Here is a 57,671-nt window from a genome sequence, read left to right on the forward strand (position 1 = left end):
CTGCGTCACGTTTGAAAGATGTCGTTTATTTCAACCCCGCCGACACGGCGTATCCGCTTGGGTTTAACCCCCTTGAAGTAACTGACCCCAACATGAAATCGAACATTAGCTCCGAAGTTATCGGCGTACTAGAACGTATGTTTAGCAATAGCTGGGGGCCACGTCTCGAGTATATTCTGCGGTATACCATCTTGGCCCTCCTTGACCGACCAGAGACAACCATGCTCGATATCACGCGTATGCTGACAGACAAAAAATTCCGCAAAGAAACGCTCTCATACTGCAAAGATACCGTCGTTCTACAATTCTGGAACATAGAATTTAGTAGTTGGACAGAGAAGTTTCAAGCAGAGGCAATCGCTCCGATCCTCAACAAAGTCGGCGCCTTTACGGCTAATCCTATCATCCGTAATATCATCGGTCAGCCCAAATCAACCTTTAACATCCGCCAGATGATGGACGAAGGCAAGATTTTAATTGTCAACTTATCGAAAGGCTTGCTCGGCGAGGACAACTCAAGTGTACTTGGAGCATTCTTGGTGACCAAGATTCAATTGGCGGCCATGAGCCGTAGCGACATCCCAAATATCGAAGACCGCCGTCCATTCTACCTGTATGTTGACGAGTTTCAGAACTTCGCGACCGATTCGTTTGCCACAATTTTGTCCGAAGCCCGCAAATACGGCTTGAATCTAACCGTGGCGAATCAATATATTTCACAGATGAGCGAAACTGTTCGTGATGCCGTTTTTGGCAACGTAGGTACCATGATTAGTTTCCGTGTATCTGCCGACGATGCGCCAATCCTGTCTAAGCAATTCGAGCCACAGTTTGAGGCAAATGACCTCTTGCAGATGCACAATCGAAACTTCGTCATAAACATGGTCATCAGGGGAGAGAAGGCCCCTGCCTTTAGCGCACGTACACTCCAGTTGCCACCAGCACAAACAGACAACTCTGCGGTTATTATCGAACACACACGAGCAAACTATAGCCGTAAACGAGAAGACGTAGAGCAGGCTATCAATAATCTCATACAGCCACCGGAGCATTTGCAACGCAAAGGTCCCGGCAATCCAAAAACACCCGCCCAGGCTAAACAGTGGCCAATTGATGAAGGCGCAAAACCTGTAGCTTCGGCAACAAGGCAGCCCGCAAGTACTGAGCCAAATCGACCAAAATTCATCATAGAGACGCCACAGGGAGAAGCGGCCGTCGCTAACAGAGTCGAAACAACACCAAGGCCAACTCTAGGTCCCAAACCAGTCACTAGGGTAGAGGATGATGATAAATCCAAGGAAGTACCACCAAAATCTGCTGATGAACCAAAAGAAGAGCAACCCGTAAAGAAAAAACGCACCCGTAATCGTCGCAAAAAATCTCAAGCAAAAGAAGCCGACGACAACCAAAAAGACGACGCTAGCAAGAACGCAAAGACCGAGCAAACGTCAGAACCAAAACCTGACACACGCGAACGTGAAAAGAAATCCGATACGCAGCCAGAACGTAAACAAAGCCGAGCCGACGAGCGGCAGCCACGAGTCGCCGCTGCTACTACAAAACCGGAACCGATAAAATCAGAATCAAAGCCATCACCATCGGAAAAGCAAAAAGACGACGGTACTCTGGGACTGCTCAAAATCCGCTAGTCTGATAGCCGTGATACAATAAAACAAACATAAGCAGCTATTTTTCATGGATCAACAATCAATACAATCACTCCTAGGCGGCTCAGAGTCACAAAACCAGCAGCAGCTCGTTAATCAGCTGATAGATAAAGTGCAGCCGCAATTGCAGCTGCTAATCACCATCAGCATCGTACTGTCTATCATAATCGTCGTCTTGATGCTTGTGAATTGGCTTTACAAATGGCGTGTCGAACGAGCTATATTACGCATGGACAAAAATCTGCAAATACTCGTCGACAAGCATGTTGATGTGTCTTCGAACGAAAAGGGTGGCACAAAATTTACACCCGAAAAGCAAACAGAACAAAAATAGAACACTTTCTAGTTGTTCCTGAAGGCCTACCAGATATCATACGCTTGTAGATATAAGCTTTGGGAGCGTAATCTACCCCTGTTCGACCCCTGTAAATATAAAGTTAGGTGAATGGGCAATAATACATATAAATGCGCACAGACAAACGACAAACGAGAACATAAACAAATAAGCAGGGCAGAAAGTAGGGCAAACACAAAAATATACACAGAACGAAATGAAATAAGGCCAAAATACATATGTGCACGTTCACGATCAATACAGTGTCTTAACGTCGCACAATATATCTTTTACGACATAAAGTTTATAAACATAAGATGATTCACTATGCCTTTATATTAACCTCCAATAGGGGGGTCTGCTCGTATAAACACCTAGACGTAACTATACTCGCGTGTTTACATGTGTATGTCGCTCTACGTGTATAACATTAACGGCCTGCCAATGACCTGATCCTGGGAGTTAGTTATCACGGGCGTCATACGTCGCTTTTCACAACACCCTACATAGTGAGACGCATTTGACTTTGCTTAAAATACATTTGACTTTTAGGTTTTTCCACAGTCTTGTAATTATTTCCAGTAGATTTTCGTCTCCTCTTTTTTCGCCTGCCTCCCCTACTTTTCACGCAGTATTTGCTTTTTTGTTAATTTGATATGTTAATATAGTTTTTTTCATATTGCGCATATTTACAAAAATAGAACAAAAATAGAACTTACGAGAGAGAGGTGAAGGGAGTATGTCGCATCAAAACTATCGATAAAACGCCTCGCCTGATACGCGGACATCTATATACTTTGGCGTAATATGATGCTTGTTGAAATAGTGAATGGCATTGAGCATATCCTCTACCTGCTCCCCTACTGGACGGTCTAGTGAGAGTTTAACTGGGTACTTATGCCCTTTCACTACTACTTCGATTTGATGCGTAGTACCCGCTGGGATGATTGCCTCGCTGATAGTAAGGTTAGAGGCGCGCGCCAGAGTTACGGTCCTACCAACGAAGCGCAAGAACTGGCTGCTTGCAATCGTCGCTCCTGCTGCCTGCGGAATACTGCTATTATCTATGATTTTTACAGTGGGATTGTCGAAATAATTAACCTTGAACGACACTCCATCTTGATCAACGTAATACTGCGTCTGTCCTATGAGCCAACCTGCAATTGGCCGTCGGAAGAGTAGATCAAACTGGGTAGTAGCAAACCCTGACGCGCCACCTACCTCAGCATCGGCAACTTCTGGCACGGATTGTGACAAATATTTTGACAATTCATTTATATTGAGTGCAAAACGTAATCTTTCAATCGGATGAATGGCAAAATAATCGTTTATTGCCTTTTTGTAGCGTGACTCATCAATAGATATACTATCCGTGGCGGTAACATTTACACCAGCCGTAAAGTCGTACAGTAACCACGTCAAAAAGCACGACGCAGCGACTACGACGACAAGTGCAGTCATAATCATCCGCCTGTGAGCCGTCAAATGATGAACATGTGCTCTTGGCGAGCGAAGATCGCCGGTCAACTCACCTGCACTTTTAACTTGGAAAGACATACTGCCAACTAGCGTACGGTTGCGCCGAAACATTTTTTGTCCATTGCGTTCAGCCGTATTTTGCTGCTCCAATTGTTCAGCGTTCAGTCGCCGACGCTTCGGAAGTTCATTACTCTTTTTTGCCCACGGAAGTTTCATTGTTTAACGTTTCCGCGCGGCGCTCATTATTATAGTAGCCAGGTCTCGGGCCGCGTCAGGACGAGCCAAGCGGTGTAAATTATGCTCTAATTTTTTACGTAATACGGTGTCACTCAGCACACGGCTGACGGCTGTAACTAACGACGCGTCCCCAGGCTCGTTGAACATATCCTCGTCTAGCAGATAAACTGCTTGCATGTCTACGTATAGCTTGGCGTGCTTTACTTGCCATGTCAGACGTTTACTTGGCACAACAATCGTCGGCCTCGTTAATGCAGCCAGCTCAAGTAGCGCCGTTGCACCTGCTCTCGTCACAACGACGTCCGCAGCACCAAGTAATTCCGGTAGACCGTGTGAAATGAAAGCCTCCAATTTAAACCTTCGGTCATTTTGCGGAGTCAGGCTACGAAGCTCGTCATAATTCGCCGATCCCGCCACAAGCACGACATTAGTCACGGCCAATAATTCGTCAAGGTGAAGCGCTACGGCATCGTTAATTTGCCGCGCCCCTTGTCCGCCACCAATAAACACCGTCAGTGGACGACTTGAATCAAAACCAAGAGATTTTTTTACAGCCTGACGCTTCTTATCAGTGAGAGGCCGATACGCATTATCGATTGGAATGCCGACATACGAGGTCTTTTTAGCAGGATAGTTGTAATGATCTAACGAGACACCCGTGGCAATTCGTTTTGCAAATGGAGCGAGCAATCTATTCGTCAAACCAGGATGCGCGTCGCTGTCATGGATTACTACGGGAATACGCAGTATCCACGCCGCCAGGCCCACGGGTAGGCATACGTATCCACCCTTTAAAAATACGACATTTGGTCGCCATATAAGCAAATTGAGAAAACTTTGACACAGACCGACTGCAACGAGAAACAAATCACGAATGTTAAGAAATACTACCGATGGGACTAATAAGTGTTGTAATTTTGACAAATGTTGATATCGCCTGAACTTCCCTCCCCATACGGTCTGGACACGAATATTTGGATCGTATTCAGCCATTATTTTGCGTGCTTCAGTCACGAAATGACGATCGCACCAAAAACGTACAATCAATTCAGGATGAGTCTGGCGCAGTTCACGCAGGACGGCGACGACCGGCGTGACGTGACCGCCCGACCCCCCGCCGACGCTGAGAATCTTCATAGCCATTCCCCCCTAGTTTACTACCGAATACCGTGTAACGCGACAGTTGAAATGCCAAACCGAGCGCAGCTGCAATAAATACCATGCTAGTACCGCCAAAACTAAGAAGTGGCAGCGTAATACCCGTAAGAGGAATAACCCCTGTCATAGCACCAACATTCAAAATCACGTGCGCTCCCAACCATCCGAAGACGCCCCCTACAACAATTCGCTCACGTACATCCGACAAGTTATCTGCCACTCTTAAAAGTCGCATCAAAAGAGCCGTAAATAGTCCTAATATCGCAACGAGTCCAACAAATCCGAACGTCTCACCCATAATGGCAAAAACCGAGTCATTAATTGCTTCTGGCAAATACCCGGTTGCCTCGACACTATTGCCTATACCCACGCCAAACAGACCGCCCGATCCGATTGCCATTTTTGCATGCGCTATATGATAATCACCGGCACCAACAACCGAACTACTATCACCGTTTAAAAATGTCAAAACACGATCAATTCGATGTGGCGCAATCAAAATAAAGAACACTCCGGCCAACAGCGACACGCCTAAAAGCGAAAGTCCTATCTTATATTTCAGCCCAGAAACGTATAGCATTGCCGCAATCATAATTACGAGGGTAATACCCGTACCCATGTCTTTTTGTATCCCGATTATAAATATTAGAGCAGTTCCAACTAGAACGCCAAGCGGTACAAGTGTTTGCGACCAATCGTTTATAAGCCCCTGCTTTACTCGTACACCTAAAAAACCCGCTAAGTATATCAATATTCCAAACTTTAAGAACTCAGCAGGCTGCAAACTGCCGAGGGGGCCAAGACTAAACCATCGACACGCGCCAAGACTACATTGCGCGATTGCACTAACGTGTAATAAATTTCCAAAGAAAACCAACAATACACACGCCGCAAAACCAGCAACAACAATCTTACCTGAATGCCTTAAAAGTATTTTAAACGGTAATGAAGCAACAACGACAAAGGCTACCGTCGCCAAAAAGAGACTAATTGTCTGCTTTATGAAAAAGTACGTTGAACTGTAATAGTCTGTACCATACGAATTATTTAATACATTAGCCCTCTGCGGACCAATTGCATACATAATAATCAAGCCCAGTAGCATCAAAAGTCCCATATAAAGCGCAATATGACGGTCAGGATTATGCCGACGAACAAACGGAGCATCAGCGACACGCTGTGAAAGTTGCCGTCGTAAACTCACTATATATGCCCTCCCGCAAGTGCTAATAGTACGCCAGCGAACGCGGCAACCGCACCAATAACCCAAAAACGCATCGTCACCTTAGTTTCCGGCCAGCCAATAGCTTCAAGGTGATGATGAATGGGTGCTGAAATAAATACTTTTCTATGAAAAACACGCTTACTAAATATCTGCACTAAACTAGAGCCGGCCTCAAAGACAAATACGATACCTATAACGGGTAGCAAGAACAAGGTATTCGTCATCATAGCCACAACACCGAGTGAAGTACCGAGCGCGAAACTACCGACGTCACCCATGAAAAAACGTGCCGGGTAAATGTTAAACCATAGATACGCCAACAGAGCTCCGAGTACAGTAAAGCAAAAACCAGCTAACAAGAAGTGTCCTTGTAGCGTTGCAATGACACCGAATGCGCCATATGCAATCGTTAGCAACCCGCCGGCCAAACCGTCCAGCCCGTCACTAATATTAACCGCATTGCCCGTAGCGACAACAGCAAAGGCAAAGAGTGGAATCATCCACCAACCCGCAATCCAATTGCCAAGAAACGGTAAATGAATGCTGTCGTATCCAAGCTTGACCGAGAAATACCAGCCTAGTGCTAATCCGAGGACAGTAATCATCGTAAACTTAACACTTGAACGCAACCCAGCAACTCCCCCTCCCCGTCCTTTAATATTAATCACGTCATCAAGTAGACCAACAGCCCCGCCGCCTACAAGCGCCGCAAGCGGTAGCCAAGTCTGCGCACGATCAAAGTTAAATAATACCGTGATCATTGAAACTGCGGCTATAGCTATCACACCCGCCATCGTCGGTATATTACGCTTGAATTTATCTTCATGGAGTTTCGTAAAAACTTTGAGCATCTCGCCCGTTGTGCTGGTTTTACGCTGTTTTTTCCAGAATTTATAACGATACGCCAAATACGTATAGATAGGCGTCAACAGCATCGCCAAAATAAACGTAAGAAAACAAAGAAGAAAGGTCACTGTCAATTCATTAATGGGTTGATACGTCATTCTTTTAGCCTTTCGGTTGGAGCTTTAAATAATCGATTAACCAGTTTGATACGTCGGTAAATATTGGCGCTGCATCGTGCGCGCCCTGAAGGTTTTTACCCTTGCCGGACACCTGCACCATTATGACATACCGCGCTACATTATCTCCGCCAAATCCAATATAAGTACCCACCGTTTGTGTAAATGAATACCGCCCATTCACAAGCGCCTGAGACGTGCCCGTCTTACCACCAATCTGATAACCAGCAGGGTCGACTGCACCGTTGTCGCGCCTATCAACCTCGAGCATTTTTTTCACTTTTCGCGACGTGTCCGGATTGACAACCTGGTGAGATATCTTCGGATTGGCTGCCGTAAGATTGCCGTCATTGTCTACAGTGCCAGCAATGACAGTAGGCTCATAATAAACACCTCCATTAATTATCGAGCTGAACGCTGACGCCATCTGAATCATCGTTATGTCCATCCCCTGCCCAAATACCATGTTTGAATAGCGCACTGCATTTCCTTGTACGCTGTCTGGGGAAATAATAATCCCCGGCGATTCGCCAGTAAGTTCAATACCAGTCAATCGTCCAAATCCAAATCGATTATGAAAATAATCATAAATCGTATCGCGTGCTTTCTTAGTGATATGAGAACCATCACCAAGACGTTCCGCAATAGTCACCATGCCAGTGTTTAACGAATCTGTCAGTGCTGTTTGCATGGTCTGAGTACCAAGGGCTTCCGTAGTGGAGGCGTTCTGAATAGTTGTCCCGTCCACCTGAATAGTGCCTCTGTTATAAAAGGTGGATGACGGAGTAATGATATTTTTATCGAGACCAGCTGAAATTGTCAATGACTTCACTACGGAACCAGCCTCATATGGTGCCGATATGATAGCATTTTGATACACGCTTTCGCTTTTCACCCTACCATAATCAGTGGGGTTATACGTAGGCAAATTCGCCATTGCCATAACCCTGCCAGTCTGCGGATCCATAACGACAGCACTGCCGTTTGTCGCACCCGTGCGCTTCAAGCCAGCAGCCAATGCTTTTTCGGTATACGACTGGATGTTACGATCAAGTGTCAGAGCAATATTTTGACCGTTTTTTGCAGGTATATCGACGTTCTGATTGCCAATCGTAAGCGGTACGCCACTAACGTCAGTAACAGATTTTAATAATCCGTCCTTTCCTGTTAACTGATCATTCAACGCTCCTTCAATACCATACTGTCCATCTCCATTGGCATTCACAAACCCCAATGTTTGTGCCGCTAGACTTCCCTCTGGGTAGACTCTTTGTGACTGCTCCTGAAACCCAATTCCGGTAAAATTCTCTTTTTTTATTGACTCCGCCTGTCGACGTGTCAAAGCAGTTCCAAGTATCTGATACCTAGTGTCTTTCCGACCGAGAAGCGAATCAAGATTTGGCCTAAGGTTGCTTCCCGCCAAACGTCGAATCGTACTAACAACCTTGCCGGGATCCGAAACTTCAGTCGGATCGGCAAACATCGTATATACCGTCTGATTAATGACCAGAGGCACAGGCGAAGATCCATCAAGCCCATAAATAAGTCCACGTTTCGCAGGAATAATTAATGGCTTTATCTGTTCAGCGTCAGATTGCTTGACATAATAATCGTGTTTCATGATTTGCAAATAAAACAAACGACTGACAAATATAAACATTATGCCAAGTAAAAGTACGGCAAGAACTTTTGAACGACTACCTTTATGAAACGCCAACGGCTGCATAAATCAATTATACCTAGCGAGCATAATCCGTAGCCGCTGGAGCAACCATGGCTTTCGCCACTTTAGATTTCTGCACCGACTCCAAAGCTGTCAACCGTGCATTTTCTACCTCTAAATCACTTTTCTTCGTAGAAAGACTTGCAATCTGGTTGTCTATTTTTTGCGCTTCGTAATCATAGCTTGTTGCGCGTGTTGCTTGCGTTAAATATACCAAGCCCAACACGGTAACCATCATAGCGACTAGTATAGTGTGCATCACCGGTCCTAATTTAATGCTTGAGACAAAAGCTACCGTATTTTGATTGCGGTTCCATCCGCCTCCACCGGCGGTCGAAAGTGATGCTCGTCTGCGGCTAGAGTAGAATTGTTGAGTTGTTTGGTATGACATGTGGTGGATTCTCGTATTCTATTTATTTTTGTTTTCGATAGGCTTGCGCTGCAGATTCTCATTAGGATCGGCTGCGCAAGCCGGCGATATGTTTCCATATCGCCTACTTGCTTTCAGGCTATTTGAATCGAACGGCGACTTTTGTGTCGACCGATTCGTTTCTCACCGGTATATGGATTGGCATGTGGTGATGCCTCCTCTTTGTTTTTTTGTTTTATATTTTCACTGCTGCGCGTAGCTTTGCACTACGTGCACGCGGATTGGAAACGTCATACGTTGCTCCGTCGATCGGTTTTTTGGTCAGAATCTTTAATTCTGCCTCAAACCCGCTAGCTACTTGATCGGCAAAGTATCGTTTGACTAGACGATCCTCCAGGCTATGGAAACTGATTACACCTACCCTGCCGTTTTGCGTTAACAGCTTTGGGAGGAGTGGCAATACAGTTTCGACTTGCGTCAATTCCTGGTTGACCGCTATCCGGAGCGCTTGAAAGGTGCGCGTGGCCGGGTGGATTTTACTCCAGCGACCACGATGTTGTCGCTTAATCAGTTCCGCGAGATCTTCTGTCGTGTCCAGCGGTCTGCCCGCAACAATCGCGTTGGCTATTCGCCTAGCGACACCCGGCGATTCCTCGCCGTAGTTGCGGATTATACGCGCCAGTTCATCTGCAGATGCAGTATTTACCAGCTGTTTCGCCGTCATTTCCTGTCGACGATCCATGCGCATGTCCAACGGACCACTGTGTGTAAAAGAAAACCCTCGTTCGCTCTGATCGAGCTGTGGTGACGACACCCCCAAATCGATCAATACTATATCGAACTGCTTTCCCTCTTCAATCAACTGCCTTGTAGCGCTGACAAAATCGGTATGCAGTAGTCGAGCGCCTTTTTTACTGAACCCAGCAAGCTGAGATATTGCAAAATCGTCACGATCGACTAATGTAGCACGTGATTCACAACCGGTAGCCCCTAAAATAGCTTGTGCGTGGCCGCCATACCCGGCCGTCAGGTCGAGATAACTCTCGCCCGGCTTAGGGTCTAGCAGCTCCAGCGTGCTATCCAGAAGTACTGGTATATGCAAATCATAATGTGGTGGATGTGCTTTACTCATTCCCTATACTATACCATTTGATACAATATAGAGTTTCGAGATCACCTAACTGATAACAGCGCTTTTTGTTTTTTGGTGTGTTTGTTTTAGTTATAAGTGTCGATGGCGATGAGGTACAAAGTAGCTCATGTGTGCCATCAGTTGAGAGACTTATGTGTTGTGAGGTGGAGTTTTTTTGGGAGGTGTGTTTTGAGGAATGTGCGTCCGGTCTTTTTTCACTAAATGTGGTTCCGGTAGGTTTCCACGCACTGTTACCAGATAGTTGATCTCGAGAGTTTTAAATTGTCAAAGAACAGGCAAAACCAAACGGCTAGTCTGACGCATCCGGTCGCATCACTCGCCAGTAACTACCAGCACGTACGGCGACCAAGCCCCTATTTATTCCGGCAAAGTCCAGCAAGTGTTGCTCGATGGTGACCCTGCCCTGCTTGAGATCAAGCGAGGCGTTAGTCTTTCCTCGGCGGAACCTGACATTAATGTCAGCTACCCGCTCGTCGAGAATACTGCCGTTCAGCTCCGGCTCTACTTCTTTGTCCCACGTTACTTGTGGATACATATGAAGGTAGTCGCCAAAACCTCTGGTAATCACGACACCCGATGCAAACTCTGCACGCAACTCAACAGGTATCGTCAAACGATGCTTGTCATCGAGCTTCCGTTCAAAATAGTCTACACTTGGCACCTTGGTTCCCTTCGGTGGCGATGATGGGCTTTAATTTTTAATTGTGGTTTTTGTTTTGATTGCCACTGAATTTATCATACTACCCACATTTACCCACTACAACCCCCAATTTTGATTTTTTTGTAAGAATATATCCTTTTATCCACAAAACTGTGGATAACTTGCAAAAACCCGGCATATGTGGGGTACGGCTACTCTGCTAAGCACAATCCCAATTAAGCAAGAAATAAAAAAGGCCTCGAAATAAAGAGGCCGCTATGGCAAAGTTACAAATTACGTAAGCGTATCAATTGCGGCGTACAGGTCCTTACAACGAGTTACGTTATCTGGCACGCTACCTTGTTGAGACGGTAATTCATTTGCCGGATCAAGCACCCAGTAACCGTGCGAAGGCTCGCCTGGAAACTCGCTAAAACTAACAGCCTTGTCGTCAATCATAATGATTCGATCGACAACGCCGCTGCCAAAAGCCTCTGGTAGGTTGAATATGCCGCTTTCATCTTGCCAACTACTGATTAGCCTGCCCTTTTCCTTGTGCACCATAACAATGTGATTCGTCTGTTCAAACCCAGCTGCGGTAATCTTCAAGCCTTGCCACATTGGGTTACCGTACGTCAATATGCCGTACTGCTTGTCATTTGACTCTAGCCACTCGATTAATTCTGCAGCTCCTGGAAGCAGCATATTGAGCGCCTGGCACTCTTGGACAAAAGCCTTTTTAAGACTATTCCATTCGTCGCCCCTATCTAGCTCATACAGATGTTCGCGTACATAACCTGCGGTATCAAAAGAGTCGCCACGTGCCTTCATGTCTTCGTTCGCCTTTTCAATCTGTTCGCGAGGAATATCAAAATAATTATGCGCAATTCCAATAAAGACTTCGAACAACTTATCCGAGTCGACAAGCGTCCGATCGAAATCAACGATGTAAAAGTCGATGCTATTTGTTGCTGACATTGTCATATAGCTCAATTATAGCATTCGCCACAGAGCCAGTATCGTGACGAATGAGCGAACGCGTCACCGGCAAAGAGTCACCTGTTTCACGCTCTGCAATTAGTCCCAAGAATGAACCGCCCACTGCTAAATAATGCTTGCTTGACAGCCTTTCGTGATCTACGTCAACAAGATACGCACCTTCGTCTTTGTAGCGTCGTGCCAGCCGTGCGTCTGGTTGCTGCTGGTTGTACAATACAAAATCAAGAAAATGCCCGCCTGCAAACCGTTCAATTTCATCTGCATGGTCAGCGACTGTAAAGCCTTCTGTCTGACCAGTCTTCGTTACAAGATTTGACACATATATCTTCTTGGCTCGTGATTCACGCAGCGCCTCCCCTATACCGTCGATGACGAGCAGCGGGCCCAGCGAAGTGTACAAATCACCAGGCGCGATGACAATCATATCAGCGTCTTTAATGGCTTTAAGCGCTATAGGATTCGCAGATGCAGACGGAGTGAGTGATAACTTGGCCTTGCGAGGGTCGTGTTTGAAATATTCCGCATCGATAATACGCTCTCCGTGAAGTTCAAAACTCACCTCGGGCCACTCAAGTTTTAGCCGCACATTGTCCAATGTCGCAGGTATTACCATGCCGTTTACTCGCAGAATTTCGGAAGCAGTCTCTACTGCCTCACTGAAATTGCCCGTTACCTTTTCAAGCGCACTTAAAAGAATATTGCCAAATGAATGCCCCTGAAATGTACCTTCTTCAAACCGATAATTAAATAAATCTCGAACTTTTGGTGAATTACTCAGCGCCACAAGACACTGACGAATATCTCCCGGAGGCAATGCGCCTAACTCATCGCGCAATACTCCGGTGCTACCGCCGTCATCGGCCATGTTCACCAGTGCGGCAATCTGATGGGTGTGATTCTTTAAGGCGCTTAGTAATGTAAAACTGCCCGTTCCCCCGCCTATAACGGTAATTTTGCGTTCAGTTGGTGCAAATGGTTCTTTCATGTCGTTAATCTAGTATAACAATGGTCGCACGTAAAAAGCATCTTTTCGCTTTTAGATTGCTATAATAAGCCAGGTTATGATTCCATTTATTCTAAGGCAGGTCTGGCGTTTATTAATTTTCATATTAGGCGCCTGTGTACTATATGAGTTGATCTTGATGTTTTGGCCCGGCACCGGTAGCCGCCTAGCGATATTCGCTGCAATGTTTTTTATATACTGCGTAATGGCCTACGGGGTTATACCTTCACTATTCCGGCTATACCATTTTCTCATTGAGCACGACCACATTCCCCTCTATGCCACGTACGGCGACGGCTGGGCATCAGACCCAGTCAACATCGCCATTGTCACACGCGATCGACGTCACCTGCGACGCGCCATGCAGCAAGCTGGTTGGTACGAAGCCGACCCGCATACACTATGGAACAGCTTACGCGAAGCCTGGTCTATCATTTTTAACCGCCCCTACCCTAATGCACCTGTCAGCACGTTGTACCTTTTCAATCGTCGTCACGATATCGCCTTCGAAATTCCCACGAACGATAAAATGAGCGCCCGTACGCGTCACCACGTCCGTTTTTGGCGACTTGAACCTCCCAGGAAGAATCGTCATGATCGCGGACATTTTGATTACTGGAGTAGCAAGCTACTCCAGTGGCTACATCGTGAACGCGACATCTGGATTGGCGCTTCAACGGAAGATTTCAAGCCACTCGACATCCGCTGGCGCACAGGGAGTCTGACACATGGCGTCCGTCACGAAACGGACAAAGAGCGTGACTTCATCATTCAAACGCTCCGTGATCAAAAATTAGTAAAATCCGTCAGCAAAACGGAGCCTGGTGAACATTTCAAATTTCGTGGCCAATCATTTCGTACGGTATACATGACCGATGGCAGCATCAAAGTCGTCCAGCTTAACTAAACTAAATAGTCACGTCTTCGCCAAAGTGCTTTTGCAGTCGCATCAGTATGCTGTTTTCATGTCGGCCTAGCTTTTTACTCATTTCTTTCAAGGAAACGCCATTCTGAAAATCAAGCTTTAACGTATCATCGTCAGTCTTTTTCCAGGACATATAAGCGTTCGGATGCGTCTCACGCATCTTTGCAATCTTTTCCGCCCAATTACTACTCCCCTTTTTCTTTCTGACTGGTTCTGGCGCTTTTTTTCGTTTTTCTGCTTTTTCAGTAAGATGCGCAAATTTTTTAATATCTGAAACAGCACGTGACACAAGAGTCTCGTTAATATGCTGAGCATCATCGCTGACACGAAGCGCCATACGATTGAGTCCTGCCAAGTACAAATTATCCAAATTCTTAACTCGGCTCAACGCTACGTAACCCATACCTTCAACAAATGCCTTGCTCAAATCAATCCGAGCCGAATCGAGTGTCATGCCCTGTGATTTATGTACCGTAATTGCCCACGCTAATCGCAGCGGAATCTGTGTGATGCCCGCCCGCTTCTTGTCACCATCTCGTTGCTCCCATGTCTCAGGCATCATCGTTATTGTCTTACCGTTCCGAAATTCCACGATCGGATAGTTTGTCAGCGCATCAAAAGCCACAACAACACCCAGGCTGCCGTTTGCATATTTTCGATCAGGCGAGTTTTTTACCGCCATGACCAGCGCACCTTCTTTTAGCTTCAGGTCAATCGGCGCCAGCACGGACCTTTGCAAACTTTCTACGTAATTAGCAGCTCCGGTCGTCGACTGCGTATAGGTATATTCATCGCCCGGTAATGCATCTAGCTTCGCCTGATTGATACGATCTACGTCGACATTAGTCGTGTGCAATTCAGTCAAGTCGCCATCGGGTAATTCTATGTCCGCCCTAGCCAGCAATCGTTCTGCATGATGACGACGCACATCGCCGTCACGCATCGCATCCAAAATCTCAAGTAACTGAGCGTCGTCTTGACGATGCTGCTCCTGCAAATAGCAGATTGTCGGATCCAACTCTCTCCATACGTTACTGTTCACTACAAAACCGCCAGCCCGAGTATCGCCACGATTGATTGGCGGTAGCTGAAAGAAGTCACCCGACATAACGACCTGAATACCACCGAAAGGCTCGTCAGGCCTTTCGCGCACCAATCGGCATGCCATGTCGACCATATCCAAACGGAAATCGTGTAACATACTGATTTCGTCAATTATCAGCACGTCTGTCTTTTCGATGATGTCATGTCGCCCCTTGCTGACATGATCGGCAAAGCCGTGCGGCAGTTCATCTTGCACGCCAATACCCGCCCATGAATGAATAGTTGTTCCGCCTAGATGTGTTGCGGCCAGACCTGTCGTCGCAGTGACTGACACGTGTTTACCATTGGCCTTTGCCAGTCTAATAAACTGATTCAACACATACGTCTTACCCGAACCTGCAGGTCCGGTAAGAAGCACGCTCTCACCTGCTAATAATATCTCCAATGCCAACGCTTGATCCATCAGTCTAGTATACCAATACTAAGCAACTTGCCTAAACACTACTACTTCGAGCGCGTCACTTGATAAACGATCGTACCTCTCGTTGATTGAACTACTGGAAACTGCGCAAGAAAATGATCATTAACTTGATACGCTCGGCGCAACTCATCATCGACTACAATGTATGACACTCGATAGTAAGCCAACAGTTTTTTAGCGTTGTCAGAACCAGAAACAATCTCACCTATGTCTTGTCGTACCTGAGTGTAGTCGATTCCGTAAGACCAGAGCCAACCATCATACGCCATTAACGCCTGCGTATTGCTTAGCATGGTATACGGCTGGTCACTTTTTTGACTATCTATAATAATCGCGCCAGAAGGAGCAATGCTTCGAAAATGAGCTACTGCTTGATAATCGGTTGCTTGCACTAACGTGTACGTGTGGGTATCGAACTGAGACATATGAACAATATCGAGCAGTCCCGAGCCGCCAAGCAGCACGACACATACGACAGTTAACACCTTTTCTTCATATCGACGACGCTGATCCCACCATGCGAGTAACTGCATCACTATAGGTATAAGCAAAAATAGATAACTATAAGTAAATAACTTCGTATTGTCCCATTCCCATACCTGGAAAGACACGAAGTGACACACGGTAAAAATACCCAGTGCACTTATAAACAACGGATGCGATAGCCATTTTTGTCGCCAAGCAGAGTAAACGCCAAGCGGCAGTAAAATGCCAAAATTCAATAACTCAAAACCGAGTAAGTTATGTCCAGCCGACATCCAGCCAAGCTGCCAATGCGGTAAGCTGCCGCTGCCACTATTTAAGAGTAGAAAGTACCAGTACGCCCCGATTCCTATCTCAGCGACAAGTGCATACCATAGAAATAGTCCATATTGCCGACGGTACCGTAGCAAATAAACTGCCGACACTATCACGACTACGATAAGTGAATGCGGATGTATTATGGTTAAAATACCAGCGAGAAGTCCGGCGCATACCGCTTGGTACACCGACGCCTTTTTAGCGACCATTCGCTCCAAAATCAATATGATCGAAAGTGCTATGGGCAAGCCAAACAAAAAATTACGTTGCGGTAGCATTTCTCCTACCACGAAATTGATGAAATAAATTCCATGTTCGGGCATATGCGTATACCATTCATGCGTCACGCCATACTCGCTCAGATAATACAAAAATCCTAAACCACCGCTCAGCAAAAACAAACTCAAGGCAACTACTGCACTTTTTACCCGTCCGGTAAAATGATACGCAAATCGGTAGAGTACATACAGCATTATTATCGTCATAAAAATACTTGGCACAATAAATGACGGCACCACCCCTACCCCTGTTCGCATAAGTAATCCTGAAAGCGCGTCCGGCAAAAACGGATACGTAAACTTGGCACCTGCAAATAATGGATGAGCCAGAAACCAATCATGAGGTGCCCGATAGGCAAAAACTGAGGCGTAGGATAAATGACTCGCCCAATCCGCCCATAGCAAAGAATGCCCGGAAACTATATCTCCCTTGGAATCATTGCGAAATACATTAACCCAAAGCCAAATAAAATAACCACCCCATAGCGCGAATACAGCGAATAAGCCACGTTGGTAGTTATTCAAGCTCCGTAATGCCATGCGGGATTTTTTTAGAACAGCTTTTTTAGACCACTTCATATTCTTAGAAAATTCTAACGCTTACGATGCTACTGAACAAGTCAAGACGGACGATCAAACAACCTTCTGTGGAGCCTTCAGGTGCATCTCGCGTGCTTTATTTGCCCATTCGTCGGCCATTTCATTACCTTCATCGCCTTCGTGTCCACGTACCCAGTTGAGCGTTGCATTCGAATGAATGTACAGCGGATAAACAGCCTGCACGATATCAAGATTTTTAATATCACCGCCCTTTTTGCGCCAGCCCTTCGCTTCCCAGCCGGCAGCCCATTTGGTTATGACATTTATCCAAAATTCACTGTCTGTATAGATCTCACAAGTCTCGCCACCCGCATCTTCAAGTGCCGCTTTAATTGCTAGGCCCTCCATGCGAATGTTAGTCGTCTCATGTAGGTCCTCGCCGCCTACAATATATGGTTTATTGTCGCGGATTACCGCAAACCCACCCGGACCCGGATTCGGACTAGCGCTACCATCTGTGTAATACACAATCATTCATTCCAGTATACCACTACTTATCGCCTTGCCAGTACAGCATAAAAGATTATAATACCCCTTATGCATAGCGTTACTGAGACAAAAATCACGCCAGACATGTTTTTCAATGAAGAGCCACCAGAGCGAATCATCGGAGTCGAAGATGAGTACGATATTCAGATAGCAGCACAACCGAGTGGTTCATCCGCTCAAGCGGGTGATTATATATCTCAACAGGCAATCAAAAATGCCGGACTTCGAGTTCTTGGTAACTACACGGAAAACGGCGCTAAACTTTACCAGGATATGGGTCATGCCGAATATTGTACGCCAGAATGCCTAGGCCCCTATCAAGCCGCCGCAGCAGACATAGCGGGGATGCATGTTATTGCGTCAGTCGTCGAAGCGTCGGGGCTAAAACACAACGGATTGTACCGAATTAGTGGTACATGGGACAATGCAGAGTATGGAACAACTAATGGTGTCCATGAAAACTTTATGGCTCCGGCGTCTATTTCTCATAACAGCCTTCTTGTTAATCTTCTCCCCACCTATTACGCTACTAGACTAGGTACTATGGCGGGCACTATTTCTCGTAACAAATATATTTTTTCTCAAAAAGAACATGGTATCGGCGACGCCCCAATCGAAAGGCATCTTATCCGACGTGTCTCGCACGGCAGCAAGCCAATGGCGCTAATATTAAAGGAAGAATCAGAAACCGTCGGCAACGGCTGGCTACGACTTGAAACCAGATACGCTGACGCACCGATATCACTGGCAGCTCGTCGCCATGCTCTCGCCACGACATCTCTTATGCTACGCCTGGTCGAGCATGAAAATCTGTTCAATGAAAGTGAGTTCGACGACATCATTCTTAAGGATCCCGTTTCCGCTACACACGTATTCATGAGAGACATGTCACTTCGAAAAAAAGCCGAGGTACGTTCCGGTAAGCGCCTCAATATGCTCGATATCGAAGAAAAACTCGCGGAAAAAGTACTATTCCTGTGCGAGCGTATAAAACTGCCTGAAGACGAAATCGATGCCGCAAATATCTGGCCAATTATCAATGCCGCATTCCGCCGTAGTAACCCAGCGAAAGCTGATTATGACCCCTACTTACTGCGTGAATACGGAGTTGCCACGAAACATTATTGGCTCAAGCGTATCGGTGCGTTCGACAAAGGCGACGCTGAATCAAAAACACGCTCTTTGCAATGGGACAGAGTGCTTCCTACGGGTAACGGTATCGCAATGATGAAAAATTCCAAAACCGTAGACCCAGAAGTAGAGACACTACAAACAACCGCCCCGCTTACACGTGCGGCCATACGCCAACAATTCATACAGGAATTCGAAAACAATCCAAAAGCAAGAGTTACTGACTGGAACGGTGGCATTTTGCCACCCAGAAGTATACCTATAGACTTTTCAGACCCGTACGGTTATCGCGACTAGCTACTGGCCGCCCTTTTGCTTGTAAGCATTGACGAACTCTTCGGCGTTCTCTTCTAGTACGTCATCCATCTCATCAAGCATACTATCAATATCATCGACAGTTTCCGAAGACCATTCTGCTTGATTATCTGCGGTAGCAGCCCTGCCTAAATCTCTAGTTGTTGACTCGTCGTCGTCACTACGATTTTCACGACCCGATACTTGTCCACCTTTTTCACCTGCCATAGAGCCCCCTTTTGTTATAAGGCTATTTTACTCCTTAGTCAGGTTATTGCAATACAGCCACAAGCGTCATTAAAGTAACTTTTTAATACCGCCCAGAACCAAGCCCTCTATACCGCCAACCATTTCGATAGTATTGATCCAAAATTCTTTTTTTGTATACTCCAGTAATACCAGCCGCCCCAATTCGCACAACGTTACAACACGCACGTCATCGCGCCTTGTATCCGCCTCCAATGCGCCCTCGGGGTACACATTTTGGTCTTCGTATTCATGATTTTTTGCCACACTATCCCCCTTATTGAAAGTTCTCTATTTTCGACAAAACTTCAAGATTTTACTCATATGCCGTCATTATACCAAATCTACATCAGTTATTTCCGTTGCCCCGCGGTATACATAACGCTGGCGCATATATGGCAACACGTCGAATCGCAACACGCCAGAAAGCACCGACAGAAACGTCACCAAGTCACCCACCATACCCATATACGACCCAGACAAAAAGTTATACGGAAACCAAAATGCCGTCGGCATAAAAGATACAAAACGAATATGTTTCGGGTTCTTTTGCCACATCGCAGTCGATGCCAACATCATAGCAATAAATGGCAAAAGGCTCGTCCAGTCTCTCCAGGTAACTAATGTCATCATCGCATACACAAATATCGACAATTCAAATATCCATTCATAACCCCTGTACTTATCAAACACGTAACTCCGAACCGCACCCAAAAGCACCATACCAGCACCTGTATACGCTCCGATAAAGAAGTAATAGAGTGACCATGCCAAGCACGAAGCAACTTGAGTCTTTAAAATAAGACTTCTCTTGTTGAGCTGAAACGATGCAATTAACAGACCGATACCGATCAATCCGATAAGTTGCACAAATAACATGCTCTGTACCCCTGTAAATTTCAGTGTTTTATATGCACACAATCATCATAGCACCACATATGGCAAAATGGATATGGTTTTTATATTTATTACATATCTAAAACCAAGGGCGTCGTTTAGCTACTAAGCCAGTGAGTCAATTGTCACACGCTTTTGCTCAGTCGTATCGCGATCACGGATAGTCACCGTATTATCCTCGAGCGTGTCAAAGTCAATCACCACGCAGTAAGGCGTGCCTATTTCGTCTTGACGGCGATAACGCTTACCGATGTTTCCGTTATCGTCCCACATCACGTTACCATGCTTCTTTTTCAAGATGTTATACACTCCCCTCGCCTTCTCTACCAGCTCAGGTTTGTTTTTGAGCAGCGGCGATACGCAATATTTTACAGGGGCCAAATGCTCAGGGAATTTCATGACAATGCGCTTTTCACCGTTCACTTCGTCTTCTGTATAAGCAGCACTTAGCACGGCCATAACTGACCGTTCTACGCCGAACGACGGTTCAATCACATGTGGAATAAATTTTGTGTTCGTTCCTTTGATGGTATATTCCATACTCTTGCCGGCATTATTTTGGATGTTCATCAAGTCAAAGTCAGTGCGGTACGCCAGGCCTAACAATTCTTCTTTGCCAATCGGAAAGTCATACTCTATATCGATAGTACGCTTGCTATAATGCGCACGATCTTCCGCAGGAACTTCCAGTTCGTGAACCTTGTCTTGCGGCAAACCAAGTGCATCTAGGAATGCGTGCACGTCCTTGAGCAGCGCATCAAACGATTCTTGCCATTTGTCCGGTTCTACAAAGTATTCGATTTCCATCTGTTCAAACTCACGACTGCGGAATATGAAATCACGAGGACTAATTTCGTTGCGAAACGCCTTGCCCTGTTGCGCCAAACCAAACGGCAAATCTGGGTAAAAACTGTCTACAACATTTTTATAGTTCGTAAAGATTCCTTGCGCAGTTTCGGGTCGAAGATAGCTAATTGATGTATCATCCTCGACAGCACCGACATGGGTTTTAAACATCATATTAAATTGACGCGGTTCACCAAACGTGTCCTCTTTGCCACAAGTTGGGCACTTGCTAATATCGATTTTATCCGCTCGGAAGCGTCCGTGACAATTACTGCATTCAACCAGCGGGTCTGTAAAAGTTGCGGTATGGCCGCTCGCTTCCCATACTTTTTTATTCATCAATATAGCCGCGTCTACCCCGTACATATCTTCACGGTCGTCGACGAACATCTTCCACCATAGCTGCATAATATTGCGCTTCAAGGCAACGCCGAGTGGCCCGTAGTCCCACGTACCGCTTAAGCCGCCGTACACGTCGGAGCCAGGATATATAAACCCGCGGCGCTTCGCCAAGCTCACGATGTTTTCCATGGCTACGTTCTTCTCTGTTGTATCACTCATAATTCTCAGTCAATTATAACACATTGCAATTTTTCATGTTTATGGTATTATAGAAAATAACAGTCGACCCTACGTTAGGAGTTCAAATGAAGACTGTCGCATATTTTACCAAGCGACAACTTAGGTATATGTCTCGCCTACCAGGCAGAGCGTTCACTGCACTAATTGCGGTCGGCGAAAACGCCATATCCATGGCACCAAATCGTATCGCCCGTGTTAACACTAGCCTGAAAGGCGTGCAAAATGCCTTCGACGAAATCATCGAGGGAGTGTGCGAAAACGTCAGCCACCTTGCGTGGCTCGTGGATGCAAACTTTAGTGACAGGTATGTCACCGATTCAACACCCCATCCACTTCTCGTTTCAAAATGATTCGCCGTTACACAACCCCTAAGAGAGGGGCGCCAGTGAAAAAAATATCACTACGAAAGTACGCCCGGCTACAACAAGTAATGCGATTCAGTCATATGCCTGAACGGCACATGACTATACGGCATGAACTGGCCGTAGTGATTCTCGAAAAGGCAAAAGGCGTAGGCCGATTCTTGATTGCCCCGCTACGTGCCATGAGTCGTCGCTAACACATCGCCCCGCTCTCGTCGACAACAGTCACGGGCGCGGGGCGCTTTAATTTATGAAGATTAAAAAACTTTAAACAAAATGAAGAGCTGCAAGACTGCAGCTATAACAACGATAATCACGCTTACAACCTGTTGCCAGCGTGGCTCAGGTATATGCGTCTGAAAATCATCCTTTTGTGGCCTTTTCATGTTATATTTTTTTAATTTTTACGGCCGTACCATAAGCTGCCACTTCGTTCATACTACCACCTATTTCACCGGTATCGAACCGCATGGCAATCACTGCATTAGCCCCCTTTTCGAACGCCGCCTTTTTCATACGCTCTGTCGCTTCAATCCTACTATCTGCCAAAAGCTTCGTATAGCCACGGATTTCACCACCGATAATCGACTTTAAACCGGCGCCAATATTACTGACTACATTTCTACTTCGCGCTAACACACCAAAGACTTCTCCATAAACTTCCACAACTTCATATCCCGCTACGTCATTTGTCGTTACGACCAAAATATCATTGTTCATGGTGCTCCTTTTCGTGTTATGCTTTTCAGAATTTAGCATAACATATCTAGTAAAAGTGTTGTGAATCTGTGTAATTGTTATATACTATCCATTGGCACATCCAACTGATGAAAGGGATGGATATGTCTGCACAAAGTAAAAGCAAGGACTTCACGCAACGTATCCGTAAGTTAGCTGAACTACTGGAAGATATCGGCAAGGTTGTTTCCTCAGCCATATCGACAGAAGCTCAGCGCTATAGCCAAGAGGACACGCGTCAGCGATTCCGCCAGGCAAAAATGAAATTACGAGACGCTAGCGACAACGCAGAGTGGATTGCAAGAAACGAGCTTCGGCTCGTGGCATGGCGTGCGCAATCAGTCGGCAAAGACATTTCAGCCCTGATTGCCGACTTTTCCGCTACTTCTCGCTCCTAAGCCACACGAGGGATCGCGCTCCCTCATGCACCCCCGCCCCCCGGTTGACGAATGTCCCGGGGGTGCGGGGACCCATCTCATTTTTGATCTTATTTCAACACTTGCTGCAACGCCGCATGTTGACGAGCAACATACACGCAATCTACCAAGTACTCATTCATACCGCCAACTTGTAAAATAATACTGAGCGGCTTTGCTGCCGCTAGTCGCAATACCTTAATATGGCCAGCGCCTATACTCCCTTTTTCATCTATTATGAAACCATTCTCCTGACTATCGTAGCGATACGTTTTGTCGCTTTCCAATTTGCTACCCTGACAATCCCGCAGCGTATTTAGTTCATCACCCAACAACGCCGCCACCCTTATATAAAACCATGTTTGTGTCAGAGCGATAGGCACCGTCAGCACATCAAGAGCCGCCAAAACTTCTGCTACGATGTCATACCATTCAGACTCGTCCAAACTCGCGCTTGCCCGGGCAACCTGCGCCAAAACTTCATACGCAAATTGCATACGATCATAATCTTCCAATATATGACGATAGAACTGTACCAAACGAGCAGACGTCAACAAACTCAAGTTCCCCTTGCCTTCGCCCACAACAACGTCGCACACAGCAAACAACTCTATACCGCCCGCTAATTTCGATTTTTCTTTACGCACGCCGCGTGCCATCACGCTCAATCGTCCATCCGGAGTCAGTAAATCAAGCACGCGATCAGCTTCGCCATAATTCGTTCGGCGCAACACTATAGCGCGCGTCCGAGACGTTTTCATGCCATGCCTATGGTGACACTTCGCACCGCAGCTACTACGTCATCAGGCCGCATAGAAGCACTGTCGAGCAATCTTTTTACTCCATATGGTTCAAGGTCTTCAAGCTTTAAATCAAGTTGTCCGCCACATACAATAACTGGTATTTTAGCCGTATCGACATATGTCTGTAGTTCATGTAAAAGACCTAGTCCACTCGTACCACTTAGTAGCAGGCTCATCACGATTGCCTCGGGTAACTTTTCGTCTATCATGTCTATGGCGGCGTAGCCATTCGATGCTCTAGATACCGTAAAACCGTTCTTTGTTAGTACGCGCTCATAATGATCGCCAAGCCATGGCTCACTTTCTACAATAAGTACCGTTTTATTTGCAGTGTCGTCGCTCATAATAAACTTGTCTGTCCGGAAACATGTAAATCCACGTAAAACGTCGCACCGTCTCGATGACGAATATGCCCAACCACGCTGTCCATCATTTCCGCCAGACGTCGAGCGGCAATCAGCCCCATGGCACTTGTTGTCGGTCGAGTTGAAATTGGAGCTGCCGCACGTCGTGCCACGCGACCTTCGATACGCTGCCACATGTCAATCGGTACTGCAGGACCATAATCTCGTACTCCAATTCGCACGTAGCTACCGTGACCACTGATTGTCATGCGAATTGGGTGATTCTCAGAACCATAGTGAAGTGCATTGTCACCAAAACTCATCAATATCTGCTGTAGTACTCGTCTATTGCCGACCAATAGCGGCACCCTAGAACGTGAACGAAGTGTAATTTTCTGACCATGCGCCGTAAACAACGGCGACAATTCGTGTATAACTTCCTGACACACGCTTACAGGGTTAATTGGTTCAAGTAAAAATGATTGTTTATCGTTCGTCGCCATACTGAGGCTTGACGCCAAACGCAATGCCCGCTCGCTCGTCAATGTCAACTGCTTACTAAGCAACTCCCTCTCTCGTTCCGACAACGAGTCTGCCGAAATTGCTAATCCCAACTGACGCAAAAGTATAAGTGGCGATATTAACTCGCCAGCCGCGGCCATAGTCAGTGTAGAGTCATCCAACAAACTCTCCGTAATCCCTAATCGACCCATCGACTCACTACTCATCACTGAATTTAGTGTAGCACGCAATTACCACATAAAATGCTGTATTAAAATCGTCATATGCAGAGCCCCCACAACAACACACCCTGCAGACTGAAAGTAGTCCTTTTTCGAGATATAGCTAAGAGTTAAATGTGACCGTACGGATAAGTGCGCTGAAGTCGTCCTTGAAGGTGTCTTTCGCATCGGTACGTAGTGTAATCGTCTTGTCGCGGCAGCGATAGATCACCGCGTCACCACGTATATCACTGCTGAAATCGCCAGACAATCGCGTATACGGCTGTCCATTAGACGAGCCCGTAGAAGACAGCAGCTTACCTGTCTGTATAAGGTTTTGATACTGGGCAAGTACGTTGTCATAATCTCGCTGTTCAATCAATACGCGAAGTGCAAACTGTTGTGAATCAGTTACATTCGGTACAATACCCGGGTTTAAGTAAGCCTTATAATTACCCCCGTTAACAAGTTTCTCAGATTCGTATGCGCTCCACGTCCTTGGGTACTGGAATCTAAGACCGCAATAATCATCAGGGGCTTTAAATGTCTGATTCGGTTGTTTTGCCTCCTCGAGATACTTCGCCTCGTCTCGAGTCGACTGATCTTCCTTAGCCTGCGCAACTTTAATCGCAATTTTTTGATCAAGATTACTCTGTGCATCTTGGTATGCCACAAATGCCCAGATACCGAAAGAACCGAGACCAAGCACTAATACACTAAGACCGATGACGGCCACCATTAATCCTGAAACGACGCCTGATTCATTTTTATGCAAACTCATGAGTGTCATTATACTTACGCTTCTTACGTCTGTAAAGAGAGTTTACGGTTCAAAAAGATAAAGATCATGTGCATGAAGTTTTTTTACTGGCTTAACTCCGCGCAAACCAGCCCCGTATGTAATACACAAGAGTGGTTGGCCATGCTTTTTCACATGATTCCTTAATTTGTTTGCCAGCTTTTCAGAATCGCGCGAAACCGAAAACACATAAACCACTGTTGTATCCGCTGGAAAATCGATCAACCACATATCAGCAAGTTTTGTTGTTTGACGCTTGTCGCCCACCGCCAATATACGGCTAACGAACACAAGAACCGGATTCAATTCGTAGCCTATAGCACGCGCACCGTAGCTTGTTGCTAAGCGCAAAATAACACCGTCCCCCGAACCCAAATCAACCAATATGTCGCTCGATTTCAATTTATATAATTTTGTCAGGGCCAACTTAACGTAGCGACGATGACTCGGCAGGTAGGGAGCGCCTCGAAAGACGACAAATCCAAACGTGAAGACAACAGCAAAAAGTACCCAAAACCATGCCATCATACGTCGGCGTCAGTATCCGTCTTAAATGATTTCTTAACTAGTTGTATATCGTTAGCTACGACCTCTAAGTCGCGCTCGATCTCCGTCGCTAATTTAGCCGCTTCCTTCAATTTAGTACTCGCCTGCTCCAGCTCAAAATCTTCTCCCTCAAACCACGCGACGAGTTTATCTAGTTCTTCAATCTTTTCTTGTATGGTTTTGTCACTTTTGCTCATAATGTTCAATCCTTGCCTTTATTATAGCTCTACTCAGTTCGATGTCGATCAGACCTCCTTCGTTTAGCTGCCCACGGACAATCGCATAACCGCGCTCCAACACGCGCTGAGGATCCAATTCAACGAGTAGCCTTCGCGTTTGCATTATTTGCTGGCGACGCCAATCGAGCTTCTCTTCAACTTTCTCAGTTGCAGTTTCAATACTTCCCTCAAGCTGTCTACGTAAACCATCAAGCAGATTAAGCACTTTCGGCACAAGAGACTGCGCCTTGAATCGTGAAGTACGAATAACGTCTTGCCGGTCGGGCACGATAATCTGCGCAGCATTACTCGGCGTAGCCGCTCGAACATCCGCCGCTAGATCACAAAGTGTCATATCCACCTCGTGACCTATGCCAGTTACAACAGGCACGCGACTCGCTGCAATCGCCCTCACCAGGTGCTCGTCATTAAATGCCGCCAAGTCATCCGCACTACCGCCACCACGAATCATAACGATTATCTCTGGCAGTTCCTCCTGAGTATTAAAATAGTTCAGCGCTCTGATAATCTGATCCGGCGCATCATTTCCCTGCACCGTTACTGCCGCCACGTCTACACGCAGCCCACCCCAACGATCATTAAGTATCTTTATAAAATCTGCGTATCCTGCCGCCTGCGGACTACTAACAACAGCGATATGCCGAGGTATGCCAGGTAACTGTCGCTTGCGTTCAAGTGCAAAGAGACCCTCTTTGTCTAGTTTTGCTTTTAGTAATTCAAAACTTTTCTTTATACTTCCTTCACCGCTTAGACGAACTGCCTTAACGGTGAGACTAAACTTTCCCCATTGGGTTAGTTTTGGCGTTGCCGTTACCACTACCTTCATACCGTCCTCAATCGGCACGCGCAACTGAAACAGCATCATGAAACAGCCGACACTACCACCTTCATCTTTGAGATCAAAAAAGACAAACTTACCTTGATTAACCTTAAAACTAGCGATCTCACCCTCAACCTCAATCAACGGGTACGCATAATCCAGCGTCTGATTGACTACTGCTATAAAGTCACTGACTGTCAATTTTGGGGCCACGACCATTGTCTCCGTACTTCGTCAAAGCGTATTGATAGAACACGTAGCCAAGTGCAATCGTACCCATCAATATAACGACGCGAGCCAGCAAGATACCAGCAATAGCAACGTCTCCAGCTATACCCGCGAACGCCAAAAACGTCACCATGATAGCCTCGTACACTCCCGCGCCACCAGGTGTCAGCACTATAAATCCAGCTACGCTTGCCACACCGTAAGCAATTAAAATCGGTGCCGGGTTAAACACTTCACCAAGCGACCAAAATGCAATCATAAATAATCCAGCATCACCAAGTGTATAAATGAGTCCCCATATAAACGGTACTACCAGTAATTTTTTGTCATGTTTAAGTTCCAAAAAATCAGAATGCATATCATCCAAAAAGTCCTTAATCACATCATGCCCTAATAATTTCCGACGTTTACCAAGCGTCACGCGTCTGGTCAGCATGTTGATCGTGTCAAATAGCCAAACAGCAAATTTATCAATCCTACGCCTACTACTCAATACGTAAATCAACGCCAAAATTACCAGGAATATACCACCAAAAAGCCCAGCGCTTGCCAATATAATCCACCTGTTAATAGTACCGTCAACGGTTACGGCGAATAGTGCCACAAGTAACAAAACCAGAAATGCAATAAATGTCATAACATGACGCACCACTTGCGCCATCGTTGCACGACCCGCCCCTATGCCAAGGTGATTCAATCGCCACGTCAAATAAGACACTCCACTCACGCCGCCACTTGGCAACACATGGTTAACGAAATTTCCTTCGAGTGCAATTCTTGCTAACTCCCAATTACTGGTTTTTTTCATCTGCCCCTTACCGCGCAAATATGAAAAGATCATCTCGCCGCCTGCATAATAAACCAATATCTGAAGAGGTATCATAAGCGCTAAAATCCATAAATTAACCTGCCCAAGGAGATCCCACGCTTTAATAAGTTCCTGCCTGGAAAGGAACAGGACAATCGCAAGTAGTACCACTGTTACCAGGCTCAACCATGCACGAAAAGACATGATTTTAGTATATACTAACGCTATGTATATTGCGATGCTAGGTCGCCAGCCCGCTATCAGTATGGCCGAACTTGAACGTACGTTTGATGACGTACGTTGGTTTTCTCATGACATGGCACTTGTTAATACGGACGAACTCGACATCGAACAGCTTGGCGGAACCGTCAAAGCAGGGCGCGTTATTCTAGAGCTAAGCGGAGCCGATTGGCGCAAGACCAGCGTGGAACTTGTCCGTACTTATTTTGAAAAATGGTCGTCCGCTACTGGTAAAATAACGCTCGGTGTCAGTGTGTACGGATTTAAGGTATCGCCTCGTGACGTACAACGAACTGGTCTCATCTTAAAATCACAGCTCAAATCAAAAGGAGTTAGCTTACGACTCGTCCCTAACGAGCAGCCCATTCTTAGCACAGCCACCAGTCACCACAACAAACTAGGTCTTTCGCCTAACAAGATTGAGCTACTTGTTGTCCGCGGCCACGGCGGCAAAGTAGTCATAGCTGAAAGTACAGGTTCGCAAAATATTACAGCTCTCGCCCGTCGTGACCAAGCCCGTCCAGCCCGTGACGCGTTCGTCGGTATGTTGCCCCCGAAATTAGCACAAATAATGATCAACCTCGCCAAGCCCAGTGGCCGTCCGCCCGTTATTCTTGATCCATTCTGCGGCACTGGAGTCATCTTACAAGAAGCCGCACTCATGGGCTACGATGCCAATGGCACCGACTTATCCGAAAAGATGGTTAGCTATAGTCAGCGGAATCTTGAATGGCTTAAAGAAAAATACAATACTCGATCACGACTAACAGTAAGTGCCGGCGACGCCATGACGACCATCTGGGACCAGCCTATCGATGCCGTCGTTTGCGAATCCTATCTTGGGCAACCGTTCAGCGCGCCACCATCCCCCAAGAAATTAGAGGAAGTCGTTGGTAACTGCGATCACATCATCTCTGGCTTCTTGGCAAACATTTCAAACCAAATCGAACCAGGCACACCACTTTGCGTTGCCGTTCCCTCATGGCGCGGAGCAAATGACTGGTTTACTCACCTACCCCTGATTAAAAAACTTGATCAGCTCGGCTATAAACAAATTGAATTTAAAAATGTAAATGCAAAAGACCTACTTTATTACCGTCCAGATCAAGTCGTAGCCCGCGAGCTGCTAGTACTTGAAAAAAAATAATAGGCCTCTATTGGCCTAATAAAAAAAATAGCAGGTAAACCAGCTGGGGTATATCGCCCCAATCAGTCTACCTGCTTATGCTCCTAGAAACGATAGCTAGCGTTAGATTAACTAATCACCCAAGCTATCAGCCAGACACATCCCACGGCTAATACAACAGTTGCAACTACCATCACGGTAACAACAAGCAGATTAACCAGATTGGAAACACCCGGAATCCTGTCTATGCGCAACATTGGCGCTCCCTCCACTCCTAGCTCCAATATACTCATACCATACAAATTTTTAACCATTTCGTCAACTTATTGTTTCAGAATATTCATACCTAACAGGGGTTGACGTGAAGGTAATTATCCTATACAATAGTCTAGAATTTTGATACTAACTAAGGAGTTTACTCGTGTCACATGTCAAAGCTGGCGGTTCCAGCAAAAATATCCATGATAGTCCCGGTCAACGTCTAGGCGTTAAGCGTTTTGGTGGCCAAAAAGTCAATGCCGGCGAGGTACTCGTCCGACAGACAGGTTCCACTAAAGTCGCTGGTCCTGGTACTTACATAAGCCGCAACTTCACTATTCATGCCGCAGTTAGTGGCACAGTTGAATTTGCAAAGGTTAAAAAGACCAAGTTTACCGGCAAGTCCGTTCCTCGAACGCAAGTCATGGTTAAATAATACCGCTTATAAACAAAATGGCCCCAACGGGGCCATTTTTTTATGAAGTCATACCCAGGTGATGCTTGACTCGTTCAACCACATCACCAATGACAACTTGCGACTTAACTAAATAATCATCAACGCCGAGAGTTTCGGCTTTTTCCTTATCTTTCGGCTGGCTAAGCGCCGTTAGCATGATGACGCGTATATTGGCCGTTTCGGGAGTGTGACGAAGTATATCTAGTACGTCAAACCCGCTTATCTTCGGCATCATCGCATCTAAAAGGAGTAAATCTGGTTGGATTTCCTTTGCAGCCTGAAGCGCCTCTTCGCCGTTATGAACCTCATGGATCTCAAAGCCTTCCAGTTCCAGTCGAGAGCGATACACTGCCGCCAAAGCTTCATCATCCTCAACAAGCAAAATCTTCTTACCAGACGTGTCGCCAACAGGCTGTTCGTCTTCTTGGTGGTACTGGCCATCTACCGTCGAACTATTATCGCCGTCCGGGACATCCGAGTGCTCTTCGGTACTATCTTGTGCCGTGTCGCCAGAATTATCTCCTGACTCATTGCTTTCGCCCTGATCGTTCTCTTCGTGTCGATCATACATGTCATGCAAATCATTTGAATCAGAACTACTCTGCGACTGGTCATCACGGCGCTCTTCTTCGAAGCCGCCCGAGCCCTCTTGAACCTCAGAAGACTCGTCTACGACTTCATTATTTCCTTGATCTTGAGAACCGAATCGATCGAATTGATCCTGCTCATTTTCTTGTTTTTGTTTATCTTCTTGATCTTGCATATGCTTTTATACTACTACACCGCTTGCCAAACGTCTACTGGCCCAAATACTTGATGGCAGCATCGAGCTGCGGGTCGCGACCAGCAACCACGTCAGACGCTGTCAGCGATACCGTTTTATCTGGTGTAATACCTTGTTTATTAATATTTTTACCATTCGGCGTATACCATTTCGCAACTGTAACTTTCAAGACTGCGCCATTTGGAAGATCGAGAAGTTTTTGCACGCTTCCTTTGCCAAACGTCTTTTCTCCAATCAGTGTCGCCGCATGATGGTCCTGTAATGCACCAGCAACGATTTCACTGGCACTAGCGCTTGAACCATTCACTAACACGACCGTCGGTATACCATCGAGCACAGGGTCGTTACTAGATCGCAATTCGTCAGTAGTCACGCCGTTCGTTCGTTCACTAACAACAAGCTGATCGCGTAACCATATACCAGCTACATTTTGAGCTGCAGTCAACAGTCCACCACCATTACCGCGAAGATCAAGTACAACCGCCTTTACATTGTTCTTCTTAAAGTTCTCCGCAGCCTTACGCGCACTATAACTTGTAGTTTCATCAAATCGCGTGAGCGTCAGTATACCTACTCCATTTTGAATCTTACTCTCAACGCTTGGTGCAGTAATTTTTGCTCTCGTAATCGTAAAGTCCTTTATATCGATTCCTCGCTGTATGGTCAGCTTAACGGGCTTTCCTATGTTGCCACGGATCTTATTGACCGTATCATTGACAGACCAACCAGAGGTTGATTTTCCATCAACTGCAACGACAGTATCACCAGGCAATAGCCCTGCCTTCATAGCCGGCGAATCAGGTAGCGCCCTGATAATCGTCACCTTGTCATTGCGATTACCAATCTCAGCACCAATACCACCGCCAATATCGCCATTTAAGTCTTTGTTGAAGTCATTAGCTTCTTTTTTATTCATATAGATAGTGTAATTGTCACCTGCCGCCGCTACTAATCCACGGCTAGCGCCCTCAATCAATGACTGATTACTCAGCGTGCCATCAAAGTTTGCTTTGAGCTCACGAAATGTCGTCTGTACGCTTGAAAGATCCAGCGTATCTGATGTCACCTTAACGCCAAACGTCGGAGCTATCAGATTAACAATCTGATCATTGCGCGTACCGGCACTATAACCAAGTAGAAAAACCAGTGCCAGCGAAAGCACAAATGCGCCAGGAGTAAAACTCCACTTTTGTTCAGTTTTTTTCGTATTCACTTGCATCTATTATAGCGCAAAAAGCTTAAGAATAACTCAAGAGCCTAATTTTACTACAATAAAAACTCTTCGCTCGGATTTTTTAGAAATAGATGTATGTATCGTATGTCGCAGCCGACACGCGCATCTTACTGTAATTGCCCCAGCCTGGGCCACCTGCATTGTAATAATTGTACTGGCTTACGTCGACGGTACCATCACCATTAACCGCCTCTACCCAAACGGCGTGGCCATACTCACCCGCCGAAATGATGCCAATTGAGTTAACACGTGGCGTGTTGCCAGTCTCGTAACCAGCCGCCACAGCGCTGGAAGGCCACTGATTTGCATTCCCCCAATACATCGGGAAATTGCCACTGTAATGCCCTGCACGCCACGCTGCATAACTAACACATTGTCGGCAACCGTAGCCTAAGGCATCCGTACCATCACCGTACGTACCACCATGTGAATATACATTCGAATCAACCCAACAACCAGCTTCCCACGGGTAACCGCCCTTGTTCGGATCGCCTGGCAAGATATTCGCAGGGATACCACCGCTAGCAGCACGGATAGCAGCTTCAATCGCTTCCTGCTGCTTTTGCTGGACCTCTAGCTTCTGACTTTCACGCTGAGACACTAGGCTAGCATACGCAGCCTCCTGACCTTTCGTTTGAGCGATTAGTTGCGCTAACTGATTTTGTTTTGCCACAAGAGCATCCTTAGCCTGCTTTTGTTCGGCAATCACTCGGTCCACATCCTTTTTCTGTTGCTCTAGAAGCACCTTGGTACTTTTAATAGTCGTGATTGCAGTCACTAAATTATCACGAATGGTATTGCGGTAAGCCTGCTTGTCTACAAAGTCGGCAATACTTTTACTACTAGCGAGCATTTCAAGTGGTGATACGTCACTATCCACATACAAATTGGCAATCGTGTCACCAAGTGCATTTTGATTATCAATAATCTTCTGTTGATTGTCCGCGATCTGTTTGCTAAGTTTATCGTGCTCGGCCTGCTTTAAATTAATTTGCTTCTGAATGACGTTTGCTTGCGCCTGAAGTGCACTCTTCTCTTTTTTCAAGGAGTCAGTTTGACCGCTTAACTTCTTTGCTTGCGCTTGATAGCTATCGATTTCAGACTGAATTCGAGAAATCTGGTCATCGAAACTATCAGCCTTTACCACCTTGATAATCTGAAACGGTGTTGTCGCGACAAACAAAAGAGTTACCGTGAGTATTGCTAGTTGTTTCGCGGTAATTTTTATTTTCACGACCGGCATGGTGGACCATCGTTTCATTCTGGGGTGATTATAGCATAAGCACTATGATTTGTCCAGATACGGACTAGGCGTTCGGGAAGCGAAGAAAGATAACGCCAGAATTTTTGATCCACATAGTACTGTATTCACCGGTTCCATAGAAGTTATATTGGCTCACAAACACGTTGTCACCGCTCACCGATTCTACAATCATTGCATGTCCTATAGGCGAAAAGGGATACGTTGCCGGTAGAATTACTGCATCGCCGGGCTGAGGAGAGCCAACCTGGAACGCACCGCTGTATGCAGGCGCGCTGTAAGTCCACTGGCCTGCATTACCTTGTCCGTTGAAATTACCGACATATTTATGGAACCGCGCCGAAAGAGCCCAGGCTACGTAACTAACACATTCTCTGTTGTATAAACCCCATGGATCAGCATATGTATCTTGACCGCCACAGTATGGATATCCGCCGCCGCCACCGCACCCTTGGTTACCGCTCCAACCCCAGTACTGGAAATTACCGACGACTCCGCTATTACCGCTACCCGCAGCAATGAGCGACGCGTAATAGGCTCGTTGAGCCGCAGCGGCCGAAGCAATCTGGTCCTTAGCGCTACTCACAAGACTTTGATATGCAGCTTCTTGACCTCGAGTCTCATTTACAAGCTGCTGCTGCGTTGCCTCTTGTGCTGCTAGCTGATTATTTTGAGCCTTAAGCTGGCTCAATACCTTTTCAACTGCCTGTTTGTCACTATCAAGACGTGCTTTTAATTGCTTAATCTGGGCAATTGCACTATTCAATTGATCCCGAACAGACGACCTATACTCCTGTTTGTCTACAAAATCACCAATATTCTGGCTACTCGCTAATAATTCAACCGTCGAGATATTGTCATCGACGTATAGGTTCGCAAGTACGTCACCGAGTACATTTTGGGTTTTGGACAATTTTACTTGGTTTGCGGCAATATCAGCCTGTAACTTCTCGTGCTTTTTCTGATTAATTTCAATTTTAGTCTGCAACGCATTAATCTGCGCACCTATTTCGTAGAGCTTGTTTTGCAACGTATCTGCTTTGGCTCGTAACTGATTTGCTTGTGCTTGGTACTCATTTGCTTTGGACTGTAGTGATGCAATCTGATCATCCCACTCGTCGGCAAGTGCGTGTTGTACATACGCAAGTGGCACGCTCACTGCAATCAACAGTGCCATACTAGCCAGTAAGAACCGTCTAGGCAAGAATCTTCGGCGGAAAGTGGTGGACGCCTTTTTCATATGTACTTCTATGGTAATACTACCCTGTTTCTGCGTCAATACGCTTAAGCTTATACTTATCAAAGTTTGAGGTACTTACGAGTCGCCAGTAATGACGAAACTACACCTATTGCCGCACCAACAAATATCATGGCTAGCAGCAAGAACGGCATATATTGTGTCACAATATGAATCGTATTCGAAATCGCAATCTGATAACTATCAAGCGAATCCTTTACAGCATACAATATCGCCACGCCGAGTCCAGTCGCAATGACGGCCGCAATAAAGCCGTACACGACTGCCTCTACCACAAACGGCCCGCGTATAAAGCTACGATCCGCACCAATGAGCTTCATCATCTGAATCTCTTCTCTGCGGTTAAATATAGCCATACGAATGGTATTAAAGATGATTAGCGACGAGATAATGATAAAGATAGCACTAGCAAGTAGCCCTGCGTTCTGAGCAAATTGAATAGCTATACCGATATTCTGAATGGCACTGCGTCGCTCACCACTAAACGACGGTTGACGATTTGGGTCTGCATATTGTTTATATAGATCATCATTTTTGACGAAGCGATCCAGCTGCGAGGGGTCATTAATGTCAACGATATTCACCCGGAACGTCCCCGGAAACTTGTTCGTAGCTTCGTTAAGCGCTTCAAGTGTCTGTGCATCGCCCTTGTTTTGATCGGCGAAGTCAGACCGCGCCTGGTCGGGACTAACGTAACGCACGCGTTTTACGCCGGGAAGTTTTGCTATTTTGTCCTGAATCTGGCTGGCGGCATCGCTAGGCGTGGTCGTCTGAACATAAATCGACATATCAGTCTTCGCCTTAATGGCATCGACCGTATCCACCAGCACCTGCCGTGCGACAAGTGTCATAAAGATAATCAGCAGTGTAATTGTCATAACTGCCGTCGCAGCGACTGTTAGCCAAGCATTACGACTAAAGTTATTTACACCATAGCGACACATACGCACGAACGTCAGCCACTTGCGGCGCGTTTGCTTACTCTGTGTTAATGCTCGAGGTGCGTTATTTTTTCCCATACTACTGCCTATAACTTCCCTGCGCCTGATCACTGACTACCTTGCCATGATCCAACGTAATGACTCGACGCTTGAGTTTGTTCACGATTTCAACATTATGCGTTGTAAGCAACACTGTCGTTCCGTATTTATTGATCTTCTCGAGTAACCGTACAATATCCCAGCTGTGTTTTGGGTCCAGGTTGCCAGTAGGTTCGTCCGCTATCAATATTTTTGGCTGACGTACAACCGCACGCGCAATTGCTACGCGCTGACGCTCACCGCCAGAAAGCTGATGCGGAAACTGACTTTCTTTACCAGTTAATCCTACGAGTTCAATGACTTTTGGCACAGTATTTTTAATCTCATGACCAGTCATGCCGGCAATTTCTAAAGCAAACGCAATATTTTCATAGACAGTACGTTGTGGTAGTAATTTAAAATCTTGAAAAACAACGCCAATCTTGCGACGCAGTAAAGGTATGTGCTTGTCTTTAAGCGTGTCATAGTCAATACCTCCAACGACAATCTTGCCGCTAGTCGGCTTCTCTTCTCTGGTCAACAATTTAAGCAAAGTCGATTTGCCTGCACCACTAGTACCAACGATGATAACGAACTCTTTAGGTTCGACATGTAAACTGATGCGGTTTAATGCCGACTTATTGCTGTTTTTTCCGTACGTTTTCGTAACCCTATCAAGAAGTATCATTGCTTTTCATATTATAGCATAAGTATTGTTTAATAAGAACAAGTGAAATCAGTATTTCACATCTATTTTCTGCACTTTATGGCGGACTTATACACAAACAATAAGTAGATTAAAACAGCGGCTTTGAGAATGCCGTTTCAACGTTATCTATAAGCCTACGAAGAAGCTATTCGCCTAATTGTGATTCCAGATAGGCTTCTATAAAGCCATCAATCTTGCCGTCGAGCACCGCCTGCGGATCTTTCTCTTCATATTTAGTACGAGTGTCCTTCACTAACGTATACGGATGTAGTACATAGTTACGGATCTGTGAGCCCCAGTTTGCCGATTCTCCAGCGCGTAAATCAGCAATCGATTCAGCATGTTGTTCCATCTGTAATTGGGCAAGCTTAGAACGCAAGATCTTCATAGCCGTTTCCTTATTTTGCAACTGGCTGCGTTCGTTCTGAATCGCCACAACCAAGCCAGTCGGCACATGAGTCACTCTCACGGCGCTATCAGTCGTATTGACTGACTGACCGCCATGGCCACCCGCGCGATAAACATCAACTTTCAAATCTTTGTCATCCAACTGCACTTCATCCGGCGTATCAATTTGCGGCAAAACCTCCACCAGCGCAAAGCTCGTCTGGCGTAAATTATCGCTATTAAATGGACTTAGCCGTACCAGCCTGTGAACACCATTTTCAGACCGCAATTTACCGTAAACATAGGGGCCGGTTATTTCGATGACACTTGACTTGATCCCAGCTTCCTCGCCAGCTGAGCGTTCAACGGTCGATGCATTCATACTAGACTTTTCCGCCCAACGTAAATACATTCGCTCTAACATCTCGGCAAAATCCTGCGCATCAGTACCGCCCACTCCGGCGCTTATGCGAATAATTGCATTATGATCATCATATCTTCCGCTATACAGCAATTCCTTTTTGCGATCAGCAAATTCATTTTCTAAAGCCTCTATCTGGCCTTCAAATTCACTTCGTAAACTGTCGTCACCCAACGCCATCAGCTCGGCCATATCATTCACCTGGGCTTGTAATGTCTGCCACGGCTGCACCATTGCGCCTAACGCCGCCTGTTGTTTACTCATAGCCTGCGCATTAGCAGGATTATTCCACACCTCGGGCACGGCAAGTTCGTCATCAAGCGACTGCAATTGCTTGGCTTTTACGTCAATAGCAAGCTGTTCGTACGCGACAGCTATATCATCCTTCAAAACCTGTATTCGTTTCTCAAGTGGTTGCATAGATTAAATTATACAGTACTACCTCGTGTTACACTGGTGACATGATAAAAATTGGTGTATTTGATTCAGGCGTCGGCGGTGAGGCTGTCGCAGAAAGATTACGTCAATTGTTTCCTGAAGCCAAAATCATATCGGTAAACGACAGCGCCAACGTACCTTATGGCACCAAAGCGGCGCACGAGATTACTCGTCTAACAGATTCCGCTATACAGCCACTACTCAAGGCAAAATGCGACGCAATTGTTATCGCTTGTAATACCGCAACGACAAATGCCATCAATCATCTTCGCGCCACCTACCCTAAAGTCCATTTCGTTGGCATTGAACCTATGGTTAAACCAGCAGCCAAACTGACCAAAACAAGTGTCATTGCCGTCCTCGCTACGCCCAGCACTTTAAAAAGCCACCGCTACGCAGAGTTGAAGCGTCAATGGGCGCCAAAACTTACTGTTATTGAGCCTGACTGTGCCAACTGGGCCTCGTTCATCGAACGAGGAGAACTACAACGGGTCGACGTACACGTAGCTGTTCACGAAGCACTAAGATGGCACTCAGACGTAATCGTACTTGGTTGTACCCATTACCATTGGCTGAAAGACCGCATACAGGCCATCGCAGGCCCGAGTGTACGCGTACTTGAGCCATCCGATGCAATCGGTGCCCGCATAGAATCACTTCTTTCTACAGACTCTCTACTGCCTGTATAAACTGATTACCGCGATCAGCGTAATCCTTGAACATATCAAAACTCGCACAAGCCGGGCTAAGTATGACTACGTCACCAGGCTCAGCAGTTGCGGCGGCTGTTTTTACAATTTCATCCATTTTTAATGTCGTATCGTACCTGTTATACCGAGCAAAGCCAACCTCTTTGAGAGCCGCCTCTATCTTTGGAGCTTCTGTTCCTATTAGTAAAACCCTGCGCATTGAATCAACGTTATCCATGACAGCTTGAGCCAGTTCACCATACGAAGCACCTTTGTCAGACCCGCCCAATATCAGAATTTTCGGCGCCTCAAACGACTTTATAGCTGCTATCGCACTACCCGGTGTTGTCGCTATACTATCATCGTAATATTCAACTTCATTAACATCCTTAACTAATTTAAGTCTGTGAGGTAGCCCCTGAAATGCCAGCAGCCCTCGCTCAATTTCATTACCGTCTCTTACCCATGGCCACACAGCACTGATTGCAGCGCACGCATTTTCACGATTATGTACCCCAGGTAATTTCAACGAGGCTACTGAACACAATTCTTGTTCACCATAATAAAACTTACCTTCTCGTACATGTCCTGCATCATCACTCGGATACGCCATAGTCTTACCTGGCGACTGTTTTGCAATTAGTTCGGAGTATTGATTACCCTGTAAATAAATAGTTAAGTCTTCTGGCTTCTGATGCTTAGCGATGTTTGCCTTTGCCCCAACATAGTCATCGAGATCTTTATGTACATCCAAGTGCTCCGGTTCAACACCCAACACGACTGCTACATGCGGACTAACATCGATATCCCATAGTTGAAAGCTACTTAACTCATACACCACGATATCGCTCGGTTTGATCTGATGCAGGACGTCGAATGCTCCTATACCGATGTTGCCGACTAGCCAAGCTCGCTTTCCGGCAGTATCAAGGATAGATTTGATGAGGCTACAAGTCGTACCCTTACCTTTCGTACCAGTAACCCCAATCGTCTGAGCTGGACAAACTTTAAGGAATTCACGTGCCATTGTCGTTACTTCACCAGTCACCTGTACCTGATCTGGCGATATAGCAGGTGTTTTGACAGCCAAGTCGGCCACGATGCCCTTAAAATCCTTAACCCCGCCAACAAATTTCACATCCGACGGCAACGGGTTCTTTGGTTGCGAATTGTTGTCATAGACAGTTATGACAGCATCTGGGTACTTTGTACGGTAATATTTATAGACACTCTCGCCTTCGACGCCATAACCTAAAATAGCTATATTCATAGCCCAAGTATACCCCGACTATACAGTCTCAAACAACGTTGCCAGCTTTTCGTTCAGTCGCACAAGCTCTTTTCGCTCGCCGCTACTTACGCCAGCCAATACGTTGATGTTGTAGCTTATGAATTCTCGAGCTGTCTCAATCATACATTCACGAGACGTGTTTTTAATAGAATCAGGTACCTTTTCATAATCCTTAACAACATCATCTGAAAAATAGCGGTTTGTATAGAAATTGCTTATCTGTGATACAGTCTGAGCACCCATCTGATGCCGACCAAGGGCGTACGATTTAGCGGCATCAATTTCGGCCTCTGTAATTTTGCCATCAAGAACCGCGCGAAGTTCCCGTACAATAATGTCGAACAGGCCATCAGATGTATCCAGATTTACCTGACCACCAAAATCCCAACTACTATCATGAAAACCGACCGATGTATCGCTAAACATACCGTATGCCAAGCCTTTTTTGCGAGCTGCTCCATAAATACGCGACGTCATCGTTCCTGTTAATATATGGTCCAAGCAATCCATGGCGTCTGATTCTTCTTCGCTCAATTCCCTTGGTACAATCATCGACCAAGCAAACGTTAGGTTGGACGCCTCCTTCCGACGAATCAAGGTCGGCTTACCTCCATGGAATTCATCGTGTGGCGCTTCAAAACGTTCTCCGCGCGGTAAATCCCAATCCTCTAGTTGTCGTTTAATTTCGCTTTTTCGTCCCTGCATCTTTCCGGCAATCACGAATCGCATATTCGCTGCTGTGTGCGTTCGCGCATGATGCTCTTTTATGTGGTGCAGCTTCACACGCGGTATCGTCCGCAGTCTCTGATTAAACGTCAATACATCTTCGCCCAGTAACTGCTGCACCTTTGGCCACAGCACACGGTTATGATTATTCAAAAACCCAGTCAGCTCGCTTCGAACGTTGCCCTTTTCAGCCTCTAGCTCCGATGAATTGAATCGAGGCTGACAAATTGACAAGCGCTGTAATTCCAATATGCGCTCCCATTCAAAATCAGCGCAATCGGCCAAATACACCATACTAAGATCGCTTGTATAGGCGTTGTGGTATGCGCCATTTTTTGTAAATTCCGCTTCAAATTCGTGTTCACTTTTGAACTTTGCATTCGCGCCAAAAGCCATATGCTCCATTACGTGTGCAGTTTCGTAAATATTCTTCTTTGCTACATATCTGTTGCCAGCACGAAACTGAAACTGAAAACTCATAACCGAGGCGCCAGGAACGTCTATAAGAAGTCCACGTGCTCCGTTTTTTAACCGGACTTCTTCGACGGTATGTTTCATATTTTTATCCCTACTCTACTTTATTTGCGATTTTTCTTGCGATTCTGTCTCTGCGCCTTTTTCTTTTTTCGAGCCTGATTGCGAACTTTTGATTCGCCAGACTTATTTTTAGCTACAGAAAAGTCGGCGTCGCGGTTCAGTTCACCATTCGTTATTTCATTAACGCCACGCTCAACCGAACTTTCAGCTAAACGGGTCAGTTCAGTTTCATGACTTTCCTCAGCAATCGCTAGGAAGTCGCTTGGGTGTACATGCATTATCGCACCAAGCACCTCATCTCGTAGCGTCAGCTGTAAGCTATCAAATAGTTTCGCGCTTTCAGATCGATATTCAACCAGCGGATCGCGTTGACCAACCGAACGCCAATGGATACCATCGCGCAGATGCTGCATATTCTCTAAGTGCTGCATCCAAAGCGTATCTAGTACTTGCAAGTAGACGTCGCGCTCAATCTTACGCAATGTCTCAGCTGTCATTTCTTTTTCTTTGGTAGCGTATTGGGCCATAACGGCATCTTTTGCGTTTTTCAAGCGTACTTTATCGCGCTTTTCAGCGCCAATATTCAATACATCAGCCTTATTAATTGCAAATAGTCCACTGAATTCCTCAGTAAATTTCGGATTATTTTTAATTGGCAAACTTGCTAAATCGGTAACTTTTTCGCTAATGAGACGTTCAATTTCCGGCTTAATATTATCGCCTTCAAGAATCTTACGTCGCATCGTATACACCACGCGGCGATGACGGTTAATTACATTGTCGTACTGCACAACATTTTTACGAATGTCGTAGTTGTAACCCTCGACTCGTTTCTGTGCAGCTTCAAGCGTCCTAGTGACAGCCTTGTTCTGAATAGGCATATCCTCATCAACTCCCAGACGATCCATCAAACTAGCAATGCGTTCACCCTGGAAAATACGCATAAGATCGTCCTGGGTTGAAACATAAAACTGTGAGTCGCCCGGATCACCCTGACGACCACCGCGTCCGCGAAGCTGGTTATCGATACGGCGCGATTCGTGTCGCTCACTACCGATAACGACGAGTCCACCGAGATCCTTCACGCCTTCACCGAGTTTAATATCGGTACCACGACCAGCGATATTTGTTGCCAGAGTAATGGCGCCTTTTTCACCCGCCTTCTCTACGATTGCCGCCTCGCGCTCATTGTTTTTCGCGTTCAAAATCTCATACTTTATGCCTTCTTTTTTCAAATAAGCAGCGATTAGCTCATTCTTAGAGATAGACGCGCTACCAACCAATACTGGTCGACCAGCCTCGTGATATTCCTTGATCGCCTTCGCAACAGCCTTCAACTTACCGGTCTCGGTTCGGAAAATGAGATCATCATGATCCACGCGAGCAATGGGCCTGTTCGACGGCACTTGAACGACATCCAAGCTATAAATCTGCTGAAACTCTTCCGCCTCGGTGAATGCAGTACCAGTCATACCTGACAATTTGTCATATAGACGGAAATAATTCTGGAACGATATGGTCGCAAGCGTCATACTCTCCTGAAGCACCGGCACACCCTCTTTAGCCTCAATCGCTTGGTGAAGACCTTCGTTATATCGTCGACCCTGCATCAAACGGCCCGTGTGCTCGTCAACAATGACAACTTCGCCATCGTTAGTTACCACATAGTCTTTGTCGCGGTGGAACAATGTCTGGGCCCGAAGAGCTTGATCTACATGATAAACCGAACGAATATAGTCAGGGCTGTAAAGATTCTTAACACCAAGCATTTTTTGAACTTTTTCGACACCCTCATCGCTTAGCGACACGGTACGGCGCTTTTCATCCAGTACGTAATCGTCCGGCACTAGCTTGGCAGCAATCTTAGAAAATTGAATATAGCTATCGGGATTCTCGGCAGCTGGCGCACTAATAATTAGCGGCGTCCTCGCCTCATCGATGAGAATTGAGTCAACCTCGTCAACTATGGCAAAGTGCAATTCACGTTGGCGCACTTCTTCCAATTCGTTAACCATGTTATCGCGCAAATAATCAAAACCGAACTCATTGTTCGTACCATAAGTAACGTCCGCAGCGTATGCTTCTTTTCGCGTACATGGTCGTAATTTGCGCATACGTGGATCGTCATGCTTTTCATTATCAAATTCCGGGTCGTATATAAACGATGCGTCGTTGATAATAATACCCGTAGATAAACCTAAGAAATGATAAATTTCACCCATCCAGCCAGCATCACGCTGAGCTAGGTAATCATTGACGGTCACCACATGAACACCCTTGCCAGTTAATGCATTCAAATACACCGGTAGCGTCGCAACTAGCGTTTTACCCTCACCCGTCTTCATCTCAGCAACATTTCCATCATGTAATACCATGCCGCCGATAAGCTGCACGTCAAAATGACGCTGGCCTAATACACGATCGCTAGCTTCACGCACCAACGCAAACGCATCCGGAAGGATGTCATCAATCGTCGTGCCCTTTTTTTCTAAGCGCTTCTTTAATACGTCCGTTTGTTTTTTGAGCTCCGGCTTGCTCATTGCGCTATATTTTTCGGCAAGTGCGTTAATAGCACCAACCCTTTTTTCCAAACCCTTTAAAACCCGCTTTTGCGGATCACCGAATATTTTTGTCAGTACGCCTTGTCTGGTTACCATAAGAAGCCCTACTCCTGCCGTATCTACAGTCCCTGCATCACAAATACCCTTTTCGGCCCACCCTCATAGGTTAAAGCAATTTCTGATGGCCTAGTATAACTATGGCTATACCTTGGTTGCCAGAATGATTTTACCTCGCCGATTATCAACCCGGAAAGTCGGGTATTTTTGTTGCGGTGACTGACTATTACTGAAAATTACTGTTTATTATTATAGCCTATTTAAAGGCCAATTAACACCTATCTAGAAGCAAAAATTTATTATTTGTTCCTCGAAGTCTGTTTTTAGATTAGCGACAGACATTTCGAATCTATATTGTCCAACAAAAACAGTAAACTAAGAAGCTTCGACAGCCTCAATAGCTTCTGGCCCTTGATCGCGCCTAAATCGAGCCAAAACCCCATGTCGCCCCCTATGACTCACAGCCTCTGACTTGTATTTATGTAATTGCGCAGCTAATTTCGCCTCAACGATATCCAAAGCTGCCAGCATATTAACCGTAGAATCCTTTGCTGCCATCAGTTTTCCAGGCACATTAATGATAACTTCAGCCTCATATTTATTACCGTGAGCCTTATTAACTTCTTTTAAAATCACGTCGGCACTCGCCGTCTTACGCGCATGTCGCGGCAAATATCTATCTAGTCTGGAAATTTTTTTGATTACGTATTTTTTTGTTGCCTCATCAACGTCAAATTTGATGCCCGTGATAGAAATTCTGTCAATCATGTACGCTCCTCTTTGTCTATTTATTATTATAGAGGATTTGCAGATGGAATAAAAATTGGTCGGGGTGATCCGATTTGAACGGACGGCCTCACCGTCCCGAACGGTGCGCGCTACCGAACTGCGCCACACCCCGACGTAAATGAAATTATAGCACCGCTCGACCACCAATATATGGTCGAAGAACTTCCGGAACTAGCAGAGTCCCATCTGATTGCTGATAGTGCTCAATAATTGCCACAAGTGAACGCGCCAAGCTAACTGCCGTTCCATTTAATGTATGTAGAACTTCTACGTTACCGTCCTGGCGACGTACACGGATATTCATATTTCGTGCCTGAAAATCAGTACAATTACTACAACTAGTTAATTCGCGATAACTTCCATCAACTGGAGACCAGTATTCAATGTCGTATTTTTTGGCCGCAGGCGCGCCTAGGTCGCCACTAGCAATATTAATGACGTGATACGGTATACCGATTGCTTGCCAAATCTCCTCCTCGATACCAAGAAGCTTTTCGTGCACTTCTTTACTCTGACCAGGTAGCGTAAACGCATACATTTCCAGTTTATTAAACTGGTGAACACGAAACAGTCCACGGGTATGCTTGCCGTACGTCCCAGCTTCCTTACGGTAGCTCGGGCTATAACCGGCGTAAAGCAACGGTAAATTGACTTCATCTATTATTTCATCGGCATGGTAGCCGGTTAACGGCATCTCAGCAGTCGCGATTAACGACAAGTCCTCACCCTCGATAAAGTATTCGTCCGACTGGTCGCTACTTCGTGGCGCAAAGCCCGTACCGGTTGCCGTTCGACCGTTGACCATATGAGGTACGGTCATATAAGTAAACCCCTTGCCAACAAGAACCGACAATGCATACTGCGTAATTGCGTTCTCAAGCAACGCCAGGTCGCCCTTTAGATAGTAGAATTTTGCGCCAGCCACTTTTGCGCCACGCTCAAAATCAACCCAATCCCGTTTAGCTGCAAAGTCTAAGTGGTCAACCGCACCAGTCTTCTGGTCACCCCACTTTTTAATTTCAACACTGTCTTCTTCTCCACCAACAGGCACATCATCAAAAACTAAATTCGGAAGCTGCTCAAACAACTCGCTAAAGCTTTTGTCTGCTTGGCTCAAATATCCTTCTCGTTCTGCTAGCTCAACTTTAATCTGCTTGCCTTCATCTATTAGAACCTGTTCGGGCTTACCGCCCTTCATCTTGGCAGCATTTTGATTTCGCCGTTCTCGCAATTCATCTACTTGCTGTTGAAGCAATCGTCGTTCATCGTCAAGAGCAACTATTTTGTTCACATCAATGTCATAGCCTTTATTCTTGGCATTCTGCGCTACAAGTTCAGGCTGCTCACGCAACAAACGGATATCAATCATAAATTTATTGTATCAGATTATTCGGTGCGCAGTGCTTCAATCGGATCAAGCTTAGCGGCCTTTCGTGCAGGCAGATAACCAGCACACACGGCAATAATCATCAGTCCGATAATCAGACCAACAATCGGCAACGGCTGAAAGACTAATAAATAATTGCCGTCACCAAGAGTAAGCTGCTCAGTAATCCATGGGTTCAGCGCCGTACCGGCACCCCAAGCTACAGCCGCCCCGATAGCCCCACCAAGAAAACCAATCCACGCCGCCTCATATCGGAATAATTTTGCCACGTCCTTACTTCTCATACCTAACGCTTTCATCAGGCCAATCTGACTCGTACGCTCTAGTACACTGATGTACTGCGTGTTGATAATGCCAAACACACTAGTCAGCAATGCCAGCACACCAAAGCCTGAAACAATCCCCTGCAAGATAGTAACGACTGTAAAAAGTAAATTCTGTAAATCCTTAGCTGTTTGTACCGTGTAATCCTGCTTCTTGAGCTTCTGCTTCACGACTTCCGGGTCAATACCCTTCTTCACTTTTGCCGTCACGATGACATACTTCTGATAATTTGGCGTTCCTTTCGTAGTATAGTCAGTCAGTTCTTGAGCTTTCGCGTCAGAAATCTGCATAGCCTGATTCGAAGTCAACGTCGCAGATGACTGCTGGCTAACAGCACGAATCGTCAGTACAACGTCTTTCGATTCAGATTGAGACAATTGTCTTAAACCACTCAAACCTTTCGTTGCGATTATTTGATTTATTTCAGCTTCGGTAGGCGTTGTCGCTGGCTTAGAAACGGTAACCGTAATTTTCTTTCCCACCAAATCCGATAAATGTTTCACACCAAGCTTTTTCGCATACGACTCAGGTATGATGACATCATCGGCCCCAATGTCGGTGCCAAGCACAGGAATATTGCCAGCCGCAGCATCACTCCGAACTCCCGGATCATATTGTGTGATGTCTGCTATATACTTTTTTGGAAGCCCCTCAAATGTTATATACTTTGCCGATACGTTATACCTAGGTCGGACAGATTCAAGATCTTTTTCTTTACGTAGTTTTTCTAAATCCGAAGCCGTCAGTTGTTTAAAAGTGATGGTACGCCCAGCGCCAGCACTACTACTCAATGCATTCGGATCATATTCCTTCAACCCGGACTGAACTGCACCACCACCGCCAAACAGTGTCTTGTCCTTGGCAATAATCAACGTCTGCGGATCAATATTACTCCTGATGAGGTTATCGGCATATTGTCGCGAACCTTCACCGGCTGCAATCGACACCGTCAACGTAAACGCACCCACTGCAATGGCCAGGCTCGTCAAAAGCGTCCTCGTTTTTGCCTGGCGTAAACTACGCCCGGCTCGGCGTATTATGTCCCGCCTCTTAATCATTTCTTGACCTTCTTTCCACCGCTAACAGATATCTTCTTACTTTCAGTACGCTTCGCATGACCACCGTTTATATTCGTAATCTCGCCGTCTTTTATATATATCTGCATATCGCATTTACTCGCCAGATCGTGATCATGGGTCACGATTATCAATGTCGCTCCCTGTTTTTTAGTGTAGTCGAATAGCAATTTCTCAATCACATCACCAGTCGTACTATCTAAATTGCCTGTAGGCTCGTCAGCAAAAAGCACTTGCGGAGCATTAACGATTGCGCGAGCAATCGCCAGTCGCTGCTTTTGGCCCCCAGAAAGATCTCTAGCACGAGATTTTAATTTTTCACCCAATTCAACAGCTTCAAGCGCTTTAAGCACCTTCTGTTTACGCGTCCTTTTCGGCACACCAGCAATTTCTAGCGGTAAACTAACGTTGTCGTAACACGTTTCATTCCCCTGCACGAAAAAAGACTGAAAAATAAAACTCATCTTGGTTGCCCGAAACTTATCTACAGCCTTACTCTTTAACTTCAAAATATCTTCTTCGTCAATGATTACTTCACCATTTTCCGGCCTATCTAGACCGCTCATCACATGCATCAACGTTGATTTACCGCTACCAGACTTTCCAATAATCGCCACACTAGCACCGCTCGGTACCTTAAAACTGATATCGTTAAGTGCTACAAATGCGTTTTGTTTCTTGCCATACTTTTTAGTTACATGACGGACTTCAATCATTAGGAGACCTTAATTGTGTTTTTTGATTTCTTTTGTGCTTTTCGAGTAATCTTTTTCGCAACCTTGCGACGCTTCTTATCATCCGCAGCAGTATCGTGTTCCTCTAGCGCAGCTATGACCTCATGATCTAGCTCGATATCTTCATGCACTTCACGAACCAAACGATGATCACTACTCACTAGATCTTTCAATTGTTCGCTAATTTCACGTACTTCACGTACTGCCCTCTGCGTTAATTGCATCTGTCTAGAAATTGTTATACTCTGCAATATCGTTACCAAAAGTGCCGCCACACTTATGCCGAATGCAATGAGACTAAACGTCAGATGAGACGGATCTTCACCCAAATTTGCAAACACTAAAACACCGAGACCGATCAAGGATATGAGAATAATAATCCTTGCCAGCAAAAAATAACGCACCTGCATATCCCTGTATCCCATAACTGTCTTTATAGTACAGCATCATAAGTATTTTGCCTACATACACATCAACCATGATTAACAAAAAAGTCAATATTTGTTAGTAGAATATTGACTTTTTATCAAACTTATGCTAATCTACTAACAGATAGAAATTAACCTAACGAAGTTCTTAACACCACTATGACAAACAGCGAATCAAATCCAGAGCACAAGACGCACTCAAAGCGTAGTTCTTATAACGACATAAGTTCGCAAGGACTGATTAACCACCTCAAAGATCATCAAAAACAACTTGAGGATCAGCTAGAAGAAGTTCAGAATCGTCCAGGTGGCTTCAAACTTGACGCCGTAGGCATATTGAAAAAACATCGCGAAGAACTACGCGCCAAAGACCAGTTGGCGGAATTTAACGAAGACTGGAATAAGAACGGGGGTGATGCCATCGACAAAGCTCAAGAAGCTGTCGATAGCCTCAATTTCCGCTCCAACGCCACCGACCATGTTTACGCAAAAGCAGCCCTGCGCGACGCTAAAGACGCCTTCTATAAAAACGTTGTCGATGTTGAGGATGAAGCTGAAACCACCGATGTTGAAGTTGAGACAGACACGAAAGAAGAATTAGATACAACCCATTCAGACTCGGAAACACAGCACGAAGAAGACATTCCCGAAAAGACAAAAACAGCTACCGCCTCCTCAGACCATAGGTCATACGGCGAACGATTCGTAGAGGGTAAAGACCCTGAAACTTATGTATCTCCTGAAATGGTCAAGGAAGCACTTAAAAAGTATCACGCAGAACGTAAACTTCAACGTGCTGAAATTGAAGCTAGCCTAGATGATCTAGAGAAAGCTGTTAGCGAAACCCCTGAACATGATGATATCGAAAGTGAAATCGATGAACTTGAAGTTGCAGTTAACGATACCGAGGAGACAGATACATCCCCAATCCCCTCACCGGAAACTCAAAGGGGATGGTTTAAGCGTAATAAAGAGCATGTTCGCAAACTAGCCGTTCAATCACGAGAGCGTACAACTCAACGAATGTCATTCAAAAAATCACTTCGTAACGTTAAAGAAAAAATGGTTAATGTCAGGTTAAAATCGATTAACCGTTTCGGCAATATCATCAGCAAATTTAACCGGAATCGTCAAAAAGAAACGTTCATGCATCAACAAATTGAACAATATAGTGACGGACAAATGAACCTCGTTTTTAGCGATAAAGGAGATCGAGTACCGATTGGACCAAGTAGCGCGCAAAAATACGGTCGCTATTTCGATCTAGACGACATGGCCATCATTACAACCGAATCAGGTAAGCAATACGGATTAGTTAAGGGGTACCTCATAGACAAGCTGTCAGGTGAAGCGCACGCACTACCCCCACAGTCCATCGATCTAACGATTGGCAAAAAAGCCAAACTACCAATTATTGGAAAGATCGGTGCCATTACATCATTACAATTACGCTATAAGGTTGATCAACCCGGTAGCAGCTTGGCAAATATACACAGCACCGACCCTAACCCCTTCACTAAATTTGAAGATATCGCAAATCAACAAGAAGCCGCTAACGTCTAAAGTAAACCGGAGACACAAATATGCAAAATCACATCACTACAGACGACATTCGCAACCTTGGAGTAACGCTTAACGACGAAGAGCTGGAAAAATTGGTCGCAGAACTGAACGACAAGGTAGATGGCATGATTGGCAACGAAATCATTACTTCCCTCACCCCTGAAGATGTCGATACGTTAGCTGAAATGCAAGAGAAAGCAACCGACGAAGAAATCGGTGAATGGATTAGTGAACACATACCTGACTACGAAGAAATCATAGAAGATAATCGCAATATTGTCTTAGGTGATTTTGTAGATACAAGTGATCTCATAGATAAAGACGAGTAATTTTACAAAACATCGCCACTACGCAACGCTTCGGCATGCAAAATAGCGATTTTTTGTGTGATTGAATTTTCACCGTCTAACTTTCGTCCATCAATCTCAGCAACACTAGCCACGAATGCTGATGTACCACAAACGAATACTTCATCTGCGATATAAAGCTCCGTTAAGTCGACGGTGCGTTCCTGAACTGATATACCTGCCGCTTCCGCCATTTCAATAATTGCTCGACGATTAATCCCCTCCAGCAAATCACTGCTTGTATCAGGAGTGATCAGTCTTCCATCGCGCACCATAAATATATTGGCCGCAGCGAGCTCGCAAACATGCCCGGATTGATCTAGGAATATACAATCGTCGTAACCAGCATCAAGCGCGTCCTGATGAGCTAATACCGAATTCACATAAGCGCCATTCACCTTGGCTCGTGAAGGTATACTATTGTCCGGTATGCGACGCCATTGGCTAGTCTTAAGCCGAACGCCACTCGATTTCATAATTGGCGTAGCCGTATAAATAAACATGCTCAACTGCGTAGAAACCCCTCGGGAACGAGTGCCAGGCAACAGACCATCTGCATGGACCGTAGCCCGCACAAACACTGGTTCGTCAGGACTATTAGCATCAAGCAACCCCTTCACCAACTCTTGAAATTTATCAAAAGACAAATTCTTCGGCCAATCCAAACCAATGATTTTTGCTGAAGACCGTAACCGATCATAATGCTGTTGCAAACGAAATGCACGAAACCTACCTTTTTCAGGCAAAACATAAAATACCGTGTATATGCTAAGGCCGTAAAGTACCGCCGCGCTAGCAACAGACAAGTGCGCCTGAGCAATCGGTACTATTTTTTGATTGAAGTACGCTTTGTCGTGAATCGTTGCCATGGTATTACTCCAGGGTTACATCCGAATAAACGGATTTCGTTGTTTCATCAATCTCGTGACGCAGCTGCGGGAATGGAACTCCTTCACGCGCACTAACGCCTTCAAATATCCAAAATACGCGCTCACTAAAGCCCCAGCCACACGCCGGTGGCATGCCATACTCAAGCATTTCGATGTAATCGATATCAAGCATCATCGCTTCCTCGTCACCAGCATCACGCATTTTTTGCTGCTCAACAAACCGATTAAGTTGATCTAAAGGATCATTCAGTTCAGAGAAACCGTTTCCAAGTTCCGATCCAGCAATAACCGGCTGGAAACGTTGTGTTGTTTCTGGCCTGTCATGATTAGTCTTCGATAGTGGACTCACAAACGTCGGTGTATTAATAAGCCATACAGGACCTGCAACATCTTTACGGATGTTTTTCCAAAGCTTATCTATACCACGCGCCTTATTTTCCGTTTTCTCTACCTCAAGTTTATGCTCCGAGAGTGCCTGCTTTACTTCATCTAAAGTACAGTTAAAAATGTCTATGCCGTAATGTTTTTTAATAACTTCAGCGTAATCCCACTCTTCCCACTCTTTGCCAAGATCGACATCGAATGAACCAAGCTTGAATTGCAAAGTTCCAAACGTCTCCTTCAGTACGTGGCGATACATATCTGTCATAAATTTCATGCCGTCACGCCAATCAGCATATGCCCAATACCATTCCATGGCCACGTGTTCTGGTAGGTGTTCGTCGCTGTAGTTTTCATTTCTAAATCGTGGACCGATGTCATATACTTTTTCAAAACCAGCACCGAGTAACCGCTTGAGCGGTAGTTCATGACTAATGCGCAAATAAAAATCTTGGTCAAGCGCATCCATATGCGTCACAAACGGATTAGCATCTGCGCCACCGGTCGTGTGTTCAAGAACTGGCACATTGACTTCAACGAAACCATTTCGATTGAGATAATCGCGCGTTGCCTGCCAAAAACGGCTACGCCTCACGAATCGTTCACGCACATCAAGATTAACATTCATGTCGACGTAACGACGACGCAAGCGTTGCTCCTTGTCGGTCAACTCCGTAGGCATAGGCCGCAGGCTTTTGGTAAGTAGTCGCAGAGTTTTAACGCCTACCGAAATTTCTCCGGTTTTTGTTTTTATCACCTCACCTGTCGCCTCAACGAAATCACCACTATCAAGTAGCGGCAACTGTTCCATGCCGATAACACTCTGGTCAGCATTAAGCGGTGCGACATCTGGCGCGTGCAAAAATAACTGTACTTGCCCTGTTTGATCACGAATAACGATAAAAGCTAACTTGCCAAATTTGCGAAGTCCCATGATTCGTCCCGCTACAGTCACTGTCTGGCCCTGTAATTGTTCAAATTCATTAACAATATCAGTAGTATTGTGTGTTCGATGCGAATCGGCCGGATATGCATCAACGCCCAGCTCTCTAAGCTGGGTCAATTTTCGAAGACGTTCATCTCTGTAATCTTGGAGCGTTGCCATATGTAAGCATTATACACTACAATCTGTGGTAACAGAGGTAAAAATAGATATGGTAACGAATTTTACAACTTCTTAAATCATATTTGGTATAAAAGTATTGACTCAAAACGCTTAGCGTGCTATAATTGCGCCGTAACATATAGCACATATAGCACAAATGATATCGGAAACTTCCCAGAATCTATCAAATTATCAAGCCGCTTATCAAACAACGACATCTATTGCTAACCTGTTCGGCCAGACAAATGTAACTGGCCTTTTTAAATACAAACTAATATTGCATAGGCAGGGAAAATAACGTGTCGAATTCTACACACGAGCTATTCGGTAAAGCATACAGATCATTAAACCCTCGAGCGAATCGAGTTGAAAAAATGAGTTCAAAGATAAGAACTACAGCCGAACATGTTCGCGCGCACCCAGAAAAATTGAATGATAAGGTCGTGAAATCGCTTACGAAATCCGTGAAGAATCTACTTAAAACAAATGGCGGAAACCTCGAAAAACTCTACCCCACCATCGAAGCTGCCATGGCAAGTCGAGATCAAAAACTAGGTATGATTGCAATGGAGCTAATTGATGAGACTTTCCCTGTTAACGAAGAGATCCCCGCAATGACAAGGGTTGCCAACAGGCAAAGCCGCCAAGATTTTCGCACTGCCATGGAACGAACCAATAACGACACTACTTTCAGTGAAGCCTTAGTTACTGCGGAACTTTCATCAGAAACGTTGCATAGTTCGGAGTCTAGAAGCGACCTACACGACATCTATGTAGCTAACCACGATGCACACATCAAGGAGGCTGCAAAAAATGGGGACACCGACGGTGAAGGCACTGTACGAGTTGATCCAAACGAATTATTTGACGACGAAGACGAAGAAGATTATGTAAACAAAAATGACTTGCAACACGTTGCTTAAAAAGCATACGCCAATCAAAAAGCGCCTTCAGTAAGGCGCTTTTTGATTACATTGAAACTAGCCGACTTTTACAACTTCATATTGGATACTACCCTTTGGAGTAGTAATCGTAGCGATATCACCAATTTTTTTACCCATTAGAGCTAGACCTATTGGAGATTCATTGCTAATCCTGCCCTCAAGCGGATCCGCCTCTACTGGCCCTACGACATGATACGTCACAATCTTTTGACCAAACTTTAGCTCAACTTTACTTCCTAACTTAACACTGCTGCTTCGAGACGATTTTATAATTTCAGCATTTAGAAGTACGTCTTCAATCTCAGCAATACGACTCTCCACTAGTCCTTGCTCTTCGCGAGCAGAATCATACTCGGCATTTTCACTAAGATCACCATAATCGCGTGCTTCGGCAATCTTTTCAGCAATGGCACCACGACGGCTCTTAAGCTCAAGAAGCTCTTTTTCAAGCTCATTTTTGCCAACTTCAGTAATTTGGAACAATTTTTTCATCGATTATCCTTTAAGGTTTTTAACTACAAAAAATGCTAAATACAGCACACCCTCACTCGCTAGTTACCCCAGTTTAGCAAGTAGCTCAGCGTGTGTCAATTCAATACTTACACCTGTTGATCGAGGGGTAAATTCATATTTTCCTGATTGGATTAAACGGTCACTAACAGTTATGCGATATGGTATACCCATCAGCTCGCTATCTGCAAACTTCGCACCCGGCCGTTCATCTCGATCATCATAAAGAACTTCAACGCCTTTTGCGATCAACTCGCCATACAGTCCATCTGCGTAAGTAACAGCTTCCTCGCCTCCAATACGTACAAGATACACTTTCGCAGGCGCGATTTCTTCAGGCCACACCAAACCTTTGTCATCACAAAAATGCTCAGCGATAACTCCCATCAATCTACTGACACCGATGCCGTAGCAGCCCATAATCATTTGCCGTTTTTCACCGTGTTCGTCGACATAGTACACACCCAATGCATCCGTATACTTTGTCTCTAGATGGAACGTATTACCCACCTCGACGCCTCGCTTTTCAACCAAATCGTCTCTATTTAATTCAAGCTTAGCCAAATTCTCTTCGGTCATAATCTCTTCGTTAATCGCGATTTTCTTTGCTTCATTTACAAAAATCTTATCTTCACCTACCTCGCTCAGGGTTTGAAATTCGTCGCTAAAACGAGATGTAAAAATGCCACCATCCGCATACGTGCGGTAGGTAACGTCGCCAAGTCCCAGCCTCTCGTAGACTTTATGGTAGGCACTAACCGCTCGCTCATACAGCTCTTCATGTTCTTGTTGATTTCTGGCAAAGCTATACATGTCTTTCATGACAAATTCCCTGCCACGAAGCAGGCCACTTTTTGCACGCAGTTCATTACGAAACTTGTTGCCTATTTGGTATACGAAAAAAGGAAGATCCTTGTAAGAACTAACGTAATTTCCGACAGCATCTACAATCGGCTCCTCATGAGTAAGCCCAACGCCCAGCTCAGTACCGTTTGCAAGTTTTGTTTTAAACCAGTTGTCGACCTTTTTATCGTCCCAACGGTCGGTTTTTTCCCAAATGTCACGTGGTTGCAGCGTCGTCATAAGCACTTCTTGGCCACCTATGGCATTCATTTCCTCGCGAACAACTCGCTTGACGTTCTCGAGTACTTTAAATCCAAGGGGCAGATATGCATACACGCCAGCCATCTCCTTGTGTATAAATCCAGCCTGAATCAAAAGTTGGGCGTTTTTCGCCACTTCATCACCTGGAACGGTCTTACTAGTTCTTGTAAATAACTGACTAATTCTCATAGATGTATGTTTCCTAATTTATCCCCCGACGAACGGGCTGACGAACAATATATAGTACGCAATGCCATTTTTTATCATATGAACAAGCACGCCTGCCCATATACTCCCAGTCAGACTGCGCAAACCACAAAGAAAGAGGCTTAAGACAAAGACGTCGACACCAACATTCCACTGAAAGTGTGCGATGCCAAACAACAAACTTGTGGCAAGCGCTGCAATGACAGCAGGCACGTACCCCTTTAGTTTACCATAGAGATAGCCTCGAAATAATGTCTCTTCAGCCAAAGGCGCTAACACGACCAACGTCGCGAAAGCGAGTATGTTATCAGTTGACGTGCCAAACGCATGAAATCCAACATCTTGCACCTGATTAGTCGGGAAGTTCGGGATAAGTGCCGTTACGAAAGCTAACACCATTGACACAACAATGGTGTACGCTAAAAACACCACCGGCGCCAGACCAATATCTGTCCATGTGATTAATCGATTTAAGCCGAGCACTCTTAGATCAATGGATGATTTGCGACCCATTACATATGGCGCAAGGATGACGATTGCTATGGTTAGCGCATAAATCGCTGTTGCGATAGCCGTTTGGATAATTGCAGGTCGAAGAAAACTACTTGCGGGCATATTCAGCCACTTCAATATCTCAAGCAATGCAATGACGATAAAATTACTTGCGACAAAAGCACCAGAGACCCAAGCTGGCAACAGCAGCAACATCCTCCAATTGTATTGGTGCTCTTCACCGTGTCGATGCGTTCGCCCCACTAGCTTATGGAGGAGATGCTTATTTGATGATTTTTCCGACATCTGCCACCGTCACAAGCACTACTAGTACCATTAAAGTTGCAAATCCGATTGTCTGAATTCTCTCTTCTCGTTCTTTTGTTAGAGGTTTACGAAGTACACGAAACGCAGTCATCGTAAACCACCTACCGCCATCAAGTGCGGGAATTGGTAGTACATTCATAACAGCAAGAGCGATAGATATAACAGCTATTAACATAATCAACTGCGTTAACCCGGCCTGTTGAGCCGCAGGAAAGATGACGCCTAAGATCCCAATAGGTCCGGCAACACTATCTCCCGCAGCCGCCACTTCTTCACTACCTATCTTTTTTGCATGATCGTTACCGGTCAACTGTAATACGATGCCATTTGCGAGACCGCCAACTAACTGACCAAGACCCTTTAAGGTTTCCCAGGTAAGCTGACCTGTCGTAGCGACGCCAACAATAGGGGCTGACCAAGTGGATTGTGTTTCAGTCGGCTGAACAATGCTGGCACCAAATACAACACCGCTCCCCTTTCGCAAATGAACTTGAGTAATTTTTTCGGATCCGCCACGGTTATATATCACTTCAACTGTCTGACCAGCATACTGATGCGTCATGTCTATAAAATTCTGTGTAGTTTTAACTTCTTGTCCGGCAAAACGTACAATCTTATCGCGCTGCTTCAGGCCCGCCTTTGCTGCAGGATAATTTGATTTAGTAGAGCTCAACTGCACTAACTGCGGGACGACTTTCGTATCTCCGGGCATCGTAAACTGATTGTTTACGACCTGCGGCAAGCCCGTAAATGCAAGTATCGTCAGTAGTACCGCTGCGGTTACCCAATTAATAAACACGCCGGCAAGTAATATTTTTGTTTTTACCCAAAAACTAGCGGCACCATAATCACCTTTTTTGTCTGCGGAATCATATTCTCCCTGTAGTTTCACAAATCCACCGAGAGGAAGCCAGTTGAGACTGAATTCAACCTTATTTTTGAGCTTTTTACTCCATGCTTTTGGTGGAAATCCTATACCGAATTCTTCGACCACAACACCATTCCTACGTGCTGCAATCGCATGACCAAGCTCGTGAACAACTACGAGAAAAGTCAGCGCAATAAGTCCCACGATAATTCCAAAAATCAACTCCATAATCACTATACTTTCAGAATATCCTGCTCTTTTGTTTTGAATGCCGCTTCAATCTTTGCCTGATA

General features: G+C 45.5%; 62 protein-coding genes and 1 tRNA gene (2 of these 63 only partly in view). 13 read left to right on the forward strand and 50 right to left on the reverse strand.

Going from position 1 to position 57,671, the window contains the following annotated elements; translation table 11 throughout:
• Positions 1 to 1,649 carry the 3' portion of a type IV secretion system DNA-binding domain-containing protein gene (locus tag H6797_04525; protein USN96311.1) on the forward strand. 1,402 nt of this gene lie to the left of the window's left edge, so 1,649 of the gene's 3,051 nt are visible here — the last part of the coding sequence; its start codon lies off the left edge, out of view; the stop codon is at positions 1,647 to 1,649.
• 46 nt (positions 1,650 to 1,695) lie between these two features.
• Positions 1,696 to 2,001 carry a hypothetical protein gene (locus tag H6797_04530; protein ID USN96312.1) on the forward strand — a complete coding sequence of 102 codons (306 nt, stop codon included), beginning with the start codon at positions 1,696 to 1,698 and terminating at the stop codon, positions 1,999 to 2,001.
• Between the two features lie 753 nt (positions 2,002 to 2,754).
• Here H6797_04530 and H6797_04535 read toward each other — a convergent pair.
• The 10 genes from H6797_04535 to H6797_04580 form a co-directional block, all read right to left on the reverse strand.
• Entirely contained in the window at positions 2,755 to 3,696 is a 942-nt protein-coding gene (locus tag H6797_04535; GenBank protein USN96313.1) for a hypothetical protein, read from the reverse strand.
• 3 nt (positions 3,697 to 3,699) lie between these two features.
• The gene (locus tag H6797_04540; protein ID USN96314.1) at positions 3,700 to 4,854 is read right to left on the reverse strand and encodes a glycosyltransferase; all 1,155 of its coding nucleotides are present in this window, start codon (positions 4,852 to 4,854) and stop codon (positions 3,700 to 3,702) included.
• Positions 4,787 to 6,079, reverse strand: a complete 1,293-nt coding sequence (locus H6797_04545; GenBank protein ID USN96315.1) for an FtsW/RodA/SpoVE family cell cycle protein — start codon at positions 6,077 to 6,079, stop codon at positions 4,787 to 4,789. The genes H6797_04540 and H6797_04545 overlap by 68 nt, the downstream gene beginning before the upstream one ends.
• Complete coding sequence (mraY, locus tag H6797_04550; GenBank protein ID USN96316.1) at positions 6,079 to 7,104, reverse strand: phospho-N-acetylmuramoyl-pentapeptide-transferase; 1,026 nt, start codon at positions 7,102 to 7,104, stop codon at positions 6,079 to 6,081. Before mraY ends, H6797_04545 begins: the two co-directional genes overlap by 1 nt.
• 4 nt (positions 7,105 to 7,108) lie before the next feature.
• Entirely contained in the window at positions 7,109 to 8,848 is a 1,740-nt protein-coding gene (locus H6797_04555) for a penicillin-binding protein 2 (protein USN96317.1), read from the reverse strand.
• Between the two features lie 13 nt (positions 8,849 to 8,861).
• Positions 8,862 to 9,236, reverse strand: a complete 375-nt coding sequence (locus H6797_04560; protein ID USN96318.1) for a hypothetical protein — start codon at positions 9,234 to 9,236, stop codon at positions 8,862 to 8,864.
• A 214-nt stretch (positions 9,237 to 9,450) separates the two neighbouring features.
• Complete coding sequence (rsmH, locus tag H6797_04565; GenBank protein USN96319.1) at positions 9,451 to 10,347, reverse strand: 16S rRNA (cytosine(1402)-N(4))-methyltransferase RsmH; 897 nt, start codon at positions 10,345 to 10,347, stop codon at positions 9,451 to 9,453.
• Between the two features lie 310 nt (positions 10,348 to 10,657).
• Positions 10,658 to 11,029 carry a hypothetical protein gene (locus H6797_04570; GenBank protein ID USN96320.1) on the reverse strand — a complete coding sequence of 124 codons (372 nt, stop codon included), beginning with the start codon at positions 11,027 to 11,029 and terminating at the stop codon, positions 10,658 to 10,660.
• A 273-nt stretch (positions 11,030 to 11,302) separates the two neighbouring features.
• The gene (locus H6797_04575; GenBank protein USN96321.1) at positions 11,303 to 11,992 is read right to left on the reverse strand and encodes an HAD hydrolase-like protein; all 690 of its coding nucleotides are present in this window, start codon (positions 11,990 to 11,992) and stop codon (positions 11,303 to 11,305) included.
• On the reverse strand, positions 11,970 to 12,992 hold the full coding sequence (locus tag H6797_04580; GenBank protein ID USN96322.1) for a YvcK family protein: 1,023 nt from the start codon (positions 12,990 to 12,992) through the stop codon (positions 11,970 to 11,972). Before H6797_04580 ends, H6797_04575 begins: the two co-directional genes overlap by 23 nt.
• Before the next feature lie 76 nt (positions 12,993 to 13,068).
• On the opposite strand from H6797_04580, the gene H6797_04585 reads away from it, so the two are divergent.
• Positions 13,069 to 13,917 (forward strand): LssY C-terminal domain-containing protein, encoded by an 849-nt coding sequence (locus H6797_04585; GenBank protein USN96323.1) that lies wholly within the window; start codon positions 13,069 to 13,071, stop codon positions 13,915 to 13,917.
• A gap of 1 nt (position 13,918) precedes the next feature.
• Here H6797_04585 and H6797_04590 read toward each other — a convergent pair whose 3' ends face one another.
• The 3 genes from H6797_04590 to H6797_04600 are packed head-to-tail and all read right to left on the reverse strand — an operon-like array spanning position 13,919 to position 17,613.
• Positions 13,919 to 15,442, reverse strand: a complete 1,524-nt coding sequence (locus H6797_04590) for an AAA family ATPase (protein ID USN96324.1) — start codon at positions 15,440 to 15,442, stop codon at positions 13,919 to 13,921.
• Between the two features lie 41 nt (positions 15,443 to 15,483).
• Positions 15,484 to 17,118, reverse strand: a complete 1,635-nt coding sequence (locus H6797_04595; GenBank protein ID USN96325.1) for a hypothetical protein — start codon at positions 17,116 to 17,118, stop codon at positions 15,484 to 15,486.
• 54 nt (positions 17,119 to 17,172) lie between these two features.
• Positions 17,173 to 17,613, reverse strand: coding sequence for a ribonuclease HI (locus H6797_04600; GenBank protein ID USN96326.1), 441 nt, complete (start codon positions 17,611 to 17,613; stop codon positions 17,173 to 17,175).
• A 63-nt stretch (positions 17,614 to 17,676) separates the two neighbouring features.
• Between H6797_04600 and H6797_04605 the strand changes: the two genes are divergently transcribed.
• Entirely contained in the window at positions 17,677 to 19,056 is a 1,380-nt protein-coding gene (locus tag H6797_04605) for a proteasome accessory factor PafA2 family protein (GenBank protein ID USN96327.1), read from the forward strand.
• Here H6797_04605 and H6797_04610 read toward each other — a convergent pair whose 3' ends face one another.
• The 4 genes from H6797_04610 to H6797_04625 all read right to left on the reverse strand — a co-directional run bounded on the left by H6797_04610 (position 19,057) and on the right by H6797_04625 (position 21,603).
• Positions 19,057 to 19,281, reverse strand: a complete 225-nt coding sequence (locus H6797_04610) for a ubiquitin-like protein Pup (protein USN96328.1) — start codon at positions 19,279 to 19,281, stop codon at positions 19,057 to 19,059.
• 69 nt (positions 19,282 to 19,350) lie between these two features.
• The gene (locus H6797_04615) at positions 19,351 to 19,566 is read right to left on the reverse strand and encodes a hypothetical protein (GenBank protein ID USN96329.1); all 216 of its coding nucleotides are present in this window, start codon (positions 19,564 to 19,566) and stop codon (positions 19,351 to 19,353) included.
• 66 nt (positions 19,567 to 19,632) lie between these two features.
• A complete protein-coding gene (locus H6797_04620) occupies positions 19,633 to 20,178 on the reverse strand; it encodes a YgjV family protein (GenBank protein USN96330.1) in 546 nt (181 codons plus the stop codon).
• Between the two features lie 123 nt (positions 20,179 to 20,301).
• Positions 20,302 to 21,603 (reverse strand): glycine--tRNA ligase, encoded by a 1,302-nt coding sequence (locus H6797_04625; protein USN96331.1) that lies wholly within the window; start codon positions 21,601 to 21,603, stop codon positions 20,302 to 20,304.
• An 86-nt stretch (positions 21,604 to 21,689) separates the two neighbouring features.
• On the opposite strand from H6797_04625, the gene H6797_04630 reads away from it, so the two are divergent.
• Both H6797_04630 and H6797_04635 read left to right on the forward strand, forming a co-directional pair.
• Positions 21,690 to 21,974, forward strand: a complete 285-nt coding sequence (locus H6797_04630; protein ID USN96332.1) for a hypothetical protein — start codon at positions 21,690 to 21,692, stop codon at positions 21,972 to 21,974.
• Positions 21,975 to 22,009: 35 nt separating this feature from the next.
• The gene (locus tag H6797_04635; protein ID USN96333.1) at positions 22,010 to 22,183 is read left to right on the forward strand and encodes a hypothetical protein; all 174 of its coding nucleotides are present in this window, start codon (positions 22,010 to 22,012) and stop codon (positions 22,181 to 22,183) included.
• 190 nt (positions 22,184 to 22,373) lie between these two features.
• On the opposite strand, the gene H6797_04640 is transcribed toward H6797_04635, so the two are convergent.
• Complete coding sequence (locus H6797_04640; GenBank protein ID USN96334.1) at positions 22,374 to 22,706, reverse strand: YbjQ family protein; 333 nt, start codon at positions 22,704 to 22,706, stop codon at positions 22,374 to 22,376.
• A gap of 122 nt (positions 22,707 to 22,828) precedes the next feature.
• Between H6797_04640 and H6797_04645 the strand changes: the two genes are divergently transcribed.
• Positions 22,829 to 23,122 (forward strand): hypothetical protein, encoded by a 294-nt coding sequence (locus H6797_04645; GenBank protein ID USN96335.1) that lies wholly within the window; start codon positions 22,829 to 22,831, stop codon positions 23,120 to 23,122.
• 89 nt (positions 23,123 to 23,211) lie between these two features.
• Here the strand turns inward: H6797_04645 and recO are convergent, their stop codons facing one another.
• From recO to H6797_04685, 8 genes are all read right to left on the reverse strand, one after another.
• Positions 23,212 to 23,901 carry a DNA repair protein RecO gene (gene recO, locus H6797_04650; GenBank protein USN96336.1) on the reverse strand — a complete coding sequence of 230 codons (690 nt, stop codon included), beginning with the start codon at positions 23,899 to 23,901 and terminating at the stop codon, positions 23,212 to 23,214.
• Positions 23,898 to 24,287, reverse strand: coding sequence for a response regulator (locus H6797_04655; GenBank protein ID USN96337.1), 390 nt, complete (start codon positions 24,285 to 24,287; stop codon positions 23,898 to 23,900). The genes recO and H6797_04655 overlap by 4 nt, the downstream gene beginning before the upstream one ends.
• On the reverse strand, positions 24,284 to 25,018 hold the full coding sequence (locus H6797_04660) for a hypothetical protein (protein USN96338.1): 735 nt from the start codon (positions 25,016 to 25,018) through the stop codon (positions 24,284 to 24,286). Before H6797_04660 ends, H6797_04655 begins: the two co-directional genes overlap by 4 nt.
• A 115-nt stretch (positions 25,019 to 25,133) precedes the next feature.
• Positions 25,134 to 25,790 (reverse strand): hypothetical protein, encoded by a 657-nt coding sequence (locus H6797_04665; protein USN96339.1) that lies wholly within the window; start codon positions 25,788 to 25,790, stop codon positions 25,134 to 25,136.
• Between the two features lie 42 nt (positions 25,791 to 25,832).
• Entirely contained in the window at positions 25,833 to 26,336 is a 504-nt protein-coding gene (locus H6797_04670) for a hypothetical protein (protein ID USN96340.1), read from the reverse strand.
• Positions 26,333 to 26,551 carry an exodeoxyribonuclease VII small subunit gene (locus tag H6797_04675; GenBank protein USN96341.1) on the reverse strand — a complete coding sequence of 73 codons (219 nt, stop codon included), beginning with the start codon at positions 26,549 to 26,551 and terminating at the stop codon, positions 26,333 to 26,335. The genes H6797_04670 and H6797_04675 overlap by 4 nt, the downstream gene beginning before the upstream one ends.
• Positions 26,538 to 27,626: an exodeoxyribonuclease VII large subunit gene (gene xseA, locus H6797_04680; GenBank protein USN96342.1), complete on the reverse strand. Its 1,089-nt coding sequence runs from the start codon at positions 27,624 to 27,626 to the stop codon at positions 26,538 to 26,540. The genes H6797_04675 and xseA overlap by 14 nt, the downstream gene beginning before the upstream one ends.
• On the reverse strand, positions 27,601 to 28,653 hold the full coding sequence (locus H6797_04685; protein ID USN96343.1) for a flippase-like domain-containing protein: 1,053 nt from the start codon (positions 28,651 to 28,653) through the stop codon (positions 27,601 to 27,603). The genes xseA and H6797_04685 overlap by 26 nt, the downstream gene beginning before the upstream one ends.
• A 22-nt stretch (positions 28,654 to 28,675) precedes the next feature.
• On the opposite strand from H6797_04685, the gene H6797_04690 reads away from it, so the two are divergent.
• A complete protein-coding gene (locus H6797_04690; GenBank protein ID USN96344.1) occupies positions 28,676 to 29,836 on the forward strand; it encodes a methyltransferase domain-containing protein in 1,161 nt (386 codons plus the stop codon).
• Between the two features lie 107 nt (positions 29,837 to 29,943).
• Here H6797_04690 and H6797_04695 read toward each other — a convergent pair whose 3' ends face one another.
• Positions 29,944 to 30,129: a hypothetical protein gene (locus H6797_04695; GenBank protein ID USN96345.1), complete on the reverse strand. Its 186-nt coding sequence runs from the start codon at positions 30,127 to 30,129 to the stop codon at positions 29,944 to 29,946.
• A 107-nt stretch (positions 30,130 to 30,236) separates the two neighbouring features.
• Here H6797_04695 and rpmA point away from each other — a divergent pair, with 107 nt between their 5' ends.
• A complete protein-coding gene (gene rpmA, locus H6797_04700) occupies positions 30,237 to 30,509 on the forward strand; it encodes a 50S ribosomal protein L27 (GenBank protein ID USN96346.1) in 273 nt (90 codons plus the stop codon).
• Between the two features lie 40 nt (positions 30,510 to 30,549).
• On the opposite strand, the gene H6797_04705 is transcribed toward rpmA, so the two are convergent.
• The 7 genes from H6797_04705 to prfB form a co-directional block, all read right to left on the reverse strand.
• Positions 30,550 to 31,293 carry a response regulator gene (locus H6797_04705; GenBank protein ID USN96347.1) on the reverse strand — a complete coding sequence of 248 codons (744 nt, stop codon included), beginning with the start codon at positions 31,291 to 31,293 and terminating at the stop codon, positions 30,550 to 30,552.
• Between the two features lie 34 nt (positions 31,294 to 31,327).
• Positions 31,328 to 32,527, reverse strand: a complete 1,200-nt coding sequence (locus H6797_04710) for a S41 family peptidase (GenBank protein USN96348.1) — start codon at positions 32,525 to 32,527, stop codon at positions 31,328 to 31,330.
• Positions 32,528 to 32,609: 82 nt separating this feature from the next.
• Positions 32,610 to 33,809: a CHAP domain-containing protein gene (locus H6797_04715; GenBank protein ID USN96349.1), complete on the reverse strand. Its 1,200-nt coding sequence runs from the start codon at positions 33,807 to 33,809 to the stop codon at positions 32,610 to 32,612.
• A gap of 46 nt (positions 33,810 to 33,855) precedes the next feature.
• A complete protein-coding gene (locus tag H6797_04720; GenBank protein USN96350.1) occupies positions 33,856 to 35,049 on the reverse strand; it encodes a hypothetical protein in 1,194 nt (397 codons plus the stop codon).
• Between the two features lie 59 nt (positions 35,050 to 35,108).
• Positions 35,109 to 36,086: an FtsX-like permease family protein gene (locus H6797_04725; GenBank protein ID USN96351.1), complete on the reverse strand. Its 978-nt coding sequence runs from the start codon at positions 36,084 to 36,086 to the stop codon at positions 35,109 to 35,111.
• A 1-nt stretch (position 36,087) separates the two neighbouring features.
• Complete coding sequence (gene ftsE, locus H6797_04730; GenBank protein ID USN96352.1) at positions 36,088 to 36,774, reverse strand: cell division ATP-binding protein FtsE; 687 nt, start codon at positions 36,772 to 36,774, stop codon at positions 36,088 to 36,090.
• A gap of 166 nt (positions 36,775 to 36,940) precedes the next feature.
• On the reverse strand, positions 36,941 to 38,023 hold the full coding sequence (prfB, locus tag H6797_04735) for a peptide chain release factor 2 (GenBank protein USN96353.1): 1,083 nt from the start codon (positions 38,021 to 38,023) through the stop codon (positions 36,941 to 36,943).
• Positions 38,024 to 38,064: 41 nt separating this feature from the next.
• On the opposite strand from prfB, the gene murI reads away from it, so the two are divergent.
• Positions 38,065 to 38,730, forward strand: coding sequence for a glutamate racemase (gene murI, locus H6797_04740; GenBank protein USN96354.1), 666 nt, complete (start codon positions 38,065 to 38,067; stop codon positions 38,728 to 38,730).
• On the opposite strand, the gene murD is transcribed toward murI, so the two are convergent.
• The 9 genes from murD to H6797_04785 all read right to left on the reverse strand — a co-directional run bounded on the left by murD (position 38,705) and on the right by H6797_04785 (position 48,637).
• On the reverse strand, positions 38,705 to 40,000 hold the full coding sequence (gene murD / locus H6797_04745) for a UDP-N-acetylmuramoyl-L-alanine--D-glutamate ligase (protein ID USN96355.1): 1,296 nt from the start codon (positions 39,998 to 40,000) through the stop codon (positions 38,705 to 38,707). The genes murI and murD overlap by 26 nt on opposite strands.
• A gap of 18 nt (positions 40,001 to 40,018) precedes the next feature.
• Entirely contained in the window at positions 40,019 to 41,305 is a 1,287-nt protein-coding gene (locus H6797_04750; GenBank protein USN96356.1) for an insulinase family protein, read from the reverse strand.
• A gap of 20 nt (positions 41,306 to 41,325) precedes the next feature.
• On the reverse strand, positions 41,326 to 43,941 hold the full coding sequence (secA, locus tag H6797_04755) for a preprotein translocase subunit SecA (GenBank protein ID USN96357.1): 2,616 nt from the start codon (positions 43,939 to 43,941) through the stop codon (positions 41,326 to 41,328).
• A 336-nt stretch (positions 43,942 to 44,277) separates the two neighbouring features.
• Positions 44,278 to 44,670 carry a ribosome-associated translation inhibitor RaiA gene (gene raiA / locus H6797_04760; protein USN96358.1) on the reverse strand — a complete coding sequence of 131 codons (393 nt, stop codon included), beginning with the start codon at positions 44,668 to 44,670 and terminating at the stop codon, positions 44,278 to 44,280.
• Between the two features lie 56 nt (positions 44,671 to 44,726).
• Positions 44,727 to 44,803, reverse strand: a tRNA-Pro gene (locus H6797_04765).
• Between the two features lie 12 nt (positions 44,804 to 44,815).
• Positions 44,816 to 46,060: a serine--tRNA ligase gene (serS, locus tag H6797_04770; protein USN96359.1), complete on the reverse strand. Its 1,245-nt coding sequence runs from the start codon at positions 46,058 to 46,060 to the stop codon at positions 44,816 to 44,818.
• 17 nt (positions 46,061 to 46,077) lie between these two features.
• The gene (locus H6797_04775; GenBank protein USN96360.1) at positions 46,078 to 47,460 is read right to left on the reverse strand and encodes an ABC transporter permease; all 1,383 of its coding nucleotides are present in this window, start codon (positions 47,458 to 47,460) and stop codon (positions 46,078 to 46,080) included.
• Positions 47,457 to 48,194, reverse strand: coding sequence for an ABC transporter ATP-binding protein (locus H6797_04780; protein ID USN96361.1), 738 nt, complete (start codon positions 48,192 to 48,194; stop codon positions 47,457 to 47,459). Before H6797_04780 ends, H6797_04775 begins: the two co-directional genes overlap by 4 nt.
• Positions 48,194 to 48,637 carry a hypothetical protein gene (locus H6797_04785; protein USN96362.1) on the reverse strand — a complete coding sequence of 148 codons (444 nt, stop codon included), beginning with the start codon at positions 48,635 to 48,637 and terminating at the stop codon, positions 48,194 to 48,196. Before H6797_04785 ends, H6797_04780 begins: the two co-directional genes overlap by 1 nt.
• Positions 48,638 to 48,799: 162 nt before the next feature.
• On the opposite strand from H6797_04785, the gene H6797_04790 reads away from it, so the two are divergent.
• Positions 48,800 to 50,203 (forward strand): hypothetical protein, encoded by a 1,404-nt coding sequence (locus H6797_04790; protein USN96363.1) that lies wholly within the window; start codon positions 48,800 to 48,802, stop codon positions 50,201 to 50,203.
• Positions 50,204 to 50,223: 20 nt separating this feature from the next.
• Positions 50,224 to 50,532, forward strand: a complete 309-nt coding sequence (locus H6797_04795; protein USN96364.1) for a hypothetical protein — start codon at positions 50,224 to 50,226, stop codon at positions 50,530 to 50,532.
• Positions 50,533 to 50,534: 2 nt separating this feature from the next.
• Here H6797_04795 and H6797_04800 read toward each other — a convergent pair whose 3' ends face one another.
• Positions 50,535 to 51,419 carry an aminotransferase class IV gene (locus H6797_04800; protein USN96365.1) on the reverse strand — a complete coding sequence of 295 codons (885 nt, stop codon included), beginning with the start codon at positions 51,417 to 51,419 and terminating at the stop codon, positions 50,535 to 50,537.
• A 4-nt stretch (positions 51,420 to 51,423) separates the two neighbouring features.
• Positions 51,424 to 52,926 carry a lysine--tRNA ligase gene (locus H6797_04805; GenBank protein USN96366.1) on the reverse strand — a complete coding sequence of 501 codons (1,503 nt, stop codon included), beginning with the start codon at positions 52,924 to 52,926 and terminating at the stop codon, positions 51,424 to 51,426.
• A 374-nt stretch (positions 52,927 to 53,300) separates the two neighbouring features.
• Here H6797_04805 and H6797_04810 point away from each other — a divergent pair, with 374 nt between their 5' ends.
• On the forward strand, positions 53,301 to 53,849 hold the full coding sequence (locus tag H6797_04810; protein ID USN96367.1) for a hypothetical protein: 549 nt from the start codon (positions 53,301 to 53,303) through the stop codon (positions 53,847 to 53,849).
• A gap of 57 nt (positions 53,850 to 53,906) precedes the next feature.
• Here H6797_04810 and greA read toward each other — a convergent pair whose 3' ends face one another.
• The 5 genes from greA to frr form a co-directional block, all read right to left on the reverse strand.
• The gene (gene greA / locus H6797_04815) at positions 53,907 to 54,362 is read right to left on the reverse strand and encodes a transcription elongation factor GreA (protein ID USN96368.1); all 456 of its coding nucleotides are present in this window, start codon (positions 54,360 to 54,362) and stop codon (positions 53,907 to 53,909) included.
• A 63-nt stretch (positions 54,363 to 54,425) separates the two neighbouring features.
• On the reverse strand, positions 54,426 to 55,673 hold the full coding sequence (locus H6797_04820) for a prolyl-tRNA synthetase (GenBank protein USN96369.1): 1,248 nt from the start codon (positions 55,671 to 55,673) through the stop codon (positions 54,426 to 54,428).
• A gap of 18 nt (positions 55,674 to 55,691) precedes the next feature.
• Positions 55,692 to 56,399, reverse strand: a complete 708-nt coding sequence (locus H6797_04825; protein ID USN96370.1) for a CPBP family intramembrane metalloprotease — start codon at positions 56,397 to 56,399, stop codon at positions 55,692 to 55,694.
• A 67-nt stretch (positions 56,400 to 56,466) separates the two neighbouring features.
• Entirely contained in the window at positions 56,467 to 57,606 is a 1,140-nt protein-coding gene (locus tag H6797_04830; protein USN96371.1) for a site-2 protease family protein, read from the reverse strand.
• A 5-nt stretch (positions 57,607 to 57,611) separates the two neighbouring features.
• On the reverse strand, positions 57,612 to 57,671 hold the end of the coding sequence (gene frr, locus H6797_04835; protein USN96372.1) for a ribosome recycling factor. 495 nt of this gene lie beyond the right edge of the window; the window shows 60 of its 555 coding nt (coding positions 496-555); its start codon lies beyond the right edge, outside the window; the stop codon is at positions 57,612 to 57,614.

The sequence above is a fragment of the Candidatus Nomurabacteria bacterium genome (genome assembly GCA_023898645.1).
Classification (GTDB): domain Bacteria; phylum Patescibacteriota; class Saccharimonadia; order Saccharimonadales; family Saccharimonadaceae; genus UBA2112.

What these genes read in the sequence shown, in the direction of transcription:
- ftsE (USN96352.1), bottom strand. Translation starts at nt 36,774, where the DNA reads ATGATACTTCTTGATAGGGTTACGAAAACGTACGGAAAAAACAGCAAT.
- H6797_04830 (USN96371.1), bottom strand. Translation starts at nt 57,606, where the DNA reads ATGGAGTTGATTTTTGGAATTATCGTGGGACTTATTGCGCTGACTTTT.
- H6797_04640 (USN96334.1), bottom strand. Translation starts at nt 22,706, where the DNA reads ATGAACAATGATATTTTGGTCGTAACGACAAATGACGTAGCGGGATAT.
- mraY (USN96316.1), bottom strand. Translation starts at nt 7,104, where the DNA reads ATGACGTATCAACCCATTAATGAATTGACAGTGACCTTTCTTCTTTGT.
- H6797_04805 (USN96366.1), bottom strand. Translation starts at nt 52,926, where the DNA reads ATGGCAACGCTCCAAGATTACAGAGATGAACGTCTTCGAAAATTGACC.
- serS (USN96359.1), bottom strand. Translation starts at nt 46,060, where the DNA reads ATGATTGATATCCGTTTGTTGCGTGAGCAGCCTGAACTTGTAGCGCAG.
- H6797_04600 (USN96326.1), bottom strand. Translation starts at nt 17,613, where the DNA reads ATGATTGTGTATTACACAGATGGTAGCGCTAGTCCGAATCCGGGTCCG.
- H6797_04630 (USN96332.1), top strand. Translation starts at nt 21,690, where the DNA reads ATGAAGACTGTCGCATATTTTACCAAGCGACAACTTAGGTATATGTCT.
- murI (USN96354.1), top strand. Translation starts at nt 38,065, where the DNA reads ATGATAAAAATTGGTGTATTTGATTCAGGCGTCGGCGGTGAGGCTGTC.
- recO (USN96336.1), bottom strand. Translation starts at nt 23,901, where the DNA reads ATGAAAACGTCTCGGACGCGCGCTATAGTGTTGCGCCGAACGAATTAT.
- H6797_04800 (USN96365.1), bottom strand. Translation starts at nt 51,419, where the DNA reads ATGGCAACGATTCACGACAAAGCGTACTTCAATCAAAAAATAGTACCG.
- H6797_04540 (USN96314.1), bottom strand. Translation starts at nt 4,854, where the DNA reads ATGAAGATTCTCAGCGTCGGCGGGGGGTCGGGCGGTCACGTCACGCCG.
- H6797_04720 (USN96350.1), bottom strand. Translation starts at nt 35,049, where the DNA reads ATGAAAAAGGCGTCCACCACTTTCCGCCGAAGATTCTTGCCTAGACGG.
- H6797_04590 (USN96324.1), bottom strand. Translation starts at nt 15,442, where the DNA reads ATGGATCAAGCGTTGGCATTGGAGATATTATTAGCAGGTGAGAGCGTG.
- H6797_04705 (USN96347.1), bottom strand. Translation starts at nt 31,293, where the DNA reads ATGCAAGATCAAGAAGATAAACAAAAACAAGAAAATGAGCAGGATCAA.
- H6797_04605 (USN96327.1), top strand. Translation starts at nt 17,677, where the DNA reads ATGCATAGCGTTACTGAGACAAAAATCACGCCAGACATGTTTTTCAAT.
- H6797_04595 (USN96325.1), bottom strand. Translation starts at nt 17,118, where the DNA reads ATGAAGTGGTCTAAAAAAGCTGTTCTAAAAAAATCCCGCATGGCATTA.
- H6797_04580 (USN96322.1), bottom strand. Translation starts at nt 12,992, where the DNA reads ATGAAAGAACCATTTGCACCAACTGAACGCAAAATTACCGTTATAGGC.
- H6797_04575 (USN96321.1), bottom strand. Translation starts at nt 11,992, where the DNA reads ATGACAATGTCAGCAACAAATAGCATCGACTTTTACATCGTTGATTTC.
- H6797_04625 (USN96331.1), bottom strand. Translation starts at nt 21,603, where the DNA reads ATGAGTGATACAACAGAGAAGAACGTAGCCATGGAAAACATCGTGAGC.
- H6797_04675 (USN96341.1), bottom strand. Translation starts at nt 26,551, where the DNA reads ATGAGCAAAAGTGACAAAACCATACAAGAAAAGATTGAAGAACTAGAT.
- secA (USN96357.1), bottom strand. Translation starts at nt 43,941, where the DNA reads ATGGTAACCAGACAAGGCGTACTGACAAAAATATTCGGTGATCCGCAA.
- H6797_04695 (USN96345.1), bottom strand. Translation starts at nt 30,129, where the DNA reads ATGGTTAAAAATTTGTATGGTATGAGTATATTGGAGCTAGGAGTGGAG.
- H6797_04670 (USN96340.1), bottom strand. Translation starts at nt 26,336, where the DNA reads ATGATGGCATGGTTTTGGGTACTTTTTGCTGTTGTCTTCACGTTTGGA.
- H6797_04750 (USN96356.1), bottom strand. Translation starts at nt 41,305, where the DNA reads ATGAAACATACCGTCGAAGAAGTCCGGTTAAAAAACGGAGCACGTGGA.
- raiA (USN96358.1), bottom strand. Translation starts at nt 44,670, where the DNA reads ATGATTGACAGAATTTCTATCACGGGCATCAAATTTGACGTTGATGAG.
- H6797_04690 (USN96344.1), top strand. Translation starts at nt 28,676, where the DNA reads ATGTATATTGCGATGCTAGGTCGCCAGCCCGCTATCAGTATGGCCGAA.
- H6797_04795 (USN96364.1), top strand. Translation starts at nt 50,224, where the DNA reads ATGCAAAATCACATCACTACAGACGACATTCGCAACCTTGGAGTAACG.
- prfB (USN96353.1), bottom strand. Translation starts at nt 38,023, where the DNA reads ATGCAACCACTTGAGAAACGAATACAGGTTTTGAAGGATGATATAGCT.
- H6797_04535 (USN96313.1), bottom strand. Translation starts at nt 3,696, where the DNA reads ATGAAACTTCCGTGGGCAAAAAAGAGTAATGAACTTCCGAAGCGTCGG.
- H6797_04685 (USN96343.1), bottom strand. Translation starts at nt 28,653, where the DNA reads ATGTCTTTTCGTGCATGGTTGAGCCTGGTAACAGTGGTACTACTTGCG.
- H6797_04825 (USN96370.1), bottom strand. Translation starts at nt 56,399, where the DNA reads ATGTTGCTGCTGTTGCCAGCTTGGGTCTCTGGTGCTTTTGTCGCAAGT.
- greA (USN96368.1), bottom strand. Translation starts at nt 54,362, where the DNA reads ATGAAAAAATTGTTCCAAATTACTGAAGTTGGCAAAAATGAGCTTGAA.
- H6797_04790 (USN96363.1), top strand. Translation starts at nt 48,800, where the DNA reads ATGACAAACAGCGAATCAAATCCAGAGCACAAGACGCACTCAAAGCGT.
- H6797_04530 (USN96312.1), top strand. Translation starts at nt 1,696, where the DNA reads ATGGATCAACAATCAATACAATCACTCCTAGGCGGCTCAGAGTCACAA.
- H6797_04655 (USN96337.1), bottom strand. Translation starts at nt 24,287, where the DNA reads ATGAGCGACGACACTGCAAATAAAACGGTACTTATTGTAGAAAGTGAG.
- H6797_04645 (USN96335.1), top strand. Translation starts at nt 22,829, where the DNA reads ATGTCTGCACAAAGTAAAAGCAAGGACTTCACGCAACGTATCCGTAAG.
- H6797_04775 (USN96360.1), bottom strand. Translation starts at nt 47,460, where the DNA reads ATGATTAAGAGGCGGGACATAATACGCCGAGCCGGGCGTAGTTTACGC.
- H6797_04785 (USN96362.1), bottom strand. Translation starts at nt 48,637, where the DNA reads ATGGGATACAGGGATATGCAGGTGCGTTATTTTTTGCTGGCAAGGATT.
- H6797_04665 (USN96339.1), bottom strand. Translation starts at nt 25,790, where the DNA reads ATGAGTTTGCATAAAAATGAATCAGGCGTCGTTTCAGGATTAATGGTG.
- H6797_04560 (USN96318.1), bottom strand. Translation starts at nt 9,236, where the DNA reads ATGTCATACCAAACAACTCAACAATTCTACTCTAGCCGCAGACGAGCA.
- H6797_04610 (USN96328.1), bottom strand. Translation starts at nt 19,281, where the DNA reads ATGGCAGGTGAAAAAGGTGGACAAGTATCGGGTCGTGAAAATCGTAGT.
- H6797_04555 (USN96317.1), bottom strand. Translation starts at nt 8,848, where the DNA reads ATGCAGCCGTTGGCGTTTCATAAAGGTAGTCGTTCAAAAGTTCTTGCC.
- H6797_04585 (USN96323.1), top strand. Translation starts at nt 13,069, where the DNA reads ATGATTCCATTTATTCTAAGGCAGGTCTGGCGTTTATTAATTTTCATA.
- H6797_04725 (USN96351.1), bottom strand. Translation starts at nt 36,086, where the DNA reads ATGGGAAAAAATAACGCACCTCGAGCATTAACACAGAGTAAGCAAACG.
- murD (USN96355.1), bottom strand. Translation starts at nt 40,000, where the DNA reads ATGAATATAGCTATTTTAGGTTATGGCGTCGAAGGCGAGAGTGTCTAT.
- H6797_04810 (USN96367.1), top strand. Translation starts at nt 53,301, where the DNA reads ATGAGTTCAAAGATAAGAACTACAGCCGAACATGTTCGCGCGCACCCA.
- H6797_04620 (USN96330.1), bottom strand. Translation starts at nt 20,178, where the DNA reads ATGTTATTTGTGCAACTTATCGGATTGATCGGTATCGGTCTGTTAATT.
- H6797_04820 (USN96369.1), bottom strand. Translation starts at nt 55,673, where the DNA reads ATGAGAATTAGTCAGTTATTTACAAGAACTAGTAAGACCGTTCCAGGT.
- rsmH (USN96319.1), bottom strand. Translation starts at nt 10,347, where the DNA reads ATGAGTAAAGCACATCCACCACATTATGATTTGCATATACCAGTACTT.
- H6797_04715 (USN96349.1), bottom strand. Translation starts at nt 33,809, where the DNA reads ATGAAACGATGGTCCACCATGCCGGTCGTGAAAATAAAAATTACCGCG.
- H6797_04780 (USN96361.1), bottom strand. Translation starts at nt 48,194, where the DNA reads ATGATTGAAGTCCGTCATGTAACTAAAAAGTATGGCAAGAAACAAAAC.